This window comes from Neorhizobium phenanthreniclasticum, from assembly GCF_040066075.1.
Lineage (GTDB): Bacteria > Pseudomonadota > Alphaproteobacteria > Rhizobiales > Rhizobiaceae > Neorhizobium > Neorhizobium petrolearium.
In genome coordinates, this window is the sequence record NZ_JBEAAL010000012.1 from 55,642 (window position 1) to 111,816 (window position 56,175).

The window sequence follows — 56,175 nt, forward strand, 5'->3', positions numbered from 1 at the left end:
TGATCAAGAACGCCATCGACTATACGGAAGACATGCGCGAGGACGAGCGCTCCTATTTCGACGGTCGCGCTGTCGGCTGCATCGTCTGTGCCAGCGGCGACCAGGCGCTTGGTACGGCGCTGGCCGGGCTGCGTTCCATCGTCCATGCATTGCGCGGCTGGCCGACGCCCTACGCCGCGACGATCAAGTCCAACGACAAGCCCTTCGTCGATAGCCAGCCGGCGAAGCGCGAAGTCGCCCAGGCACTTGAAATCGTCGCCTCGCAGGTCGTCAGCTTCGCCGAAATGGCAATGGCGGCCCGCGTCGAAGAGGTCGCACCGCGCCTCGTCGCGGCCCACTGATTCCTCTTCTCTTTCATCATCACCGGAACCGCCTGGCATCTTAGGGGATGGCGGTCTTTGCGGAGTTTTCCATGAAGTTCAACTTCTTCCACCTGATGCCCTATCCGGATTATGACAAGCTGCCGCACGAGTGGCCTGTCAGCACCCACGATATCGACAGCCGGCGCATCCAGGCGCTCTACAAGGAATATGTCGACGAGATGGTCGATGCCGAGAATTACGGCTTCGATTGGGTCGGCTGCAACGAGCACCATTACAGCCCCTATGGCCTTATGGCGAACCCCAACCTGATCGCTGGCGCGCTCGCTCGCCAGACGGAGAAGGCGAAGATTGCGATCGTCGGCAACCTGCTGCCGCTGCTCAATCCAATCCGCGTTGCGGAAGAATATGCTATGATCGACGTCATGTCCGGTGGCCGCCTGATCGCCGGCTTCCTGCGCGGCATCCCGCATGAATATATCGCCTACAACATCCCGCCGAGCGAATCCCGCAGCCGGCTCCGCGAAGCGACCGAACTCATCATCAAGTGCTGGACCGAGGACGAACCCTTCGGCTGGGAGGGCGAGCACTATCAGTTCCCGGCCGTCTCCATCTGGCCGAAACCGATCCAGAAGCCCTATCCGCGCATCCTGATGTCGGCGAGCAATGAGGAATCGGCGGAATTTGTCGCCAAGACGCGGGCGATCATGGGCATTACCCTCATCCAGGATCTGGGGGCAGCCAGGAAGGCGATCGAGCACTTCAGGAATGTCTCACGCGGCTATGGCTGGGAACCGACGCCGGACGATATCCTTGTCGGCCAGCAGATCTGCATCGCCGATACGGATGAGGAGGCCAAGGAGCAAATGGCCTCCGCCCAGACCTATTTCCACCAGACGCTGATGCGCCCGCAACGCTCCGCCCAGCAACTCGTGCTGCAGCAGAGCCGCTACTATACAGGCACCGACGTCGGCGAGAATTTCCAGAAGCGGCTTGCGACGCTACGCAACCGCACCGTCGACGAGCAGATCGAGGCCGGCTCGATCATCTGCGGCAGCCCGGAATCGGTCGCCAAGCAGATCACCCGCCTCAACCAGGAGCTCGGCTGCGGCCTGCTCAACCTGACCATCAAAGTCGGCAACATGCCGGGCAGCGTCGTCCGCCGCGGCATGGAACTGTTCCGCGATCGTGTCGCGCCGCACGTTGCTGGTCTTTGAGAGGGAGGATTGATCCATGACTTTTGAAATCAAGACGATCGAGCTTTCCTGCGGCAAGCTCAATTATCATGTCGGCGGCTCCGGCACGCCGGTCCTTTATCTGCACGCTGCCGGCGGCGTCATGCTCACCGAACCGCTGAAGGCGCTGACGAAGAGCCACATGGTCTACGCGCCAATCTGCCCCGGCTTCGATGGCACCGAGGGCAACGAGCGCCTGAAAACCGTGCAGGACTGGGCGGCTATGGTCGCCGAGTTCGCCGAGAGGGTCGTCGCACCTCGCTTCGACGTGATCGGCTCCTCCTTCGGAAGCTGGACGGCGCTGTGGCTCGCCGCCAATAACCCGAAAATCGTCGATCACCTGATCCTGCAGGTGCCGGCCGGTTTCCGCTTCGGCGGCAAGGGCGGCCTTCCGGCTGATCCCGAAGCGCGCTTCAAGGCGCTCTATGCGCATCCGCAGAAGATCACGTCTGCACCGAAGCCGCCGGAAGTCATGGCGAATAACGGCAATACCTACGAGCGCTTCGCCAACAATGTTCAGGTTGATGAAGCGCTCAGCGCGCGCCTGCCTTCGATCGTGGCGGTGACGCTGATCCTGCTCGGCACGGAGGACAAGGTTGTGCCGGCAGAGGCAGGCGCGCACCTGAAACGCATGATCCCGACCTCGCAGCGCGCCTTCATCTTCGATGCGGCCCACTCGATCGAAGTCGACCAGCCGGAACGGACGCTCCGCCTCTGGACCGCATTCCTGAAGCGCGGCCCGGGTTATGTGCTGAACCAGGGGCCGGAAGCGGCTTGAGAGATATCCTTGGGATTTATTCCCCCTCCCAGGGAAGCTTGGCCCGGACTTCGGTCGGGGCCTTTTTTCTTTTGGGGGAACGGATGGCGGCAACTTCTCCTCCGTCGTCCCTGTGACAACCATAGGAATGACGCAGCTGCGAGGTCACGATCACAATCGCTCAAAAGCGAGTCGCGATGGTCAATTCCAGTCGATCCCGCAGTTTCAACATTGACGGATTGAGTATGTCTATTATGAATTAAGTTGCGTTTTGCATCAGGATGGCCCAAAGCCACGGGCAGACCGCCATCGTCCCGAATACGTGGCACGGTGTGCAAGGGAGGAATAGCATGATCGGTGAAGAAGTCAGGCGCAAGGAAGATCTCCGGTTGATCACCGGCAAGGGTCAATATGCCGATGACTTGAAATACGAGAACGCGGCCTATGCCGCCTTCGTCCGTTCGCCGCATGCCCATGCGATCATCAAAAGCATCGACACTTCTGCCGCCTGCGAAATGCCGGGCGTTCTGGCCGTCCTGACCGGGGAGGATATCGTCGCGGCTGGCATCAAGCCGATTCCCCATGCGATCGGCAGCTCGCAATTCGGCTCCGACATCCGCATCAGGAACCGTGACGGTTCGGAGCGCGCCCGCACCCATCATCAGGCGCTGCCGGCCGACAGGGCCCGTTTCGTCGGCGAGGCGATTGTCATGGTCGTCGCCGAATCCACCAACCTTGCCAAGGATGCGGCGGAAGCCGTGGTGGTCGACTGGGAGGAGTTGCCTTCCGTCGTGCGCGGCATCGATGCGATCGAGGAGGGCGCACCGCAGCTCTGGGACCACGTGCCGGGCAACAAGGCGATGGATGGTGAAGTCGGCGACAAGGCGGGCGCGGATGCCGCCTTCGCCAAAGCCGCGCATGTGCTGGAATTCGAAAGCTGGGCGCAGCGCGTCACCGGCGTGCATATGGAACCGCGCTCGTCGTCCGCCGAATACGATCCCGAGACCGGCAAGTTCACCATCCACGCTTCCGGCGGCCATGGCGTCGTGATGATGCGCGAGCAGATCGCCGCTTCGCTCGGTGTCGATATGGCCTTCGTGCGGGTCGTGGCGCCGCGCGATGTCGGCGGCAATTTCGGCACCCGCAACGCCACCTATCCGGAATTCGTGCTGCTGCCCTACGCCGCAAAGCTGATTGGCCGGCCGGTCAAACATCAGGCGGAGCGCATCGAGGCTTTCCTTTCGGATTTCCAGGGCCGCGACCTGCATGTTCGGGCCAGGCTGGCGCTGGACAAGGACGGCAGGTTCCTCGCCTTTCACTCGACCAACGTCAGCAATATCGGCGCGCACACGGTCTCCTACACCGCCCTCAACAAGGGCCTGCAGCTGATGACCAGCCTTTATCGCGTGCCGGTCGCGCATGTGGAATTCTTCGCGGCGATGACCAATACCGTGCCGACCATTCCCTACCGCAGCGCCGGCCGGCCGGAAGCCATGTATATCATAGAGCGGATGATCGACCTCGCCGCCCGCAAGTTCGGTTTCGATCGGGTCGAACTGCGCCGCATCAACATGATCCCGGAAGAGGAATGTCCCTATGCCAATCCGTTCGGCGTGAGCTACGACAACGGCGACTATATCGGCTGCATGGACAAGGTGCTCGCCATGGCCGACTGGAACGGTTTCGAGGCGCGCCGGGCGGAAGCGCGAAAGCGTGGAAAATATCGCGGCATCGGCCTTTCCAACTATATCGAGGGCACCAGCGGCGTGCCGCGCGAGCGCGCCGAGATCACCGTCGACCCGACATCTGGCATCGTCGATGTGGTGATCGGCACCCAGAACACGGGTCAGGGACACGAGACGGCCTTCGCCCAGCTCGTCGGCTCCTTCCTCGGCATTTCCCACGAGGTGGTGCAGATCCGCGCCAGCGACACGGATTTCGTCTCGGCCGGCGGCGGCTCGCATTCCGGCCGCTCGCTGCGCTTCTCCTCGATCGTCATGCACAAGGCGACCGCTGAGATCATCGAGCGCGGCAGGAAGGTCGCCGCTTTCATGCTGAACGTCGCGCCGGACGCGATCGACTACGCCGAAGGCCATTTTCGCGCCCGCGGTTCCAACGGCGTAGTCAGCCTGTTCGAAGCGGCGGAAGCCGCCGAAAAGGATCTCGGCCTGCCGGGCGAGCTGAAGGGCTCGCTCGCGGCGATCGCCGACGAGACCACCCACGGGCTTGCCTACCCCTATGGCGCGGCCGTTTGTGAGGTGGAGGTCGACCCGGAAACCGGCTATTACGAGATTCCGCGCTATTCGACGGTGGACGATGTCGGCAAGGCGCTGAACCCGATGATCGTCGACGGCCAGACCCATGGCGGTATCGTGCAGGGCGCCGGGCAGGCCATGTATGAATGGTCGCATTACGATCGCGAAACCGGCCAGAACCTTTCCGCCACCTTCATGGATTATCAGATCGGGCGCGCTTCGGATTTTCCGAGCTTCGATACGGTGATCAGCGAAGTGCCGGCGAAGAGCCATCCGCTCGGCTTCCGGCCGGGCGGGGAGGGTGGTACGACCCCCTCGCTGGGCGTGGTCGTCAATGCGATCACCGATGCACTCGCCGACCTCGGCGTCGCTCATATCGAAATGCCGGTGACGCCATCCCGCATCTGGCAGGCGATCCAGCAGGCCAAAGCCAATCAATAGAGGAGGAAAAATTGTCCGAAGTCCTGATTTCCACGAAGGGGAACGTCCTCGAAATCATTCTCGACCGTCCCGACAAGGGCAATGCGCTGACGCCGGAGATGGCGGAAGCCATCACCGCCGCGCTGAAGTCGCTGTCTCCGGAAACCCGGGTCGTGCTGATGAAGGCGAACGGGCCGGACTTCTGCATCGGCCGGAGTGCGGCCATGCCGGCGCCGGGCACGCGCGCCACGGCGCTCGATCTCCGCAACGCGATCTCCGACCCGGTGCTCGATTTCTATGAAGTGTTGCGCGAGATTCCCGTGCCCTTCATTACCGCTGTTCAAGGGAAGGCTGCCGGCGTCGGCTGCGCCATCGCGGCGCTTGCTGACGTGGCAATTGCTGCCGACGGCGCCACCTTCCAAGTGCCGGAGATGAACCACGACATCGCGCCGACGCTCGTGCTTAACGCGCTCGCCGACCGCATCTCGCGCGCAGCGCTTGCCCGCCTGGTCTTTACCCGTGACGTCATTCCGGCGGCGGAAGCCAAGGTTCTTGGCCTGATCGGCATCACGGCTCCAGCCGACGGACTGGAAGCGGAAGTCGCACGCGTGGTGGGTCAGCTCGAAAAGAATTCGGTGCCGACCGTGCGCGGCATCAAGGCCTTCATCTCGATGAGTCCGGAAACCTCGTTTGCTTCGCGTAAGGAACTCGCCGCGCTGATCAACTGCGTCGCGACGGCGGAGAAGTTCAGATAAGTGCTTATTTGCCCCCATCCTAACCTTCTCTCGGCGAGCGGGGAGGGGAAGATGGCGGCAGCCGGAAGCTGAAGTTACAGCGCCAGCCCTTGTGTGACGAACGGCGTCAACGCTTCGGTCGCTGCTGGCGAAATCTGCACGATCGCCCGTGCATCCAGATCGAAGACGATGGCGATGGACTGCATCGAGCCGAATACTCGGCCGGTGAAGGGATCGACCATCCAGAAGATCAGCGACATGGTGCGCTTGTCGGTCTTCTGCAGTCCCGCCCAGATCTCGAAACAATTGCCGAGGCGGGGCGTCTCACCGTAGATGATGCGGAATTCCAGCACGGCTCCGCCGATCTTGCCGGGCCGTGCCTCCGCGTGCTCGGCAACCAGCGCCCGGATCGGTCCGGTGAGTTGTTTTACGCCGCCGCCAACCGCGCCGATGAACTTTTGCGATCCCATCCGTCCGAAGGCATCGCAAGCGTCCATCTCGATCAGGCTCATTGCCGTGCGCTTCAGGCCCAGTTCCAAGGCCCGCTCGCGCGAGGCGGTCAGCGCCACCGGTTCGTCGTCCGTGCCACGCGGCGCGGCCTCCTTCGGCGTCTCGACCAGCGAGGTCGAGGCCCTTTTCCGGAAAGCCGCCGGCCAGGGCTGCGGAGTGGTGCCGTCCGCCGCATCGACATGCGTGAGCCGCACCCGGAAGGTTGCGGCCACCTGCCCGCTTTCGCTATGATGAAGCACGAGCACGGCGAAAGCTGTCGTCTCACCAATCTCCAGGAAACCGCCGGTCATGTGCAGCGGCGCGCCGGCATGCGCTTCGCGATGGAAGCGGATATGGTGCTCGTTGAAGGCGACCGTCGTGGGCGACGAAGGGGAGAAGAGACCCGGCAGGCCGTTGAACCCGAAGAGCATGGCGAGCCCTTCATTGGCACGCGCCACGTAGTATTGCGTGTTCCAGTGGCCCATCTCGTCCACTTCCCATTGGCGCACGCTGCCGCGCCATACTTCGGTCATCTCGTCGCTCAAGCCGTTTCCCCCTGAAGCACGATGCGACCCTTGACGGCGCCTTTGAGAAGGCGGTTCATAGCGCCGTTGATGTCGGACTTCGGCACGGCTTCATAGGGAATGGCGTCGAGCTTGCCGCTTTTTGCCAGGTCCACCAGCTCACGCAATTCCTGCAGCGTGCCGGTGATGCTGCCGATGAGGCTCAAGCCCCCCTGCGCCATGCGCATGGTCGGAACGGTAAGCTGGCCGCCATACATGCCGACCATGATGATACGGCCGCCGCGCGCCAGCGCCGGGAAGGAGAAGGCGGTCGTTTCACTGTTGTTGACGAAATCGATGATGGTGCGCACCGGCCCGCCGACCGTTTCGACGATCTTCTGTGTCACGTCGCCACTGCTCGAAAGCACCGTTTTATGCGCGCCGGCTTCCAGCGCAGTCTTCAGCTTTTCTTCCGACATATCGACCACAACAATGTTCTCGTGGCCGAGCGCCTTCAGAATGACGATGCCGCTCAGGCCTAATCCGCCGGCGCCGACCACGACCACTGCCTCGTCGGGACGCATCGGCATGGCCTTGCGGATGGCGGAATAGGCGGTGAGCCCCGAGCAGGCATAGGTCGCGGCAAGCGCCGGATCGAGGTCGTCCGTGTCGATCAGGTAGCGGCTGTGCGGCACGACCACATGGCTGCCGAAACCGCCGGGCCGTTTCATGCCGAGCTGGCGGGCCTGCATGCAGAGGTTTTCCCGGCCGGTACGGCAGGTATCGCAGGTGCCGCATCCGAGCCAGGGATAAACAAGGCGACGATCGCCGATTTTCACGCCGGTCGCCTCCGATCCCACGGCGGTGACGGTGCCGAGGATCTCATGGCCGAGAGTGAGGGGCCGCGTAAGCCCGATGCTGTCGATCGACACCTTGCGGTCGCCCATGTCAAAGATGCCCTTCCAGAGGGTCAGGTCGGAATGGCAGAGCCCGCAATGGGATACCAAGATGACCACCTCGCTGCCGGTGGGTTCGGGCGTCGCTTCCTCGACCTCTTTCAGCACTTCCGATGCCTCGAAGACTTTCCATGACCGCATGATGCAACTCCTCCCAGATGCGTGACACACGAGTATCAGGTCGCCTGCTATACAGCAATCGGGAAATGGCAGGAGGATTGAATCTGGGGGATACCAGCACCGCTGGGATATTCAACGTCGTTGTAAATCCAACTGAGTAGTGACGATCGTCTCTCCCGATTCCGGATCTTGGTCCAGTGTACGAATACGAAGTCCGCCGCCTCCGATTTTTTCGATCGTCATCCTGGCTTGCCGATCGCCATAGATTTCGTTGGCCCAGGTTACGTCGAGGTTAAGGGTGTTTCCCTCCCGGCTTCCGTTGAGCTTCGACGGTTTGCCTGAGACACCGACGTAATTGCCTGAATAGGATGCGCCGGATGCCTTGACAGTCGCGGTGAAGGTCCGTTTGACGACGACAAGGGCACTGCATGTGCCATTCATGGAAAAGCTGGAGCGGTCGGCATCCGATTTCATGCTGCATGAGACATCGACTTTGCCGCCGCCAAGTTTTGTAAGAACCTTTCCGCCGCCCGTCCACTGTCCTTCTATCGACTGCAGGAAGTCTTCTTCGGAGGCAAATGCGCCTGACGAAAGGCATAAGGCAACGATTAGAGCAATGGCTGAAAGAGCACGCATCGGGGGAGCGCCTTGTTGACCCATGCTAGTGAACCTCGAAATATTGAGCTTTGTTCCGCGACCGCTTCAGCTTTTCCGCCAAAAACCTGTTATGCTGGCTTTCGTCAGCATTCTGCTTCTTTCTCCCGCTCCTCCAACGCCACCTCCGCTCCGGCAATCGCCTTATCCAGCAAGGAAAGGAAAGTCTGGCGTTCTTCCGGTGAGAGGCTTCGCAAAAGGTCCGCCTCGTGTTCCGGCATCGAAGCTTCCACCAGTGCGGCCGCCTCGAGCCCGGCCCTGGTCAGCCGCAGTTCGTAGACCCGGCCGTCGTCCAGCGAACGGGTGCGTTCGACGAGCTTCTGTTTGATGAGGGGGCCAAGCGACTGGATGAGCGTCGGCGGCTCGATCCTCAGCCGCCTTGCGAGCGCGATCTGACTGATGCCGGGATGGCGGCGGATCGAGAGCAGCACGCCGCCTTGCACCGGCGTGACGGCAAGCCCGCGAGCGCGGAACCAGCCCTGCCAATGGCTGCCGAACAGCGACTGCAGCCGCCTGATGCGGATGCCGGCGACACCGGGCAGCAGGACAGCTTTGCCGGCCTCCTGGTCAGGGGCCTTCGGATCGAAACTCATTTCCTGTCCCAGTTGTCGTAGACCTTCACATCCATCGTGCCGATGCCCTCGAAAGTGCCATGCAGGATATCGCCGGCGGCGATCGGCGCAACGCCTTCCGGCGTGCCGGTCATGATGATGTCGCCGGGATAGAGCGTATAGGCCTTGGTGGTGAATTCGATCAGCTTCTGGACGTTGAAAATCAGCATCTTCGTGTTGGACTTCTGGCGTGTTTCGCCGCCGATGGTCAACTCGAAATCAAGATTGTTCGGGTTCGGGATTTCGTCTGAGGTGACGACATAGGGGCCGAGCACACTGAACGTGTCGAGCGACTTCCGGTAGCTGCGTTCCTCCGGGCCACGGATGGTGATGTCGTAGCCGATCGCGTAGCCGGCGACGTAATCCAGCGCATCCGCCTCCGACACGCGAAAGGCCTTCTTGCCGATGATGACAGCGAGCTCGATCTCGTGATCGGTGCGGCGGTCGTTCCAATCGACGACGATGCCTTCCGAAGGACCGATCAGCGAGCTTACCGCTTTAAGGAAGACGCCGGCCTCGGCGATCGGCTTGATCTTCATGCCGTGATGCAGCTGGTCGCTGTCCAGCACCTCGTCCAAATGGAGCCGGTAGTTGACTGGCGCACCGACGATCTTGCCGGGATTGGCAATCGGGCTCAAGAGCGCCACATCGGCGAGCTTCTTTGACGGCGCGGTCTTCGCCATGTCCTCCATGACGGGACGCAACTCGGCGAAATGCGCCATGAACTGGTCGCCATGCGGGAAGGGGTAGCGGTAGGCCGGCAGGCGGTCGAGCACGGCGGTGACGTCCTTCACCTCATCGCCGACGACCACGCCCAGACGATTATCGTCGAAGCGACAGAAACGCATTTTTCTCTCCTCAGGTTCTTTAGAAAGCGGTGCTCAGACCTTGGCGCGGTCTTCGCGGAAATAGCCGAGCTTCTCCTGCGCGACGCGATCGGAGAAGCAGAAGACGACGACGTCTTCGTTCGCCCTGAACGAGCGCCACGACCATCCGGGCACGACGATGACGTCCTTCGGGCCGAAATCGAAGGTCTTTGCCCCGATCGTGATCGAGCCGGTGCCTTCGGCGATGCACATGACGATATGGTCGGTGGAGCGTATCTTTGCCGTCTCCATGCCCTTCGGGAAGTGGCTCAGCCAGGCCGACATGGTCGGCATGGTCCAGCCGCCGTCGAGCGGATTGGCGTAGCGCAGCGTCGTGCCGATATGGGCGTCGATCTTCTCGCCGCGCGAAGACCTGTAAAGAGCCTCGCGGCTGCGTTCGTAGGGATAGTTGAAGATCGGCGTCGTCTGGCCGTAGGGGCTGGCACCTCCGATCGGCAGCATGCCGGAACCGAAACGGAAGAGCGAATCGCCTTCCGGTCGGAGGATCTCCTGTTCGGCGTCGTTGTAGTCCTCGCGGAAGACCGCTTCGAAGAAGGCGATCATCGGGACGTCGAGACCGTCCAGCCAGGCGGCCGGGTCGGAGCCGTCATTGCCGTGGTCGTGCCAGGCCCAGACCGGCGTAATGACGAAATCGCCGAAGGCCATGCGGGTGCGCTCGCCGCCGACCGACGTATAGGCGCCGGAGCCTTCCAGCATGAAGCGCAGCGCCGACGGCGTGTGACGGTGGGCAGGGGCCACTTCGCCCGGCATGATGATCTGGATGCCGGCATAAAGCGTCGAGGTGGCGCGCGACTGGCCGGGGAAGGCGGGGTTTTCGAGGATCAGCACGCGGCGTTCGGCCTCTTCCGCCGTCAGCAGGCTGCCGGATTCCAGGATCAGCGGACGGATATCGTCATAGCGCCAGCGATGCGCTTCGGCCCTCGATTTCGGCTCCAGCGGCAGCATGCCCTTCATCACTTCCCAGAGCGGCGCCATGTTATGTGGCTTCAGACGCCCGTAGAATTCCTCGCGTTTTGCGACGGTGGCTGCATCGATCTCGTGCATAGAATCCTCCCTATGGTTTCCTCAGACCATAGATCGTAAGGTATACTAATTATTTTGAGGGCGTCAATTGATGACGATGACTGGAGGAAGAAGCGGTACGGCAGACCCAATGCGGTTTCTCCCCTGAGGGAGATGTCACTGAAAATGACAGAAGGCGGGGCTTCCTCTCAACAGTTCCGGAAACAAGGGTATGGCTATTAGGACAACGAACTATCGCCCCGCCGTGCTCCTCGCCTTTATCGGCTTCGCCGCCACCGGCGTTTCGCTTTCCTTGCCCTTCACGCTGCGGCTGGAGGCGCCGAGCCGTTCGGAAAGCCGGTGTGTTGCCGTCAGCAGCGCCTCAAGCGTCTGCTTTTTCCGAGGGCCAGAGAGCTGCTTGTCGGACCCAAGAACGGTCATGGTCGCGACGATGCGGCTGCTATAGTCGAAGACCGGCGCAGCGATGGCGGCGAAACTCGAATTGATGCTGTTGACCGTCATCGCATAGCCTTGGCGGCGTACGGTCTCGACGATCTTCTGGATATCCTTCACCGTCGTGACGCGGGGGGCGAGCGAAGCAGTCTCTTCAGAATGATCCCGCTTGGCGGCGGCGATCTCGTCCTGCCGTACCGCGGCAGTCTCGCTCTCATCGAGATAAGTGAGGAAGACCTGGCCGGTCGCGGAGGTCAGGAGCGGCAGGACATAGCCAAGACGCACGGCGAGCGACCCCTGCCGTTGGCCGTCGACCTTGGAGACGATGCCCGGACCGCGATCGCCCCAGAGCGAGAGGTACGTCGCAAAGCCGGTCGCCCGCTGCAGCGTGGCCAGTTCTTCGCGGGCGAGTTCCACGACATCGAGCTGCCGGATGGCCGACAGGCCGAGCTGGATCGCAAAACGCCCGAGCCCGTAATGGCCGGTGACGGGATCCTGGAAGGCAACGCCTTCCTTGACGAAGCTGACGAGGTAGAGATGCGCCTTGGAGGGCGGCATGCCGGCAGCAGCAGCGATGTCCCGCAACGGCAGCGGACCGTTGGCCGCCTCCATGGCGCGGATCACCTGGAAGCCGACCTCGATCGACTGAATGCGGCGCTGGGTCCACTCCTCGGCTGGCTTTCCTTTATCTGATGCCATTCTAAATCCCTCATGTTCCCAGATGATTATCCTTATATTCGAATGAGGTCGAGCCTGCTTCAACTGTGGTTTTCCACAGCCCGGAACGCGGCTGCGAGATCATCCGCATCGAGTCCATGTTCCTGGTTGATCAGGAACGGGCTTTTCGCGCAGGCGCGAGCGAGGCTTTCGATCGCAGCGTCATCCACTGCCGGCAACCCGAGATCGGCGAGCCTGCGCGGCATGCCGATCTCGTCGTAGAAGGAAAACAGCGTTTCGAGCTCACATTCCGAACGATCCTCGGCGATCGCCTGGACCAGCGTGCCATAGGCCGCATGTTCGCCATGCAGCGACTGCTTGCGCACCGGCTCGATGGCGCCGAGTTCGGTCGCGACCGCATGGGCGACAGAGAGCCCCGTATTCTCGAAGGCGACGGCACTCAGCCAGAGGATGGCTTCGATCACCGCTTCCAGGTCCGGCGTCACTTCGCCGGTGCCGGCGACGTGCATGGCCCCCGGCCCATGTTCGAGCAGCATGCGATAACAGAGATCGCCGAGCATCACGCCGGTTTTGAGGGGTCTTGTGCCGTGCTTGGAAAGCCCGGTCCCCTTCCAGGCGCCTTCCGCCTCGAATTTGGCGGTGAGCGCATCGCCGATGCCGCCGCGCAGGAGCCGGGCAGGGGCCTTGGCAATGATTGCCGTATCGACGATCACGAAAGCCGGATTGTCGTCCATCTGCTCGACGGCGATCATCGCATGGTTGTCGTCATAGATGACGATGCCGCGCGTTGCGGGCGCATCGGTAGAGGCGACCGTCGGCACACTGACGAAAGGCAGACCAGTGCGGCGGGCGACGCCCTTGGAGACGTCGAGTGTGCGGCCTCCGCCAATGCCGACCACCACTTCGCCGCCTTTGCGGCGTACCTCTTCGGCCAACCGGTCCATCTCTCCATGGGTGACGTCCGCATCGAAGAGGATGATCGTCGGCGCGATATCCTGCCGGGTGAGCGTCTTGGCGAGTTCGGCTTCAATGTGGGGAAACACGGCGGCATCGCAGATGGCGACGACCGAACGGCCGAGCGTCGCCGCCTTTTCGCCGAGCAAACCGAGACTGCCGGGGCCCTGGATGTAGAAAGCCGGCGCTCGGAAAATACGTGTCATGGACTCCCCCAAATGCTGTCACGTAGAACGCTATACAACATTATCAAAGAAATGGGAGTTTGGCGAAGGCCGAATTGACTTGCGACGTGTCTGTACCGATCGGTCGAGGATCAAGTGAGATCGGCGAGGTAGGTGTTTTCCGCCCTTGACTGGGTGTAAGCCGCTGGATTGATGTCTGCGATGATCAGTGCCTCGCCTTCGGCGGGTGCTTCGGCCAGCAGCTTGCCGTCCGGCGCGACAATGCGCGAGAGGCCCGCATAGGCGAACAATTCGTCAGAGCCTGAGTGGTTGATATAGGCGACAAAAACCTGGTTCTCGAAAGCACGGACCGGGATCATGTGGTTGGCAATGAAATCACCGGACCAGCCCTTCGGCAGCGCCGTCGGTACCACGACGAGATCGGCCCCGCCCTTTGCCAACTGGCGGACATTCTCCGGGAACTCGACGTCATAGCAGATCAGGAAGCCGAGTCTGACGCCGCCGAGGGTGACGAATACCTGACGCCGATCCTCTTGAGCGAACCATTGCCGCTCATAGGGACCATAGAGATTGCACTTGCGGTAGACCGCGGTCTGGCCAATGCCGTCCGTGAAGAAGGCGCTGTTGAAGGTGGCTTCATGGGTCTCTTCGGCAAAGCCGGCAACGATGGCGATGCGGTGCCTTGCAGCGATTTCCGATAGCTGGTCCGTGACGAGGCCATGGGCGGGCGTGGCGAGATCGGGAAACCGGTCTGCGGCGCCATAACCGGTCAGCGCCAGTTCTGGTGCGATCAGCAATGCGGCGCCCTGAGCCGCAGCCCTTTCCGCCGCGGCCCTGATCTTCGCCAGATTGGCGTCGACATCGCCGACGACCGGCTGCATCTGATAACCGGCAATTTTCATCGGCTCGTCCCTATTTGTCTTCCGACATCGCGCCAAGCAGCTTCGGCAGGTCGCCGAACCGCGCCACCAGGCCGAAGACGACCGCAGCGACAACCAGGAACAGCACCGTCACCGAGGCCATGGTCGGGGTATAGCCGTAGCGCAGCGCGTTGAAGATCTTGATCGGCAAGGTTTCCATCGTGAAGCCTACCGTCATGTAGGCAACGATGTATTCGTTGAGCGACAGGACGAAGGCGAAGGCATAACCCGAGACGAGATAAGGCAGGATCAGCGGCAGCACGACAGTGCGGAACACCATTTTGTCATCGGCACCCATCGTGGCGGCCGCTTCCACCAGCGAGCGGTCGATCGCCGAAAAGCCGAGCGACAATGTCACCAGCGGCAGCGTGACGAAGAAGATGCCGTGGCTGATGACCGCCGTCCAGGGCTGGCCGTAAAAGCCGGTCGTCGCCCAGAAGGTAAGCATCCCGAGCGCGGTGATCACCGGCGGCAGGGTAAAGGGCGCGATGCCGAGAAGCTGGAAAATATTCGCCCAGGGGGCAATGCGCCGCCACAGGAACCAGGCGAGCGGCAGCGCGATCAAAAGCGCCAGCAGGGCCGAAAGGGCGGCCAGCGTCAGCGAGGCGATCAGCGCGTTCCGCCATTCCGGATTGGTGAAGATCTGACCGTACCAGGCGAGCGAAAAGCCCTGCGGCGGAAAGGTCAGCGACTGGCGCTGGTTGACCGAGACGCCGGCGACGACGATCAGCGGCAGGGCGAGGAACAGGCCGACGATGAAGAAGAACAGGCGGCGAAGCGCGGTCATTTGGCCTCCTTCTGCCGGCCCGCATAAAAAGCGAGGCCTACCAGCGCCAGCGACACCAGCACGAGAAATACGGCCATGGCGGCGGCGAAGGGCATGTTCGACTGGTAGATCGCCTGGTCGGTGATCAGCACCGAGAGTGTCCAGTGCTGGGGCCTTCCGAGAAGCTGCGGCAGCAGATAGGAGCCGAGCGCGAAGATGAAGACCATGATCAGCGTCGCGAGGATGGTATTCCGCAGCGCCGGCACGACGACTGTGAAAAATGCCTTGACGGGCGAGGCGCCGAGCGTGCGCGCTGCTTCCGTCAGCGTCGGGTCGAGCCGCACCAGTGCCGGATAAAGCACAAGGATCGTATAGGGAAAGGCCTGGTATGCCATGGCGGTCATGACGGCGGTAAAGCTTGGCGTCAGCGCCTGCGCCTGTTCCATCAGTCCCAGCCAGACAAGCAAATTGGTGATGCCGGCGGTGCGGGAAAACAGCGTCGACCAGGCGAAGCCGATCATCACTTCCGAGAGCGACAGGATGGAGAGGAGCACTACCAGCCAGACGATCTGGACGTTCCGCTTGGAGCGGGAAAGGAGATAGGTGAAGGGAATGCCGACCACCACGCAGGCAACCGCCACTGCGATCGCTAAAAACAGCGAGAAGCCGAGCACCTTGCCGAAGAACAGGCTCAGGAACCGGGCGTAATTGTCGAAGACGAAGGCCGGCGTATAAAAGCCGCCCTGTTGCCGCTGGAAGAAGGAGACGGCAATCATCGTGGCGAAGGGTACCACGAAGAACACGGTCAGCATGCCCGCCGGGAAGAGAAGCGGTCCGTAATCGGCAGGGCGCTGCGGTGGTTCGCGTCTCATTTCGCAAGCACCACGCTGGTCGTCGGATCGAGCCGGATGCCGACCTGCTGTCCGACCGAAACCTCCGGCCGGCTGCGCGGCGAGGAAACGGCGATGATCTGCTGGCCGCCTGCTTCCACGAAGGTCTCGATGGCACCGCCGAGATCGCGGACAAAGGTCACGGCGCCGGAAATCGTGCCATTCCCAGGGGTGGTGAGCTGCACGTCTTCCGGCCGCACCGAGAGCACGCCCTTTGCAGTTCCGGCGGGTAGCGTCAATCCTTCGACGGCCTGCCCCAGCACCCTAGCGCGACCGGCACTGTCGGCCTCGACGGGGATAAGGTTGGTCTGGCCGATGAAGTCGGCGACAAAACTGTCGGCCGGACGGCGGTAGATATCGACGGGAGCGGCGGCCTGGCGAATCTCGCCCTTGTTCATCACCACGACCGTATCGGCCATGGTCATCGCCTCGCGCTGATCATGGGTGACGACGATGGTGGTGATGCCGAGCCGCTGCTGCAATTGGCGCAACTCCACCTGCATCGCCTCGCGGAGCTTCGCGTCGAGCGCCGAAAGCGGCTCATCAAGCAGGAAAAGTTTCGGCGAGATGGCCAAGGCGCGTGCGATCGCAACGCGCTGTCGTTGGCCGCCGGAGAGCTTATTGACGGAACGGTCGGCGAAACCCGGCAGATGGATCATCGCCAGGAGTTCCTCGACCCGCTTCTTTTGCGTGTCCTTCGCGATGCCGCGGATACGGAGCGAATAGGCGATATTCTCGCCGACGGTGAGGTGGGGAAAAAGCGCCAGCGACTGAAAGACCATGCCGAGTTCGCGCTTGTGGGTCGGCGTGGTGGTGATATCGGCACCGCCGAGCTGGATCGTGCCTTCGGTCGGCAGATCGAGACCGGCAATCATGCGCATCAGCGTGGTCTTGCCGCAGCCAGAGGGGCCGAGCAGGCAAACGAAGGTGCCGTCCGGCACGGAGAGGCTGACGTCGCTGACGGCGGTAAACGTGCCGAACCGCTTCGTCACATGCTGAAGGTTCAATCCGGACATTTGGTCTCCGCTGCTTCTACCGCGAGCACTCAGGGCTAATTATGCCCCTCATCCCGGCTGCCGCCACCTTCTCCCGCAAGCGGGAAGAGGGTTAGGATGAGGGGCAAACAGCCTTACCCTGCAATCATCTCTGTCCACTTCTGGTTCAGGAAATCGGACTTGGTCTGGTAGAGATCATAGCGCGGGACGATCGGTTCGATATCGGAAGACACGGCGGCGAATTCCTGGTCGGTGAGATCGGTGAGGCCGCGCTGGACAGTCGGTGAGGTGCCGACTTTGCGGGAAAGCGTCGCCTGGATTGCCGGCTGGCACATGTAATCGATGAAGACATGCGCCTCTTCCGTCTTCTGCGAAGCGCGCGACAGCGCCCAGCACCCACTATCCTGGATGCCGCCTTCCTTCGGGAAGGTGGAGCGGACATGGAAACCGTCGGCGACCGCAAGGCCGGTGACGTCGTGATAATACTGGCCCATCGGGATTTCGCCGGATTTCAGCGCCTGTTCGAACTGCGCCTCGTCGCGATACCACAGCCGGACGTTCGGCTTTAGCTCGGCAAGCTTTTCGAGCGCCTTGATGATGCCTTCGTCCGTGTCGAGCGCGCTCGTGCCGCCCATGAAGGTTTTCGCCGTCACTTCAAGCAGGAAGGAGTTGGAGACGAGCGCGAGCAGGCCAAGCTTGTCTTCCTTGTCCTTCTCCCAAAGCGCGCTCCAGGAGGTAGGTGCGTCCTTGAACACGTCCGTGTTGGAGACGAGCGTGATGTACCAGGAGACTGCGCCGATGCCGGCAACGCGGCCGTCCGGATATTTGTTGACGAAGCGTTCGATCAGGTTTGCAGCGTTCGGAAGCTTGGAAAGATCGAGCGGCGCCCAGAGTTCCGTCGACTGACCCTTCAGCATCGCGACCTGCGACATCATCGAAACGTCGGCTGGCGCTGCACCCGCCTTGGCGGCCTGCTCGAGCTGTACGAGCCACGCCTCACCTGTCGGTTCGGCGATCGATTCGACCGCAATGCCGGTCGCCTTTGTGAAATCCGGGAAAATATTCTTGTCGAATGAATCCTTGAAGTAGCCGCCGTAGACGCCGACCTTCAGGCTCTTGTCCTGGGCGCGCAGTACGGCCGGCATGGCAAGCATCGAAGCGCCGGCGACACCGGCGCCGAGCACGGTGCGACGGCCGATCCTGGCATTGAAGATATCAGACATGATGTCTCTCCTTTGTGTGCCCACCGGTCCGGTGCCGCATGGGCGGGTTCCCACTCTTGTTATCTAATTTACGTCAAGCCCGGCCCTTCACGGAAGGGCTGAAGACCATCAGGCTCAGGATTTCGAATAGCATCTGGGCACCTGCATGCGCGGTGTTATTGGTCGCGTCATATTGCGGCGCCACCTCGACCACGTCGCCGCCGACGATATTAACGCCCTTCAATCCACGGATCAGTTCCAGCACTTCACGGGTCGTAAGCCCGCCGATCTCCGGCGTGCCGGTGCCGGGCGCAAAGCTCGGGTCGAGGCTGTCAATGTCGAAAGAGAGATAGGTCGGGCCGTCGCCGACGATCTTTCTCGCCTTCTCGATGATCGCCGGAATGCCGAGGTTGGTCACTTCCTCGGCATGGATCACGGTCATGCCGGACTCGTAGGAGAACTCCCAGAGATATTCGGCGGCACCGCGGATACCGATCTGGATCGTGCGGGTCGGGTCGAGCACGCCGTCCAGCACCGCGTTGCGGAACGGGCCGCCATGGTGGAACTTCGTCTCGTCGAAGAAGCCGCTCGTGTCGCAATGGGCATCGATATGGATCAGGCCGACGGGGGCCTTTTTGCCAACCGCTTTCAGGATCGGATGGGTGATCGAATGGTCTCCGCCGACGGACAGGGGGAGCAGTCCGGCATCGACGATCTGATTGATCCGCTTCTCGATGTCGTCATGGCTCATCTCCAGCCGATAGCGGCTGCGGAAAGGTACGTCGCCGATATCCGCAACCCGAAGCTCATGGGTCGGTGCGCATTCCAGGACGTGGTTGTAGGGGCCGACGCGCTCGATGGCACGCAGCGCCCGCGGCCCGAAGCGCGAACCCGGCCGGTTGGTAACGCCCAAGTCCATCGGCATGCCGATCATTGCCACCTGAAGATCGCCGAAATCCGGGTTTTCCGCATCAACGGGTAGGTAAGGCGCGTCAAGAAGGGTCGGAATGCCGGCATAGGGGGCTACGCGGGTGCCCGCCTTGTTGAAGATCTTTTCGCCCACCTTGCGAAATTTCGGATCGAATATCTCGCCGCCCTGGCTGTCGAGATATTTCGCCCGCAACTCCTCGAGCTTCTTGCCGTCGAATGCCATGATTGCCTCGTCTATCCTGTACTGTTTGAGCGCAGCCTAAATTTTGTTCCTTTTGGGCGGCCGCCCTTGTTTTCATCATTATCCGCCGAGACGGGGTGGAAAAGCAATTGAGATTGTTCTAGCGGTTGATGTGAGAAAAACTAACAATAAGGTTCAGCATGACGAGCCGCCTGCCGCCCCTCAATCCGCTCCGCGCCTTCGAGGCGACGGCCCGTCGAGGCTCGGTTTCGGCTGCCGCGCGTGAGCTCAACGTCACCCATGGTGCGGTCAGCCACCAGATCAAGGCGCTGGAGGTATCGCTCAATGTGCCGCTCTTCGAACGCGGCGCAAAGCGCCTTAAACTCACCTCGGAGGGGGCGCTGCTGCTGCCGGCCGTTACCCAGGCCTTCGGTGAGATTGCTGCTGCGACCGCTCAGATGAAGCGGCCGGCCACCACCGGCGAACTCTCAATCACCTGCGTGCCGGCGCTTCTTTCCTTCTGGATCGTGCCGCGCCTCAATTCCTTCACCGAGCAGTTTCCGGGCGTCAGGCTGAAGCTCACCGCATCCAACGATCCCGTCAGACTGCATTCGCCCGATGTCGACGTCTGCATTCTCTACGGCGATGGCAACTGGCCTGATGTCTGGACACGGCTGTGGAGCAATCTGCGGCTTTTCCCCGTCGCAAGCCCGACTTTGTTGAATAATCGCCCGCTACGCTCAATGCGTGACCTGGAGGATCACATCCTGCTGCATGGCGACGCGGACGGGCGGGAATGGAATACCTGGTTGGCGGCAGCGGATGCCGTAGACCTGCCTCGCCGTCAGCAATATTACATGGGCGATGCGCGTTTTTCGACGGAAGCCGCCCTGCACGGGCAGGGGATTGCACTCGGGGATACGATCACAGCCAGCAACCTGATCGCGCGGGGAGAGCTTGTCGTTCCCTTCGACCTGAGCGTGGCGGCAAACGATTCCTTCTATGTCGCCTGCCGTCCTGCGATGCGCTCCACACCGATCGTGCGCGTTTTCATCGAGTGGATGTTCTCGTCGCTGGAGGCCGACCATCTGGCGGAACCGCAGACCTCGGCCCGCACGCTACTTCGCGGCCGGAGAGGATGACGTTCGCCTCGGTTGCCCTAAATCCTCGAGATGTCGCAGCGTGTAGGAGAAGTTCCATGTTGGCAAAGCTCGTGACCGGCCTTGCAATTTCTCTCATGGGCCACACGACCGCCTCGGCCGAGATGCTCGAACTCAAGGTCGCGAGGGCGGAAGTGAGCCGGGACGATGTGCCGCCAGGCGGTGCGGTCGATGTTCTCCTGACGGATGAAAGCGTCGAAGCTGCTGCGGCTTTCACGGAAAGCAGGGTGGGTAGGCAGATCCACATTCGTGCCGACGGAACGCTGCTGATGTCTCCTTTTATCGGAGGCCCGATGAACGGTCCGGCGATCCGGCTGAGTGGCGGGATGACGCCGGAAGCGGCGAAAAATCTCGCTTTTCTGCTCAACCATAGCGCCAGGCTGACGATCGATGATGAACCGGTCAAATAGATCGCATTCGTGCTAGCTTCCTGCGACTGATTCCCTTTGGCCGCGCAGCATGGAAACCTCGCTCTACTCGCCCGTCAAAACCTTTCTGGAAAGCTTCGGCTACGAAGTGAAGGGCGAGGTGGGCGGCTGCGATCTGGTGGGCTTGAGCGAAACCGATCCGCCGGTCGTGGTGGTTTGTGAGCTGAAGCTCCGCTTCAATCTGGAGCTCATTCTTCAGGCGGTCGACCGAGCGGCAACATCCGATGAGGTGTGGATTGCTGCGCGGGTTTCGGCAAGCGGGCGTGGTCGCGAGGCCGACAAGCGGTATCGCGATCTCTGCCGCCGCCTCGGCATTGGTATGCTCGGCGTATCGGATGCAGGCGAGGTGAGCGTCATCGTCAGTTCGGTCTCACCCATGCCACGCACCAATCCGAAGCGGCGGACGCGTCTCGTCAAGGAACATCGCAGGCGGCGGGGTGATCCGGCGATCGGCGGCAGCACGAAGGTACCGGTCATGACCGCCTATCGCCAGCAGGCGCTCGTCTGCGCGGCGGCACTTGTCCAGGGGCCACTTCGTCCCCGGGACATGAAGGTGGCGGCGCCGAACGCGGGTGCGATCCTGCTTGCCAATTACTACGGCTGGTTCCAACGGGTGGAGAAAGGCGTCTATGCGCTGACCGAATTCGGGCGACAGGCTCTGGAGCGTTGGCCCCAGGCAAGCCTCATGCCCACGACGTCCGATGACGCTATTCCGAACGTCTGACCTCAAGAGGCCGCCCGCCGTGAGAGGCGGACGGCCGTTGGTTGATGCATAAACGGCTTACGGCTGAGAGCCGGTGCCACCCGCACCACCACCTGCTGGCGGGGTCGCCGGAGTTGCATTGTCTGCCGGCGGAGCACCCGGCGTAACAGGTGCCGGTGCCGGCGAGGGCTCCGTTGCTGCCGGCGGTGTTGTCGAAGACGTAGTCTGCGTATCGGTGGGCGAGCCGCCCATCTGGGACCATACAAAGGCGCCGACAAGGATGACGGCGATCACGGCGACCCAAGCCATCCACGAGGAGCTCCGGCCTCGGGCCGGCTCGGAACGGTAATCGGGCTGTCTGTCATTAGGATCAAAAGTCATGATTGCTTCCTCCTACGCTCGAGACAATGCCGACGAGTAGGATTTGTTCCAAGAAATTCACTTTTCCGGGAGCGGCGAGTGAACGATCAGTCCTTCGACGCAGACCGTGCGTAGTCCGGAATACGGAATCGACGGCGATAGACACCGGGTGCCAGGCCCGTGATGCGCTTGAACAATCGGCGAAAGAAAGCGGGCTCCTCATAGCCGACTTGCCAGCTTATCTCATCGACCGATATGTCGGTGGTCTCCAGGCGGCGCTTGGCATCCTCGATCCTGAGGCGCTGCACATAGGCCATCGGGCTGACACCGGTAGCGCGGGTGAAGCGCCGTTTGAAGGTGCGCTCGGTGAGACCGGCCCGCCGGGTCATCTCTTCGAGCGGATTGGCTACGGAGAAGTGGGTCGCGACCCAATCCTGTGCCACCTGGATTGCGGTGTCCCCGTGGTCATTGCGCCCTTCGAAGACGATGTAGGGCGCGAGCCCGTCCTGATGCCATTGAAGCGCAAAAAAACGCGCTATGGTCTGCGCTGGCGCAGCTCCCATATGGCGGCTGATGAGGTAGAGCACGAGGTCGTGCCAGGTCATGGAGGCGCCCGAGCTGATCAGTTCCTCTCTCCGTCCGGAAACGACGAGCACACGCTCCGGATGGATCGACACATGCGGAAAGGCGGCTGAAAAGGCGCTGGCATAACCGAAATGAACGGTCGCCTCTGCGCCATCGAAGAGCCCGGTCTCGGCAAGCAGAAATATGCCGGAACAGGCCGAACAGAGAAGAGCGCCGCGGTCATGCATTCTGCGAACCCATTCGACCAGCTCCGGATATCGACCTTTCCGCCAACCATCGGGACCAAGCAGGATCGACGGAACGATGATGATATCGGTGGCATCGAGACTGTCGATGCTCCGTTGCACGGTGATTGGCACTTGACTTGCAAGTATCAATGCGCCTGCTTCCAACCCGACGATCTGAACTTCAAACGGTTGTGCCTCTGTAAGTCCTGGCGGCAGGACCGAGAATGCGTTCATGACATCGAAGACGCCGCTCAGTGTCGAGACTACGGCATCGGGAATGGCCACAAGGCTTACATGCCGCGGCTTCAAGCGTGTCCGATCTGCCTCATTCGGCATATCCCTCCCTCCGACATTTATTGCCTGTACCGAGCTGCGATGTGGCGCAAACGGCCCGATCTTGGACTTTCCCGCTCTGTCGACCACGGATTTCATCTGCGATCTTCCGATCATCATCACAACCGATGAACGAACAGGAGATAGCAACATGGATTATCTTACAACCAATTCGGTCGATCCGGCCAAGCTGGACGCGATCGTCTCGCGCGCCATCGGCGATCTGTCAGCTGGCTATGGCGGCGTCATGATCAGCATCGGCCACCGCCTGGGCCTCTACAAGGCCATGGCAGGCGCCGGACCGCTGAATTCGCGCGAACTGGCGGCCCGTACCGGTTGCGCCGAGCGTTACGTGCGCGAGTGGCTGAATTCCCAGGTCGCCGGCGGCTATATTGCCTATCACGCGATCAGCGACAGCTTCGAACTGACGCCGGAACAGGCGCTGGTGCTCGCAAACGACGAGAGCCCGGTCTTCATCGCCGGCGCCTGGGCGGTGCCGGCCTCGATGTGGGCGGACGAGGACAAGGCGCTCGAAGCATTCCGCACAGGCTCGGGCATCCCCTGGGGCGACCACGACGGTCGTCTCTATTGCGGCGTGGCGTCATTTTACCGCAACGCCTACAAGGCGAGCCTTGTCCCCGAATGGCTGCCGTCGCTCGATGGTGTAATCGACAAGTTGAAGAGCGGGGCCCTGGTGGCGGATATAGGCTGTGGCTACGGCCATTCCACGGTGCTGATGGCGGAAGCCTTCCCGGCATCGCACTTCCACGGCTTCGATACGCATCCGGAGTCAGTCGCCGAGGCCCGAAAGATCGCTTTGGAGGCCGGCGTCGCAGACCGGGTCACATTCGAAAAGGCGCGTGCGGAGAACTATTCCGGCAAGGGGTACGACCTGATCTGCTTTTTCGATTGCCTGCACGACATGGGCGATCCGCTCGCCGCGGCAAAGCACGCCGCGCGCACGCTTGCTCCGGGCGGTACCGTCATGTTGGTGGAACCTTTCGCCAATGACCGCGTGGAGGACAATATCTCGCCGGTCGCCCGCCTGTATTACGCGGCGTCGACGACGATCTGCTGCGCGCATGCTATCTCGGATGGCGGCCACATTGTGCTGGGCGCGCAGGCCGGTGAGGCGCGGCTGAGGGAGGTATTCTACAAGGCCGGCTTTACGCACTTCCGGCGGGCCATGGCGACACCGTTCAACCTCATCCTCGAAGCGCGGCTTTGATGTAGCCCGAGGGACCAGGCGGGGCCGGTTTCGGCAGGTCCCGCTTGCCTGGCTAGTTTCGCGCCAGGGTCGTCCGCGGCGAGATCCAGTTGTGCCATTGTTCCACGCTGCCGTGGAAGACGTTGAGGTCGATCTTGCCATCGACGCCATGCGACAGGCCGGAGCCGGAATATTGCCAGAAGAGCCATTTGCGGCCCGGATAGACCTTCGAGGGGTGCTGCGCGACAGCGCGTAGCCAGAAAGGATAATCGAGGAATTCGCCCCTCAGGTTGTCCTTGTAGAAGTCCGGCGCGGTGTAGATGATCGGGCGCTGGCCGTAATGCCGTTCGAGCTTGTCCATGAAGACCTGCATCTTTTCCAGCACCCGCTTGGGCGACAGGCGCTGCCTGCAGCTGGATTCGTGGTTCCATTCCACGTCGATGACCGGCGGCAGCGCATCGGGATCCCGAGGGACGTTGCGGATGAACCAGTCAGCCTGTTCGCCGGCGGTACGGCACCAGTAGAAGAAGTGGTAGGCGCCGCGCTTCAGACCTGCCTCTTTGGCTCGCCGCCAATTGGTCTTGAACATCGGATCGAGATGGTCGCCTCCGTCGGTCGCTTTGATATAGGCGAAGTTGGCGCCCTGAGTCCTGAGTTTTCCCCAGTCGATCTCACCCTGCCAGCGAGAGACATCGACGCCGTGGACTGCATAGTCCTTAGGCGAGACGCGGCCAAAATTGATCGGCTTGGCGTCGCGAAAGCGACGGCTATAGATCTGCATGCGCCGCTGTAGCGGAGCTTCGACCACCGACCTGTCGGGCACCAGCATGGCGACCGGCCTTTCGGACGGGACAGGCATGCCGACCGTCGTCTCCTGCACGAAGGCCTGCGGCGCCGGCATCGAGCCGGACCAGGCGAGCGTTTCCGTCTGCGGCTCGTGCTGAACCTGTGGGGCACTGATCCGCGAAGTCTTGCCGACGCTGACGGATGGAACGGGCGCTACCGGCTGGGTGATCGAGCCAGTCGTTTCCCTTGGTGCAACACCGGCCACGATGTCCTCCGGACCGGAATTGGAGGCGCAACCTGCCAGAGCGAAACAGGCAAAGAAGAGAACTGGTACAGCCGACAGACGACGCATTTGGAAACCCGTACGCAAAACAACCAAGACGGCGTCCCCAATGCCGTCGATAATCCCTGAGAGGAATTGCTAATGGAAAATTACCAAGAAATGCTGAATCCAATCTTTATGTGCACCAGAAAGGGAATCAGCCGCGCGGCTTGATGGCGCGAGCCGGATTGCCGGCAACGGTGATGCCAGCCGCAACGTCGCGCGTGACGACCGCGCCCGCGCCGACAATGGCGCCATCACCGATCGTCACGCCACCGAGAATTATCGCGCCGCCGCCGATCCACACATCGGAGCCCAAGGTGATCGGACGGGCGATCTCGAGCCCCTGGACGCGAAGGGTTGGATCACGATGGTGGTCAGCACAATAGAGCTGTACGGAAGGGCCGAGCATCGTGCGAGCGCCGATCCTGACCGGTGCGGTATCGAGGACCGTACAACCAGCATTCAGATAAACGCCCTTATCGAGAAAGACATTGAACCCGTAGGCGCAATGGAACGGCGCTTCCAGAAAGACGGTTTCGTGAACCGCGCCGAAAAGAGCCCGCAGGGCCGGCGCTATCGTGCCGCGCTGGTCAGGCGGCATTGTATTGTGGGCGTGGCAGGCGATCCGCGCGTTGTTGCGCAGGGCGTCGAGTACCGGATCCAGACAGGAATACCAGTCTCCCGCCGCCATTTTTTCCCGCTCGTTCGCCATACCTTGCCGTCCCCGCTTTTTGCTTCACCGTTCCGCACCGGCCTTGATCCGGGCCGCCTCGCGTCGAGCCAGGCTTTCCGGCGGCCACAGCGCCCTGGTGCTGTAATATTCCTTGAAGACCTTGGCATCGTCCGGCAATCCGACCCAGGGCACTTTCGAGCGGGTGAAGATATGGACATCGGGTGTGAATTCCGTCCGTCTGTCGAGGGTCGATACGCGGATGAAAAGCATCCACCTGCGCCGGCCATAGTCGCTCCAGAGCGCTATCTGGCAATCGGGACAGCGGTAAATGTCGTGCGGATGGCCGCTGTCGGTCTTCATGGCGACCGGCACAGGCTCGCCATCGACGATTTCGATGTGCTCTGCCTCGATCAGCGCGTTCATGGCGAAAGCTCCACCGGTCTGGCGCTGGCAATCCGTACAGTGGCAGCAATGGATGAACATCGGACGCCCGTGCATGCGGTAGCGGATCCTGCCGCAGAAACAGCCCCCTTCGAATATCTCGCTCATGTCGCTTCCTGGCTCCCTGCAGTGCGATAAGCCTATCATGAAATGTCGAGCCGCCGCTTCGCAATGCAAAATTGGGGAGACGGGAGCGGCCCGTTCTGTTTAACTTAAATGATGTGGAAGAGTGGGAATGTGCATATGACAACAGAGCGTATCGGCGTGGTTGGACTCGGCCGCATGGGTGGTGCCATGGCGGAACGCCTTGCAAAGCAGGGTTTTTCCGTGACGGGCTGGACCCGCAGCGGTCTTTCGCCGGAAAAGGCCTCGGCACTCGGGATCGCCGCGGCAAGCGACCTGCTGTCGCTCTCGGCTGCTTCCGACATCATTGTTCTTGCCCTGCTCGACGATCCCGCCGTGCATGCCGTGCTCGACGAACTCGCTGCCATCGAGCTTGCAGGAAAACTGATCGTCGACACGAGCACGGTCAGTCCCGAGACGCTGCGCGTCCATGAAGTCAGGATAAAGGAGAAAGGGGCATCGCTTCTCGATGCGCCGATTTCCGGCGGACCGGAAATGCTGCTCGCGGGCACGGTCGGTTTTTACGTCGGCGGTGCCGAGCAGGATTTCCAGCGCTTCCTGCCGGTCGCCGGAGTTCTCTCAAATCGTATCCATCACGTCGGAAAGCTGGGAGACGGCGCATCGGCGAAGCTCGTCAACAACATGATGCTGATGGGGCTCTGGCAGATCATGAAGGAAGCTGTCCAGCTTGGCGGCAAGGCGGGGCTTTCGCGCGACAAGATGATCGAAATCCTCTCCGGCAGCCCGGCTGCGAGCCCGGCGATGCGCTCGCGGCTTCCCGTCATCCTCGGCGAGACCGATAATGTGGGCTTTCCCGTCTCCGGCGTCCTCAAGGACATGGGCGTTGTCTTTGGGCTCGCGGGCCGGCTCGGTGTCGCCACGCCGGCTATCAAGGCCGCGCATGCGAGCTTCAAGGAGGCCGCCGCACTCGGCCATGGCGAAGCCGACCTCGGCACCGTCGTCCGGCTGGCGCTCGAAGGGAAGACCTGAGCAGCGGACTGCCCAGCTTTCCCGAAAGATCAGAATGTGCGGCTAAGACGGGCGTCGACCGAGTGGCTGTTGCCGCCGCGAAATGCGAAGAACAGGAAGATGGCCGCCCAGAGAATGGATTTTTCCGCCCCCATCAAACCCTGATTCTGCACGATGCCATGGAAATAAACGGTGACCAGCAGCACGATCATGGCCGCGAATGATGCAGGACGGGTGAAAAGGCCGATGGTGACGAGAATGCCGCCGAAGAATTCGGTGGCTGCCAGCAGCGGTGACCAGAAGATGCCCGGATAGAAGCCCAGGCCTTCGACCATGCCGATAGTACCGAAGGGATTGGTGATCTTGCCGAAACCATGCGTGACGAGCAGCAGGCCTGCAACCACGCGCAGGATCGTCTCGACGGTCTCGTGGGCGGAGGTATAGACAGGGGCAAGTGCCGGAATGATGAGGCGGGAGCGAGTGGTGGCTTGAAGAGCCATATGAAGACCTCCTTGTGGCAGAGAGAACAATGCGTCGTGGTCACAAATTGACGTGGAAGCTGCTCCTGTCGAGATGCGCACGTTCAAAAACATGACTATTTAAGGTGACATTATCGTGAGGCCGATTTGAAACGGCGGAAAGGCGAAACCGATGGAAAAAGCGCGCATTACCATTCTCTACTGCACGCAGTGCAATTGGCTGCTGCGGGCTGGCTGGATGGCCCAGGAACTCCTGCAGACCTTTGCCGACCAGCTTGGCGAAGTCGCGCTCATCCCCGGCACCGGCGGCAATTTCGAGATTCGCCTGAATGGTGAACTCATCTGGGAACGCAAGCGCGACGGCGGTTTTCCCGGACCGAAGGAATTGAAGCAGCGGGTGCGCGATGTGATCGACCCCGAGCGGGATCTCGGCCATGTGGACCGTGCGGCGAAAGAGAGCGGCGAGGTTTGAGACCGTCAGCGATCAACCGTCAAAGGTTTTTCCACGGCTGACATGGAAACTTCAAAAAGCCAGTTGACAGGCAGGTGCCACCCCCTTACATGGCTCTCCGTCGCCCAGATGGCGGAATTGGTAGACGCGCAGGTTTCAGGTACCTGTGCCGCGAGGCGTGGAGGTTCGAGTCCTCTTCTGGGCACCAAGATTCCGTATGTTGCTGTCCATAGGCAGCCCAAAAAGCTCGGATTTCCGGGCTTTTTCTTTGTTTGGTCGTCGAAGGGCGACCAAAGCCGTCTCTTGGCAATTTTTGAGCGGCTGCCGACGGTCGGCAGGATGGCGGGAACCGGGTTGCCGATTGACCAGGCGGAAAAGTTCATCGTGCTTTTCCCGCTACCCGGACAAGCGTCTTCTCCGAAAAAGAGCGCCGCCGGTCGTCACAATGTCGGCCGCATGATCGAGGCCCGGGAGAATTTCCACTTCGCCGTCATTGCGGCGGCCGGTTTCCAGACCAACGCGTGATGCGCGCTGGTCGTCGATCTCTATTCCCGAAATAGCGGTGATCTGGAACATGGGTACCATCGCTGACAGCACTGATCCATTCTATCCGAGCGGAAGAGCTTGCGACCCGACGCGGTCAGGATGCCCAGCCGGACACCGATTTGACGACCATGTATTCCTCGAGCCCCCAGACGCCGCCTTCGCGCGCGCCGCCCGAGTGGCGGACGCCACCGAAAGGTGAACCGGCGCCGCGCGGCTGGCCGTTCATCTCCACCATGCCGGATTGGAGGCGCCGCGCCAGCCGGTTGCGCCGGGCGCCGTCGCTGCTCTGCACGTAATTCGTGAGACCGTAGGGCGTGTCGTTGGCGATGGCCACGGCATCTTCCTCGTCCGAGAAGGGAAGGATCGAGAGCACTGGGCCGAAAATCTCTTCACGCGCGATCATCATATCGTTGGAAACGTCGGCGAACACGGTCGGCTGTACAAAGAAGCCCCGATTGAAGCCGGCGGGCCGTCCGATACCGCCGGCGACGAGGCGCGCGCCTTCGCGGATACCGGTCTCGATCAGCGACTGCACCCGGTCGAACTGGCATTCCGAGATTACGGGACCCATATGGGTCCCTTCCGCCGACGAGGGTCCGACCGCGATCGACTGTGCCGCTGTTCGGGCTTTTTCCACGGCTTCGTCGTAGATCGAACGCTCGACCAGCATGCGCGTCGGAGCATTACAGTTTTGCCCGCTGTTGATGAAGCATTGCCGAACACCGCGCTCGACCGCATCCTCCTCCGCATCGGCGAAAATGAGGTTTGCACCCTTGCCACCGAGCTCCAGCGCCACGCGCTTGAAAGTGTCGGCCGCGCCTTTCATGATGCTGGCACCGGCACGCGTCGAGCCGGTGAAGCTGATCATGGCGACATCGGGATGTTCGACCAACCGCGCTCCCGCCGTCAGGCCATCACCCTGGATCAGATTGAAGACGCCGGCCGGGGCGCCCGCCTCATGAATGATCTCGGCGAGCAGGACGGAGGAAAGCGGGGCAAGTTCCGATGGCTTCAGCACCATGGTGCAACCGGCGAGCAGTGCCGGCACGACCTTCAACGCCACCTGACTCATCGGCCAGTTCCAGGGTGTGATCATGCCGACGACGCCGATCGGTTCCATCAGGATACGGTCGTCGGGCGCATGGGGTCCGAGTTGCCGAACGAATTCGAAATGCTCCATGACTGCCAGGAAATTGGTCATATGGCGAAGTGCAGCCGGTGCCTGTCGCGTGCGTGCGAGCTCGATCGGCGCGGCCATCTCCTGCGAAATCGCGCGCGCCATATCCTCGACGCGCTCCGAATATATCTCCCGGATCCGTCGGATCAGCGCCATGCGCTCGCCCGGCTCGCTTGCCGCCCAGGCCGGAAAGGCGAGCTTCGCGGCCATGACCGCGGCGTCAACGTCGTTGCGCCCGCCAAGCGCCACAGTGTCAAAGGGCTGCTCGGTGGTGGCGTCGATCAGCGTATGTCCGGCCTTCGACAGAGCCGGCACCCAGCGGCCGCCGATGTAGAATTCCCGCAATTTCCGCATGTCCTTCTCCTTTCGGCCGTCAGGCGTCTTCGGCCGATGCCAGCTCTGGTATCGGAGCAGCGTCGAAGAAATGGATGTCGCCCGGTGTCACGGCGAGACGGATCTCATCGCCGGGCATGGCCGACGTTCGCCCGCGAACGAGTATGCGAATGAGCTGGCCGGCAAGGCGGGCGGTGATCTGAGTTTCCGACCCGGTCGGCTCGACGATGGAAACCGTGGCGGGCCAGCCGGTTTCGGCGATGACGAAATGCTCCGGCCTGACGCCGATGGTGACCTGCCTGCGTTGCTTCGGATCGGCCGCCGGAAGACCGAGCACGGTGTTGTCTTCAAGCCGCAATCCGTTTCCTTCGATGATCTGGCCTTGCAGGAAATTCATCGGCGGCGAGCCGATGAAGGCAGCAACGAACAGGCTCGCCGGCCTGTCGTAGAGTTCGAGCGGTGGACCTTCCTGTTCCACGACGCCGCCGTTCATCACGACGACCCGGTCGGCGAGCGTCATCGCTTCGATCTGGTCGTGGGTGACGTAGATCGTCGTCGTCTTCAGCCGCTGGTGCAGTTCCTTGATCTCCGAGCGCATCTGCACGCGCAGCTTGGCATCCAGGTTCGACAGCGGCTCGTCGAACAGGAAAACGTTGGGATCGCGCACGATCGCGCGGCCCATGGCGACGCGCTGGCGTTGCCCGCCCGAAAGCTGGCGCGGCTTGCGGTCCAGCAGATGCTCGAGTCCGAGGATCCGAGCTGCCTCGTTGACGCGCTTTGCGATCTCAGGCTTTGGTACGCGGCGCTGCTGTAGAGCGAAGCCCATGTTGTCCCGTACGTTCTTGTGCGGATAAAGGGCATAGTTCTGGAATACCATGGCGATATCCCGGTCTTTCGGCGCTACGTTGTTGACCACACGGTTACCGATAGCGATGTCGCCACCGCTGATGCTTTCGAGACCGGCGATCATCCGGAGCAGGGTAGATTTGCCGCAACCAGACGGGCCCACGAGCGCAACGAATTCGCCGTCCTCGATGTCGATCGAGATCCCGTGCAGAACCTGGACCGCGCCATAGGACTTGCGGACCTCGCGTATTTGCACCGTACCCATTCGGAACTCCTCCCATTTCCTGCCCTTTCCCCGGGCATAGTTTGCTTTGTTCACCGCAAAGGGGCGGTGCCTGCCCCCGTCAGGTCTGGCGGCTGCGGCCCCCGTTCGGCATTTCCTCGATCATCCGGATCAGGAAGTCACCGGTGTTCTTCTCGTGTTGATTGACCATTGCCGCCGCGGCTGCATAGTCGCCGCCGCGCAAGTGATCGCGGATTTTCGTATGCTCCTTCAGTGCTTCCCTCAGGCGTGCCGGCTGCGGGGGAATGCCATGGCGCTGGGCCGACATCAGCCCATGCATGTTTTCGAGCAGCCGCTTGCACCATGGCGATTCCGGGTTGTCGCAGAGCAATTGGTGGAATTCGTAGTTCTTCTCGGCGAACAGTGCGAAATCGTCCGCATCGAGCGCCCCGGCCGACGCCTCGAGATTCTCATCGATCCTGCGCAACCGTTCCTCGTCGAAACTCGCCGCGCCGAGTTCCACGGCCAGACCGCAAACCAGGCCGCGCAGCGCGCTGATCTCGCGGATCTGCTCGACCTTGAGCCCCTGGACCACGGCGCCGATATGATTCTGCACCGCAAGCCAGCCTTCGGAGGCAAGGCTGCGGATGGCCTCCCGGATGGGGGTCTCGCTGATGCCGAGCGCGTCGGAGACTTCGCGCGTGGTGATGCGGTCGCCTGGGCCTACCTTGCCGGAGAGGACCATGGACTGGATATGCTGCCGGGCCAGCTCGGTCTTGGTGGTGAAGGTCTTCGGTTGTTGCATGAAATCCATCCAGTTGCGGTTGCACAGGCTTACCGCGATCTATCCCTTCGTCGCGCCATCCGCCAAGCCTTTGATAAGCCATTTCTGAACAAGCAGCGCAAAGATCACGACCGGAACGACAGTGATCGTGCCGACGGCAGTGAGCGCCCCCCAGTTCGCGCCGTTCACGGTGTCGCCCGCGATGCCGGCGATGGCGACTGGAATGGTCGAGGCATAGCGGTTGGTCAGCACCAGCGCGAACAGCAGTTCTTCCCAGGCGAGGATCATGCTGAAGATGAGGGTCGACAGCAGGCCTGGCAGCGAGATCGGCAGGATGATCTTGAAGAAGGCGCCATAGCGCGAGCATCCGTCGATCATGGCCGATTCCTCGAGTTCTTTTGGCAGGGCGAGGAAGAAGCCGCGCATCAGCCACATGACATAGGGGATGAGGAAGGTGCTGTAGGCGAGGATCAACGTGATGTGCTTGTCGGTAAGCCCAAGTTTACGCGCGACCAGAAACATCGGTACCGCGAGCGCAATGGGCGGCACGCCGCGCGACAGGAGGATGATGAGGCCTATCGTCCCGGCACCCCTGAGCCGGATACGCGCCAGCGCATAGCCGGCCATGGTGCCGACCACGATGGACAACAGGCCCGAGCCGGCGGCGACGATGATCGTGTTGACGATGCGCCTGACGATGTCGGCGCGCCGCATGTATTCTATGTAAGTGGCGAGCGTCGGCTCGAAGAAGAAGGTCGGCGGATTGGTGAAGATGTCGACCTGCTGCTTGAACGAGGTCAGCACCATCCAGTATATCGGAAACAGGAAGACGATACTGACGAAGATACCGGCGAGGATGCGGAGCCTGTGGCCCAACGTGTTGCGGGCATCGTAGGAGACGGTCGGGGCCCTGGCGCTCAAAACAATTCCTCCAATTTGCGGCTGCCGCGCAGGAAGATGCCGGTCAGCACCATGGTCAGGACCAGCACGATCACGGCCATGGCGGCGGATTCGGCAAAGCGCAGAGACCGGAACGCTTCCTCGTAGATGAAGAGATTGATGATGTTGGTAGCCTTGCCGGGGCCGCCATAGGTGGCGGCGAGCACGATGTCGAACATCTTCACCGCGCCCAGCCAGCGGATGACGAAGGTCGCCGCGATGATCGGCACCAGCAGGGGCACCGCAACCGACCACAATGTCGACCACCAGTTGGCGCCGTCGATCTTCGCTGCCTCGAACACGTCCTTGGGCAGTGCCAGCAGGGCGGCAGTGGCGATCAGCACGATGAACGGGGTCCAGCGCCACGTGTCGATGATGATGATCGCAGCCATGGCGAGCTTCGGATCGCCGAACCAATCGAGCGAGCCGATACCGGCAAGTCCCATCCAATAGTTCATGATGCCCCAGAGCGGATCAAGGATCATGCGCCACATGCCACCGGCAACCACCGGCGCCACGACCATCGGAATGATGAACAGGGCGCGCAGCGCACTGCGGCCCCACCATTCCGCATTGATAAGGAAGGCGATTCCGAAGCCGAGCGTGACCTGCAGCGGCAATGCGATGACCAGATAGATCAGCGTGACCTGCAGTGAATCCCAGAAGCGGTAATCGCCGATCACCTCCTCGTAGTTTGCCCAGCCGATCCATTCGCCGGCACCGAACGTTGCTATGTCGAAGGAGGCGAAGCTGATCTCGATCGTATAGAAGATCGGATAGGCGAGCATCACGGTCAGCACCAGGATGCTCGGCATCAGAAAGGACCAGCGTTCGAACAGGTCGCCGAACTGGTCCCGCCAGCGGGATCGACTGACGTCAGTTTTCGCCGGAGGTACGGATTTCATCATGATCGCGGCCCTCCTTCGCCGACTGCGCGATAGATTGGTCCGCGCGCCCGTACAGGATCGAGCAGCGACCAGTCGCCTTCCTCCACTTCATAGCCGAGCGGAAAGGGCGGACGCCCCTCTACGCCGATCGCCGCCATTACCCGGTCGTCGCGATAGTAGCAGCGCGCCGTCACGGCCTCCAGAACGCCTGCAAGCTCAGGCTCGGCGGAACGAAATTCGGCGAGCAGGGCGGCCTGCTGGTCGCGCGGCAGTGTCGCGAGGCGACCGCCGGCCCAGGCGTCGACAGCATCGAGCGCCTTGGAGAGCAGGGGCTTGTCTCGGCCGACCGAACGGAGAATGTCCGCATAGATCGCCGGATCGTCGGCGCCGGGCAGACCGAATTCCGTACTCGCCGGAATCATATGCCCGACGATTGCAAGCAGTGTTTGCCTTGCATCTTCGAATGGCTCTTCCGCTGGCTGGTTTTTTTCGAGTGCTGTCATGGTCGGTTCAATCGAAAAGCTCGTAGAGACGGGACTTGATCTGGTCGGCGATGTAGAGTGCCACCGCTTGGATCGTCGATGTCGGGTTGACGCCGCCAGAGGTAACGAACACGCTGCCGTCAACGATGAAAAGGTTCTTCACGTCGTGGCTGCGGCCCCATTCGTTGACCACCGAGCGCTCGGGATCCGCGCCCATGCGGGCCGTGCCCATCAGGTGCCAGCCGGCATAGGGCAGGGGCGCCTTTGTAGTGATGTCATGCGCGCCGGCAGCCTTCAGGATCTCGATGCCGCGGGCGACCGAATGATCCAGCATCTTTCGCGAGTTGTCGCTCAGCCGATAGGTAATCTTCGGCGCAGGAATGCCATCGGCATCCTTGAGATCCGGATCGAGCGTCACGCGGTTCGTTTCCTCCGGCAGGTCCTCGCAGACCGAGACCATGCCGGCGCTGTGGCCGAACAGCCGGCGGAAGGCGGCGTGATGGCCCTCGCCCCAGGGAATGAGGCCATCTGCCATGCCGTTGATCGCCGCACGCACCGGGCCGGTGCCGCGCGAGAACTGGTAACAATAGCCGCGCACGAAGCCGCGCGAGCGGTCGGTCTCGTAGAATTCGTGGCTCCAGGTGCAGATCGGCGAACCGCGATGCCCGTCCATCGGCTGGTCGAAATGGCCGCGGATCTGTGCATAGGGATGCAGCATCAGGTTCTTGCCGACGAGCCCGCTGGAATTGGCGAGACCGTTTGGAAAGCGGTCCGATGCCGAGTTCAAGAGTATGCGCGGCGTGCCTATGCCGTTGCCGGCCATGATGACGATCTCGGCCGGTTGGAAAATCTCCTTGCCGTCCGCATCGAAATAATACGCGCCAGTTGCCATGCCCGCCTCGTTTGTCTCGATGCGGCTGACTCGACAGCGGCTTCTGAGTTCGATGCGTGCGCGGATCGCCTCCGGCCAATAGGTGACGTCGGTGCTGCCCTTGGCGCCCTGTGCGCAACCGGACCCGCATTGGCCGAGATTGATGCAGGGCGCGCGTCCCTCGTATTCCCGTGTGACGATCGCGGCATCGGACGGCCACCAGTGCCATCCGAGTCTGTTCATCGCCTTGCCGAGCGTCTGGCCGGTACGGCCCATCGGGATCGGCGGCATCACCGCCTCTTTGGGCGGGTAGGCCGGGTCGCCCAAAAGGCTGGATATGCCCATCATGCGGTCGTTCAAGGCATAGAAGGGTTCCAGCGTGTCATAGTCGATCGGCCAGTCCTCGGCGATGCCGTCGAGGCTGCGAACCTTGAAATCGGAGGGGTGGAGCCGCGGATAATGCCCGGCGTAGAGAATGGTGCCCCCGCCGACGCCGTTGAAATTGGCGATCTTGATCGGCGAATCGTCGTCGTTGATGGGATAATCTGCGGCAAGTCTCCGGCGGTTCGGGCTGATCGCGAAATCTTCCGAAAGCCGCGCCTCCCAATCCCGTCCGGCGCTTGGATAGCCGGACGGTTTCTGCCAGTCCCCCTGTTCCAGGCAGAGGATGCGCATCTTCGTCTCGGCGAGGCTCCAGGCCACCGCCGCTCCGGACGCGCCCGCGCCGATGATGAGGACATCCACAGTTTCATTCATGATTGAAGCATGCGCCTCCCGCCGCTCGCTCGCTAACCATCATATCGAAAGCTTCGACGGCTCGGTACGCTTCCACATGCCCGCGGCCGGGATAGGGGGATATTTCGCAAGCATCTCTTCGATGGGCTCCGTGCCCCAGCCTGGACGGTCGGGGAGGATGAGATGGCCGTCCTTGTATTCCGGAACATGGGTGAAGAGTTCCTGGTCCCAGGCGACGCGGTCGATATCGGTCTCCATGATCGTGAGATTGGGTACTGCCGCGCAGAAATGCGCATTCATCATCGTGCAGAGGTGGCCATAGAAATTGTGGCAAGCAACATTGGTCTCGTAGGCTTCCGCCGCGGCCGCGATCTTCATCGACTGCCAGACGCCGTTCCACGGGGTATCGATGATGGCGACGTCGATTGCGCCTTCGCGGAAGAATGGCAGGAACTGTTGGAGACCGATCAACGTCTCGCAGGAAGCGATAGGGTGCCGGCTCTGCGAACGGATATAGGCGAGCGCCTTCGGGTCCAGCGTGTCGATCTCCACCCAGAACAGGTCGAGATCGGCGATTTCACGCAGGATCTTCACGTATCCATCGGTCTTCGCGTTGAAATTGAGGTCGAGCAGCATGTCGATGTCGGGGCCTGCTTCCGCACGCATGACCTCGAGATGCCGACGCAAATCCTTGAGTGTCTTGCGTTCGACGTTGCGGCTTGTCTCATAGGGACGGCCGAAGCCCGGCGACCAGCCTTCGATGCGATCGCGCGCATCATAATGGAAGATGTTGGTCTTAAGGGCGGTGAAACCTTTTTCTCCGACCTCGCGGGCAATCTGCTCGACGCCCGAGATATCTGTGATGCCGGGCGAATAATGCTGCGTGCGGGTGCGGTAGGATACGCAATGGGACCAATAGACCCGGATCTTGTCACGCACCTTGCCGCCAAGCAGGACATGGCAAGGCACCTCCAGCGCCTTGGCCTTGATATCGAGAAGCGCGTTCTCGATCGCACCGAGCGCCTGACCGACTACGCCGCCGGAACCCGGCCGAGTGACATTGCGCAGATCCTCGCGGATATGCTCGTGATGCATCGCGCTCTTGCCGATCATGCGACCGGAGATTTCGTTGATCACCGCCGATACCGCGGGCGAGCCGAAATATTCATCGAATTCGCTCCAGCCGACGATCCCGTCTTCGGTCGTGATCTTCAGGAAATGGTAGTTGCGCCAGGAGTTGCTGCAGGACAGGGTCCTGACTTCGCTTACAATCGCTTTCGTTGGCATCATGTTCCTCGGTCAGTTCGGGTGCGGCAGGTGCCGCCCGGATATGCGATGCCGAAAGCATCGACACGGGATTGGCTGTCCGGTCCGCGAGGCGGGCCGGTCTTCCTGGAAATACGGCCGTCAGGCGTTTCACCGGCGGCGAACGCATGGGTGCTGGGGCAGCACCCATGCGGTAGGGCCCGGTTCTTATTTGAGGACCTTGGCAATCTTGCCGGCAGCCGTCTTCAAGGCTTCCTCGGGAGAGGCCTGTCCGGCAAGGCCGCGGGCGATCTCGTCCGCCAGGATCTGCTGCGCCGCATCCGATTTCGGGTTGCGGATGCGCCACATCTTGCCTGTGGCGGCGACGTCATAGGCGTTCTGGAGGGTCTTGTAGATCGGCTTCAGCCATGCCTCGGACGGCTCGCTCGCCAGTGTGGACTTGCGCGCGGGGAAGGAACCGACCATCGAGGCGTTGATGCTTTCGCCCTGCTTTGAGGTCAGCCACTGGACGAAGGCCCAGGATGCATCGAGCTTCTCCGTTTTGCTGCTGACGCCGGCGATCCAGATGCCACGGTGCGTGCCGGCACTGGTACTGCCGACCGGCAGGACCTGCACGCCGACATCCTCCACCGTAAGCGTGGTCGACTGCTTGTCGACGGCGGTCGCCTTGTAGACGCTACCCCAGGTGATCATGTTGGCGACGATACCCTGGCGGAAGGCCTGAAGTGACTCCGAGAAGCCGTGGCCCAGCGCGCCGGGTGGTGCGAACTCCAGCAGGCGCTTGTGCATTTCCAGCGACTTGGATCCAACCTGGTTGGCGAAAGCCGGGGCACCGGATGCATCCAGCAGCGCGCCGCCGTTCGAGTTGAGGATCGACTGCCAGATTGTAGGGGTCAGCGGTTCGCGTACGAAATAGGTGTCAATCGCCCAGGAGTCCGGCTTACCGTCGCCATTGGTATCCTGAACCAGCTTCGGCGCGTTGGCGAAGAACTGGTCCCAGGTGATCTGTGGCGTCGGTTCCGGCACGCCGGCCTTTTCGTAGAGCGCGCGGTTGTAGAACATCAGCAGCATGTTGGAACGGACCGGCACTGCATATTGCTTTCCGTTCCACTCGCCGGCCGCCAGCGGTGCGGCATTGAAGTCGTCCCAGTCGTAGCCCTTGTCGGTCATGGCCGAGATCTCGTCGCTCTTGAGATCTTTCAGCGCCCCGATCTGCGCGAGTTGCGGCACCCAAGGATCATCCGCCAGAAGAATGTCGTATTCCGGCTGAGGGCTGGTAGCGTCGAGCATCATCTTGGCCAGCAGCTCGGTATAGGGCACGCCGTCGATGCGTACCTTCACGTTCGGAAACGCCTTGTTGAATTCCGGAACGAGGATCGTCTGCCAGCTGTTGGCGAAGGCCTCGTTGGCCATGATCTTCACTTCGACCGGATTACCTGTTGCGCCCAGCCCGCCTTCCGCATTTGCGGCAGCAAGGGGCATAACCGCCAGGATCAGCGATCCGGCCACACCCTTGAGGACAAATCTCCTCCCCGCGCTTGTCTTCTTCTCCATGCCTTCCACGATTTCCTCCCTTGTCGTGCTCTGCATTCCATATTCTATAGAATATTGAAAAAGAGATCGTCAAGTGGGAGGATTGCCTTGGCAATGACAATATCGATCAGTCTCGTGCTGATTTCCGCGTCGGCAGAATCGGATCGGTTGGTCCTGTTGATCGCGGGGCTGGTCGGAAGGCCGATGAGGCGTGGAGTTTCGAACACAATGCTCGGCCCGGAGGCAGGAGAGGATGTGCATCCGATGAGGTGGTGGCATGATCGCTGCGACCAGAGAGGCAGATAACCGTGCCTCAGGCCCCAGTTACTTTCATGTGGGAGGGTTAAACATAGGGTCAACCGGGTTGTTGAAGGGCCGCTCCATCAGTTCGCGCACCCGTTTCACTATATCATCCAGCACGGGAATGCGCTGACCACCTGAAGGACGAATCGCGAAATAAGAGACGTCGATTCTCGGCTCGAACGGGATGGCGACGACTTTGGCCCCCGCGGAGTGAAGGCTCGTACGGTCGACGATGCCTATCCCTATTCCGGATGCTGCGAAATGGCAGCAGTTCAGCATGGAGGTTTCCATCGTGCTTGCCGGCTGGTGGTCTTCCCTGGAAAACGCGCGGTCCAGCGCGAGCCTCAATGGAGAATTGCGGCCCGGGATCAGGACGCGTTCGTCCATAAGGTCGGCGGGCGTGATGATTTTCCGCGAGGCCAACCGGTGGTCTGGCGCCATTGCGGCGACAGCAGAGGAGCCATGCAGCAGGACCGCATTCTTGTCCGCCATGCGAGGGGAGCTGAAGACGAAGCCGAGATCGTAGCGGTTCTTGTCGACCATGTCCCAAATATGCCGGCTGTTCTCGACATCGATCACTAGCGGGATGTCTAGGCGGTTTCCCACGACGTCGATGATTGCCTGATGCAGGAAGGGCCGGACCAGCGAGGTGACGCTTGCGATCCTGAGCACGATGTTCTTGTGTCGGCGGATATCGTCAGCCGCCTGGGCGATCTGGTCTAGGCCGAGATAAAGCCGCTCGACTTCGCGGAAGAGCTGGGTTGCCTCGGCAGTTGGTACGAGCCGTGCCCCGACCCGTTCGAATAACGTGATCTGGACGATTTCCTCCAGATCGCGGATGAGGCGGCTGACGGCAGGCTGCGTCACGTTCATGGCGTCGGCGGCCGCGGTGATGCCGCCGGTCATCATTACGCTCCTGAAAGCTTCGACCTGTCGTGGTTTCAATCGCATGTGCATACCCTTTCCATAACATTAGGGCATGAACTGAACACGAAATGCAATTTTTCTTTTGCTTGCGGACGCTTTAACTGCGTTTCCAATCCGCAGGGAGAGTGCGGATTTCGGAAACACCCGGAGGAGCTCCAACATGAAATTCCTTACGATCGCAGCCGCATTGGCAGCGTCCGTTTTTTCCGTACCGTTTGCAGGCCATGCCGCAGACCTGACGGTCGGATTGGCCGCATCGACCACGTCCATGGATCCGCAGTTCTACGTCGTCGGCCCGAACAGCGCGATGGCGCGCAATATCTTCGACGGCCTCGTCAATCAGGATGCGAAACAGCAGATTCAGCCGGCGCTTGCCACGTCCTGGAAAACGATCGACGACACGACCTGGGAGTTCAAGCTGCGCCCGGGTGTCAAGTTCCACGACGGCAGCGACTTCACTGCCGAGGACGTCGTTGCCAGCATCAAGCGCGTCCCTCTGGCTTCCAAGAACAGCCCGAGTTCGTTTGCTGCCTATGTGAAGGCGATCACCGAGATCACCGCCGTCGATCCGCTGACGGTCCGCATCAAGACCGATGGCCCGACGCCGCTTCTGCTCAACAACCTGAGCCGCATCGCCATCCTTCCGGCCGAAATGGAAAAGACGACAACGGAGGAGATGAATTCCGGCAAGGGCGTCATCGGCACCGGCCCGTTCAAATTCGTCTCCTGGACGCCGGACGACAATATCGTCGTCGCGCGCAACGACGATTACTGGGGCGAGAAGGCGGCCTGGGACAAGGTGACGTTCCGGGTGTTCAAGAATGCCAGCGCCCGTGTTGCCGCCATGCTTTCCGGCGATGTCGATATGATCGAAAGCATTCCGACCGCCGACACGCGCAAGCTCCAGGCATCCGACAAGCTGAAAGTCGTCAATGTCGCCGGCAACCGGATCATGTACCTGCACATGGACCAGGGCCGCGAGGAATCGCCTTTCGCAAAAGGGCCTGACGGCAAGAACCCGCTTTTGAAGCCGGAAGTGCGCCGCGCGCTCTCGTTGTCGATCAACCGCGAAGCGCTGGTCGACCGCATCATGGACGGGCAGGGGGTGCCGGCCGGTCAGGTCGTTCCGGAAGGCTATTTCGGCTATGACCCCGCCATCAAGGTCGACCCCTACGACCCAAACAAGGCCAAGCAGCTTTTGGCCGATGCCGGTTATCCGGACGGCTTTTCGCTGACCTTCCACGCCTCCAACGACCGCTATCCGAACGATTCCAAGGTCGCGCAAGCGATTGGCCAGTTCTTCAGCCGCATCGGCATCAAGACGGAAGTCGTGACGCTGCCGGGCAGCGTCTACTTCACCCGCGCTTCCAATCTGGAGTTCAGCTTCATCATGGGCGGCGCCGCGGTCGAAACCGGCGAAGCCTCCGGCGTGCTCGGCCCCATTCTCGAAACCTACGGCGAGAAGGCCGGCCAGGGAAATCGTGGCCGTTACTCCAATCCTGAGTTCGACAAGGCGCTGAACGAGGCTCGCGGCACGCTGGACGATGCCAAGCGGGAAGAGCTTCTGAAGAAGGCGACCGAGATCGCCATGACCGACCTTGGCGTCATCCCGGTCTTTTATCTCGCCAATACGTGGGCGGTTAATAAGGACCTTTCCTATGAGGGCCGTTCGGATGGCTACACGCTTCCTTATTACGTGAAGCAGAACTGACCGCGGCAGAGGCGATCCATCATGTCTTTCGGCGGCGTTTTTCCCTACCTTGTTTCGCCCATCGACCAGTCGGGTGCGGTCATGGAGGGCGTGCTGACCGACCTGGTGGATCACCTGATCGGACAGGGCGTCCATGGCCTGACGCCACTCGGCAGCACCGGTGAATTTGCCTATCTCTCCCAAGAGCAGCGGCGCCACGTCGTCGGCACGGTGATCTCGGCCAATCGCGGTCGGGTTCCCGTCGTCGCCGGCGTGGCGTCTACGTCGACCAGCGATGCCGTCGCGCAGACGGAATACATGGTCGAGGCGGGCGCTGACGGCATACTGGCTATCCTCGAAGCCTATTTCCCGATCAGCGATGACGGCGTCGAAGCCTATTTCACGGCGATCGCCAAGGCCGCCCGAGGTCGGCCGGTGGTGCTCTACACCAATCCGCAGTTCCAGCGTTCGGACCTGACCCTACCGGTCATCGAGCGGCTGAGCCATGTCGAAAACATCCGCTATATCAAGGATGCCTCGACGAATACGGGGCGTCTTCTCTCCATCATCGAGCGGACCCGCGGCCGGATGGAGGTGTTTGCCGCCTCCGCACATATTCCGGCCTGCGTGATGATGATCGGCGGAGTCGGCTGGATGGCCGGTCCCGCCTGTGTCGTGCCGCGGCAGAGCATTGCACTTTATGAAGCTGCGAAGGCGGGGGACTGGGCCAAAGCCATGGAACTGCAGCGCCCGCTTTGGCGCGTCAACGAGCTATTCGCGAAATATTCGATCGCCGCCTGCATCAAGACGGCGCTCGGACTCCAGGGTTTTCCGGTTGGTGCGCCGATGGCGCCACAGATGCCGCTCAGCGAGGCTGCCCGTGCCGAGATCGGTGCGGTTCTGCGTGATGTCGGCGCGCTCTGAGCACCGGCATGCGACTGACAATTCAAAGGCAATTTCGAAATGACTCCCATTCCGATCATCGTTGACTGCGATCCGGGGATCGATGATACGATCGCGCTCCTGACCGCTTTCGTTTCACCGGAACTCGATATCCTGGGCGTCACGCCCGTTTGCGGCAACCAGCCGCTGGAGCGCACCGTGCGGAATGCCCTTCAGGTCTGCGAACTCGGACGAAGAACGGAGATTCCGGTCTATGCCGGCTGTTTCCGCCCCATGTTTCGCGAGCCGATCTACGGCCAGTTCCATGGCCAGACCGGGCTTGGGAATACGGTGCTGCCGGATCCGGTGAAGGCGGTTGAAAAGAAGTCCGCCGTCGATTTTCTGATCGACACGCTGATTGCCGCAGCAGCCCTGCGGAAGCGCATCACCATCTGTTGCCTCGGACCGATGACCAATGTCGCGGTGGCGTTGCGGATGAGCCCGCAGATCGCCGAGGGCATCGAGCGCATCGTCATGATGGGTGGCGCCTATCGCGAGCCCGGCAACCGGACGATGACGGCGGAATTCAACGTGCTGGCCGATCCGCATGCCGCGCATGTCGTCTTTTCGAACGGCATCCCGATCGTCGCGCTGGCGCTCGATGCGACGCATCAGGTGATGCTCAAGCCGGAGCACGTCGCGCAGTTCTCGAGTGTCAGCGGCCGGATCTCCGAAACGCTTGCGGAACTGATGGCGTTCTGGGATCGCAACGACGTGCGCCGTTACGGCTCGCGCGGCGGTCCGCTCCATGATCCGCTGGTGATCGCCTATCTGCTGGCGCCGCACCTCTTTAAGACCGAGCGCGCCCGTGTGTTCGTCGAGTACGAAAGCGAGCTGTGCATGGGCCAGACCGTTGCCGACTGGTACGGCAAGAGTGGCCAGGAGCCCAATGCGGACATCGTCACCAGGGTCGATGCGGAAGGCGTGATCGCCTTCTTCCTGGAGCGTCTATCACGTTATGCCGAAAAGGCCGTCGCATGAGCCGCACCCGGATCATCATCGATGCGGACCCCGGCGTTGACGATGCGGCGGCCATCCTCATGGCACTGGCATCGCCGGAGATCGACGTGCTCGGCCTGTCGATCGTTGCCGGAAACGTCCCGTTGAAGGATACGGTGACCAATGCCTGCAAGATTGTCGGCGTATCGGGACGCATCGATGTGCCGGTTCATGCGGGCGCTGCAGGTCCGCTGGTTCGCGATCAGGTCTTCGGCAAATATGCCAGGATCGGTGCGTTTAGCGATGAACTCGTCGCCCGCAGCAGTATCGTCCCTTCGGACGCACATGCGGTGCAGTTCATCGTGAGGTCGGCACGCGAGGCGGCTGAGGCCGGTGATCCGATCACAATCTGCGCGATGGGACCGATGACCAATATCGCGCTCGCCCTGATCCAGCATCCGGACGTGGCGCGCGGAATCCGCCAGATCGTCTCCATGGGAGGCGCATTCACGGCGCTCGGTCACCGCACGCCATGGGCCGAATTCAACATCTACGCAGATCCCCACGCGGCCGAAATCGTCTATCGTTCCGGCGTCCCGATCGTGGTGATGCCGCTCGACATGACCTTCCTGGCCCTGTTCACGGCACAGCATTTCGAGAGCTTTCGAGACAGGGGCGGCCGCGCGGGCGGCGCGCTCTACAATCTCTTCTCGGCCTTCGATCGCAGCGATATCAAACGCTTCGGACGCCCGGGCGGGCCTATTCATGACGCGACGACGATCGCGTGGCTGATCAAGCCTGAACTTTTCACGAGCCTCAGGGCTACCGTCGGCACCCAGGTAACCGGCCTCACGTTGGGTTATACCTATGCCGATTTTAACCAAAAGATGGGCTATGTCCCGAACGCCACCGTGGTGACTGACGTCGACGAGGCCGGGTTCATCAATCTGCTGATCGAGCGCATCTCGCTTTACGGAAGTGTCGCGCCCGGTCCCAAATTACCGGGAGGTTGAATCTATGAGCGGTTATCTTTTAAGCCGATCGATCCAAACGGTTCTGACGCTATTCGTCATGTCGGTTCTGGTCTTCGTGGGCCTCTATCTCGTCGGCAATCCGGTCGACGTCCTGCTCAGTCCGACTGCCACGCCGACCGAGCGCCTGCAGGTCATCCAGTCGTTCGGCCTCGACAAGCCGGTCTGGGAACAATACTGGCTATTCCTGACCCGCGCGCTCTCCGGCGATCTCGGCAATTCATTCGTCTTCAACCAGCCGGCGCTGACGCTGATCCTTAACCGTATGCCGGCGACGTTGGAACTTGCCTTTGTCGCTCTGGTGATCGGGCTTGTTTTCGGCATTCCACTCGGCGTCTATGCCGGCCTGAAGCCAAAAAGTCTCGTTTCCAAATCGGTCATGACCTTCTCGATCCTCGGTTTCAGCCTGCCGACCTTCTGGATCGGCCTCGTGATGGTCATGCTGTTCAGCGTCAAGCTCGGCTGGCTGCCGTCATCCGGGCGAGGTGATACGGTGTCGGTTTTCGGCGTCCCCATCAGCCTCTTCACGCTGGATGGCCTGTCCCATCTTCTTCTGCCGGCGCTGAACCTTGCACTGTTCAAGATATCGCTGATCATCCGCCTGACCCGCGCCGGTGTGCTGGAGACGATGCAGCTCGACTTCGTGCGTTTCGCCCGCGCCAAGGGCCTGCCGGAACGTCACATCGTTCTCGTCCACGTGCTGAAGAACACGCTCATTCCGCTGATCACCGTGATCGGCCTGGAACTCGGTTCGCTGATCGCCTTCGCCGTCGTTACCGAAACCATCTTCGCCTGGCCGGGCATGGGCAAGCTGATCATCGACGCCATCGCCGTCCTCGATCGGCCCGTCATCCTCGCCTACCTGATGATCACGGTCGTGATGTTCAGCGTCATCAACCTTTTCGTCGACATCCTCTATTCGGTCGTCGACCCGCGCGTTCGTCTTGAAGGGAATTCGTGATGAGCCAGGACACAAACGCCGCAAGCTCGGTACATGTCGGCAGCGGTCAGGCGCACCGCTCGCGGTCGCCGTTCCGCCAGACGATTTCCGCCCTTCTGAACGACAGGCTGGCGCTCGCCGGCATCCTTCTGGTGCTGGTCTTCATTCTCGCCGCAGTCTTCGCGCCGGTAATCGCACCGCAGAATCCCTACGATCTGTCACAGCTCGATATTCTCGACGGCCGGCTGCCGCCGGGCTCTGCGAGCATGAGCGGCATGGTCTATCTGATCGGCACCGACGACCAGGGCCGTGACCTCCTGAGCGCCATCCTCTATGGCTTGCGCACCAGTATCCTTGTGGGCATCTCCAGCGCAGCGATCGCACTGGTGATTGGCGCCTCGATCGGCCTTGTCAGCGCCTACGCCGGCGGCAGGCTCGATTCCTTCCTGATGCGCGTCGTCGATATCCAGCTCAGCTTCCCCGCGATCCTGATCGCCTTGATCTTCCTTGCCATCCTGGGGCAGGGCGTCGATAAGATCATCCTGGCGCTGATCGTCACCCAGTGGGCCTATTATGCCCGCACGATCCGCGGCTCGGCACTGGTGGAACGCAAACGCGCCTATGTCGATGCCGCCCGCTCGATGGCGCTTCCCGACCGGCGCATTCTCTTCCGGCATATCCTGCCGAACTGCCTGCCGCCGCTGATCGTCGTCGCGACCATGCGTGTCGCCTATGCGATCATGCTCGAGGCTACGCTTTCCTTCCTCGGCATCGGCCTGCCGGTTACCGAGCCGTCTCTCGGCCTTCTGATCTCGAACGGGTTCGAATATCTGCTGTCCGGCGACTACTGGATCAGCTTCTTTCCCGGCCTCGTCCTTCTGTTGCTCATCGTCGCGATCAACCTGATCGGCGACAGCCTGCGCGACATCCTCAATCCTCGGCGGGAGGGCTGAGCCATGTCCAATCCCATACTTTCGATTTCCAACCTCAATACCTCGTTCCGCGTCGGCGGCGAATGGCGAAACGTCGTGCGTGACGTCAGCTTCGATATCGGTCCGAGGGAGACCGTTGCCGTTGTCGGCGAGTCGGGCTCGGGTAAGAGCGTTACGGCCATGTCGATCATGCGACTTCTGCCGCCTGGCAATTCGCGCGTGACCGGCAGGATCGACTTCGAGGGGAGAAACTTGCTCGACCTGCCGCTCGATGAGATGCAGTCGATTCGCGGCAACCGCATCGGCATGATTTTCCAAGAACCGATGACGAGCCTCAATCCGGTGTTGAAGATCGGTCAGCAGATCACCGAGGTTCTCGTTCAGCATCGCGGCATGTCCCGCGGCCAAGCTGAAGCCGAAGCGGTTCGGCTTCTCGAGAAGGTCCGTATTCCATCGGCGAAATCTCGCCTCAACGAATATCCGATGAACTTTTCCGGCGGCATGCGGCAGCGCGTGGTCATCGCGATCGCGCTCGCCTGCGATCCGAAGCTGCTGATCGCCGACGAGCCGACGACGGCGCTCGACGTCACCATCCAGGCGCAGATTCTCGAGCTCATCAAGACGTTGCAGGAAGAGGAGGGCATGTCGGTCCTCTTCATCACCCACGACATGGGCGTGGTTGCGGAAATCTCCGACCGCACCGTGGTCATGTATCGCGGCGATGCGGTGGAGACGGGGACGACGCAGGAGATTTTTGCGGGCGCCAAGCATCCTTATACGCGGGCGCTCCTTTCTGCCGTGCCGCAGCTTGGTTCGATGACAGGTCTCGATCGGCCACTGCGCTTCCCGCAGGTCGACATGGCGAGCGGCGAGATCCAGCCTGTCAAGCCGACGGCAGATACGGTGAAGCGCAATGCGGCTCCGATCCTGAAAGTCGACAACCTGGTGACGCGCTTCGACATCAAGAAGGGTTTCCTGCGCAAGACAGTCGGCCGAATTCATGCCGTCGAGGGCGTTTCCCTGCAAGTGCGGCAGGGTGAGACGTTGTCGCTGGTGGGTGAGTCCGGCTGCGGCAAGTCCACGACGGGCCGCTCGATCATCCGGCTGACGGATGCAAAGTCCGGCACGATCGAGATCGACGGCAAGAACGTGCTGGGCGCAGGCAAGTCGCAACTGGCGGACATCCGCCGGGAGGCACAGATGATCTTTCAGGATCCGTTCGAAAGCCTCAATCCGCGTATCCGTGTTGGTGATGCGATTGCAGAGCCTATCGTCACGCATGGGCTTGCCAATGCCACCGAGGCGAAGGAGCGGGTGGGCGAGTTGCTCGAACGCGTCGGGCTTTCAGCCTCGATGGCGGACCGTTTCCCGCATGAATTCTCCGGTGGCCAGCGCCAGCGCGTCTGCATCGCCCGCGCACTTGCCCTCGAACCCAAGCTGATCATCGCCGACGAATCCGTTTCGGCTCTCGATGTGTCGGTCAAGGCGCAGGTCATCAACCTGATGCTCGACCTGCAGGAGAAATACGGCCTCGGCTATCTCTTCATCAGCCACGACATGGCAGTGGTGGAACGGATCAGCCATCGCGTCGCGGTTATGTATCTCGGCGAGATCGTCGAAATCGGCCCACGGCAAGCCGTCTTCGAAAATCCGCAGCACGATTACACGAAGCGCCTGATGGCAGCCGTACCGATCGCCGACCCCGCTCGCCGGCAGACGCGACGGATCTCGAACGACGAAATCAGGAGCCCGTTCCGCGCGGCCGACTACGTGCCGCCGCAGCGCCGCTACCTGGAAGCGGGCGACGGCCATCTCTTCCTGGTTGCATAATAGAAGCGCATTCGGTGACGCGCCTGAAAGATCAGGCGGGAATCTCGACCTCGACATCGGTTGGAGCGGCGGCTTCACCTTTGCCGCCTTTTCCCGGAAATTTCTACCGGCCGTTCTGTGCTGGTGGGTTTTCGCGCAGGGTTTTCGCGTGTTGCCTCAGCCTCGCCAGGCTGGTTGTCGAGGGTGGCAAGACGGAGTCGGGCCTTCATCACCAGGGATGCTTACCCGCCCATAATGCTCTTATTGGTTGTTCACTGCGTCGCGTTGCGCCTCAGCACAGTTTGCCTGCGGGTGAAGCTGACGAAAATCAAGAAAAACTTTCCAGATATTTGAATGGCTTAAGGGCTGGAGAGGCCAAAATGCCCCCTCGTCGCTGTCAGGTGCAGTTGACAGCGATCAAATCCGACGTTCAATATATTTGTTATGGATACAGTATATTCAAATAGAATACAAGAGGAAGAGGGCGGCGTCAGACCTCTGTCCACGGTTCTCAAGACGATGGCCGTGCTGGACGCGCTTGCCGCAAGCCCGCGAGGAATGAAGCTGCCGGAGGTTGCTGCGGCCATGGAACTGTCGCGGCCGACGGCCTACCAGCGCCTCCTGACGCTCATCGAGGCCGGCTGGGTCGAGCAGGATCGGGAGATGCGCTACCGGCTCTCCATGCATGCCTGCCGGATTGCTGCTTCGGCCCTGGAGCAGGCCAATCTCGGCACCCGCGTCCAGCCGGTGCTGGAGATGCTGGTTCACCGCGTGAAGGAAACTGCCTCGCTGGCGGTACTCGACCGGGGCCTGCCCTGCATCGTCTCGCGTGTCGAATCCGAAAGCGTGCTGCGGGCGGAGCAGAAGATCGGCACCACGATGTCGCTCGAAGGCTCGGCATCCGGACGCATCCTCACAGCCTTTGCGGATGAGCCGACTCTCGGCCGGTTGCGCGAAAGCGGCGAGCCGCTTGCATCGGGGGAGATTCTCAGCGAGGCGCGCGAGAACGGTTATGCCCTGTCGAGCGGCTACACCCAGAGCGGCGTGACGGCGATCGCGGCGCCGATCTTCGATTTCCAGGGCAGGTGTACGTCGACCATCTCGCTGGTCATGCCCGAAACCCGTTTCGATCTCGAAACCTTCCGGGAGCCGCTCCTCGAAGCGGCGCGCACCATCACAAAAATGCAGCAGGGAGAGCGTTGACGGCGATGACCGTAACTTCTGGACAGGTGGCAGTGCGGCTGCCAAGAGCCAGTCACGAGGTGATGAAAACCTCGCGGCTGGCAGCAATGCAGCCAAGCAGGTTGAGCGGCACGCGGGCCTTCATGAACAAGATGATCCGCGAACGCTGGGATATTTCCAAAATCCGTTTCGATATCGACGGCAATGCCGAAGGCACCGTCGTCTATTCCATCAAGGCGCCGTCACAGGAATTTTCCTTTATCGGCTTTTCCCGTCCGCCGAGCCGCGTTGCCCGCACCGGCCGGATCATCGGCCAGGCCTGGGATATGATGGGAACCCTGATCGAAGGGCCAGCCAGCGAAGCAGAAATTGAGACAGCACGGCGCGAGATACCGAAGCTCTATACTGGCCGCGCCACCGCGAAAACCCTGATCTGGTGCCGGTCGAACCGTTCGATGCGCGTCTTCGATCAGACGCTCGAAGCACTTGCCGAAGGTCGCCAGCCTTCTGTCGCCGACCTTTCCAGGGTCTGCTATCTGATGCGCAATACGGGCCTCGACGGCAACGGCACGTTCGGTACGCGCTCCTTCCCGTCTCTCGGATCCCGGCATGCGCTCGGGGGCGTTCTGGAGGCCCAGCTTCTCACGGCCTACCTGATGCGGGAATTCTCCTGCGATCTCGTCGAGCATCTGGCGGCGAAGAAATCGGAAAAGGCGGTGCGGCTTGATCCGCGGCTCCGCCGCTATATCGGTGTGGGCAATGGCTCGGCGCTGGGATTGATCTTTTTTGTGCACAAGCATCCGCGGTTGATCGATGCCTTCATCCGCGCACGCGAGGAGGCGATCGCCATGGCGCGCGGACTGAAGCTCGAGCCGTCCGATCCGCGCGTGGCAAAGCTCATCGAACTGGTCGGCCAGGCGATTGTCTTCCGTAAGCAGGACCAGATGGTCTACGAGACCTTCGCCTCGAGCGACGAGATCGCCGCCGATCTAGGCAACATGGTGGAAGCACTCGAAGAGTTCCGCCGCAGCGGTACGGTACTTGGCCGAAATGCCGATGTTCCGCTCGATATTCTGGCTTGCGAATTTGAAGCCGAGTCTGTTCCGGAAGCTTATGAGACCTTCCTGTCCTTGCTGATCGAGCTTGTGCCGGAGGAGGCGGATCGTCTGTTGAAAGCGATTCATGCGCCCGATGAACTGAATGTCTCTCCGGCAGAAACCGCAGAAAGCCTCGCTGGTCTCATCCGTGAGGAATATCAGTGGGCTCTCGACATCGATATGTCCCGTCCGGAAGCCTACGGATATGTCTGGTACAAGTCGGAGACCGCCGAGGAGCCGCGCCGCGGGGCACGTGAGGAAGTCCCCGATGCGCTCGATCTTGGCCTCGATGTCTGCGGGGAAATCCAGTCGCTTTGTGCTGATCTCGGCAAGGTCGACGGCCAGCTCAGCATCGCCCGTTTCCTGATGCGGCATCCGCAACACCGTCACATGGTCGCCCGCATACAGAGCCTCAGCGGCCTCGGCTATCACACACCGCATGCAAACATCAATGCTGAGGAATTCGTGCCGATCGATCTCGTTCGGCTGATGAATGTCGGCTTCCACGGCATCGACAAGACCCGAGACTTCCTGAGTCGCAATCTGCGCGGCGTGCTCTATCACGGGGCGCCCACTCCCGACGATCTGCGCTCCGGCTACACCGGCACCTGGTATTATCCGGCGGAACCTGTTCTATGACCTCCTCGCATTCCAATATTTCGATGCGCGCGATGCCCCGTGAAATGCGGCTGATGTCCGAGCGCATATTCTCGCTCAGCAGCCTGCCCAAGGGCTTCTTCCTCACGGTCGGCGACTTCCCGATGTATTCCCAAAAGCTGGGGCTCGGTGGCTTCGCACTGCTTGAAGAACGTTTCGAGAGCTTCAAGTCCGCCGATCCTGCCCGCATCTCGATCACCTCCGAGGACGGCAATCGCCTCAAGCTCGATGCGGCTGGTGAACACGCGTGGTTCGTCCTTCCGGCGGCAATCGACCTTCTCGGCGAGTTGACGGCTCGCTTCGGTTCGGCGGAGTTGACGGCTGTCAACGTGGCAGACGCCGAGGAACTGGCAACCGCAGCAAGTTTCGGGGGGCGTACCGGTCTTACGATCACCGTTTCCGGCAACGTGCTCAACGCGGCTCCCGCGACTGTCACCGGTGATGTCCGGAAGGATGATCCCCTGCTCTGGGCCCTGCTTGAGGATGGGGTGCTGGTCGAGGCGGATCTCTGGTGGCGCATCTACCACCTGGCCAAACAGGCGCTGGCAACCGACAGCGTCGTTTCCCGACGTCACGCCGGACCGATGATCATCAATGAGGACGGGACGATCATCGGACGCAAGGACAATGACGACGAAACGGATGTCAGCTTCCTGGCATCCAGACTCTCCGAACGTGAAAAGGAAGGCGCTGGATCATGATCATCGACGGTTTGCAATGCGGGCATTTCGATCGCGCCGCCTTTGAAACCCTGCTCGCGGGAACTGTCGGGGGCGTCGTCAACACCTGCGGCTTCTGGGAAGGCGCGATCGAATCCATGGATTCGATCGGCCGCTGGCGCGATCTGGTCCGCGAAAACTCGGATATTGCCGAAATCGCGCTGACGGCGGACGACATCAGCCGGATTTCCGGGGAAGGCAAGCTCGCCATCATCATGGGCTTCCAGAACGCCAACCTCTTCCAGGGCCGCATCCGTTTCGTGGAGATGTTTGCAGAACTCGGCGTGCGCGTCGTTCAGCTCACCTACAACAACCAGAACGAGCTCGGTGGCTCCTGCTACGAGGTGGAAGATTCCGGCCTCGCCCGCTTCGGCAGGGAGGTCATCCGCGAAATGAATGCGGCCGGCATTCTCGTCGACTGCAGCCATGTCGGCGACCGCACGACGCTGGATGCGATCAAGGTTTCCGAAAAGCCGATCGCCGTCACCCATGCCAATGCGCAGTCGTTGTTCTTTCACAAGCGCAACAAATCTGATGACGTCATCAGGGCGCTCAGGGACACCGGCGGAGTGATCGGCTGTGCCGCCTATCGCAACATCACCGGGGATGAATACTGCGCCTCGATCGAGGCCTGGTGCACGATGGTGGCCCGCACGGTCGACATTGCCGGCATCGATTCCGTCGCGATCGGTACCGACAAGAGCCACAATTTTACCGCCCCCGATTATGCCTGGATGCGCAAGGGCCGCTGGACCCGCGGCGAGGACTATGGCGCCAGCGCGGCGGGCAAGCCGCTCAAGGCTGCGCCGCCGGAATGGTTCCAGAAGGTCGAGGACATCAAGGTGATCCCGGATGGTCTGCGTGCCGTCGGCTTCTCGGAAGAGGAGGTCGCCAAGATCACTCACAAGAATTGGCTTCGGCTCTACGAAGCCACCTTCAGAAAACCATAAAAAGAGGAGAACTGATCATGCCCGGAATGAAGACTTTTCTCATGCCAGATCGTCGCAGTTTCCTGAAAACTGCCGCCGCCGCCGTCACCGCCTCGCTTGCCGCGCCCTATATCGTTCGCGCCCAGGAGAAGATCCTCTACGTGAATACCTGGGGTGGCCCCTGGGAAGCGGCGGCCAAGGCAAATCTCATCGATCCGTTCACCGCCGAGACCGGTATTCAGGTAAAGACCGTTTCTCCGGTTTCCTTCGCCAAGCTCGCCCAGCAGGTGAAGACGGGCACCTATGAATTCGACGTCACCACGCTCGGTGGCGGCGAACTCGTTCGCGCCAATCAGGCCGGCATTATCGAGGAGCTTGAGGCGCCTTATGAAGGCGGCCTCTTCGAAAACGGCGTCGCTTCGCACGCTTTCGCGACCGTCATTGCCTGGCGTACCGACAAGTATAAGGAAGCGCCGAAGACCTGGGCCGATTTCTGGAATGTCGAGAAATTCCCTGGCGGCCGTTCGCTGCAACGCTATGCAGCTCGCGTCATTCCGATCGCGCTGCTGGCCGATGGTGTCGCAGTGGAGGATCTTTATCCGCTCGATATCGATCGGGCCTTTAAGTCGCTCGACAAGATCAAGGATCATGTCCGCGTCTGGTGGACGGCCGGCGCCCAGTCGACTCAGATTCTCCGTGACGGCGAGATCGACATGATAGGCATCTGGCATGGCCGTTATTTCGAAGCGGAAAAGGCCGGCGCTCCGGTCGCCATGACGTGGAACCAGGGCGAGATCGAACGCGCCTATTGGGTTGTCGCCAAGGATACGCCAAACCTCGATAACGCCAAGAAGTTCGTGGAATTCGCAACGAGCGCCAAGCCGCTCGCCGGTTTTGCGAAGGCCGCCGATTACGGCGCGCTGAACCCGGCGTCCAACGAGTTCGTCAGCGCCGAAGACGCAAAGCGTATGCCGACCTCGCCAGAGAACTACAAGCTCACCTTCGAGCAGGATATGGCGAATTTCGGTGCCGACCCGGCAGAACTCGCCGAACGTTTTGAAGAGTGGGTTGCGAGCTGATCCGCTCTCTCGGATCAATCTGACCTGCTTGAGCGGCATCGCACGATGACTGTGCGCTGCCGTATCGACCCCGCTTGCCATGAGAAGGAACGGCAATGGGCATGAGCCTTTCAAGACTGACGGAAAAGACGAATATCTGGCCCTGGTTGCTGCTTGCACCGCTCGGTATCTACATGCTCGTCTTCTTCGTCGTGCCGCTCGCCGACGTGGCGATCATGAGCTTTACCGAACCGCGTGTTTCGTTCGCCAATTACCAGAAGGTTCTGACGGGCACGCTTTATCAGCGCGTCTTCGTCAACACCTTCGCGACTGCTGCTTTCGTGACGCTTTGCTGCCTCGCGGTCGGTTATCCGTTGGCCTATCTGATGGCGCATTCCAAGCCGCGCACGGCGATGCTCATCCTGCTTCTTGTGACCATGAGCTTCTGGACGAGCTTCCTGGTGCGCACCTATTCGTGGATGGTGCTGCTTGGCAACAACGGCCCGCTGATCGCCTTCCTGCAGATGATCGGCATCGAGCAACCCCCACAGCTTCTCTTCACCCGTTTTTCCTCGACGCTCGCCATGGTCCACATCCTGGCGCCCTACATGATCATGAACATCTATTCGGTCATGAAGAAGATCGATCCGGCGCTGATCCGCTCGGCAGAAAGCCTCGGTGCCAAAGGCTGGTCGCTCTTCCGGCATGTCTACCTGCCGCTGACGGCACCTGGGATTGCCAATGGATCGGTGCTGGTCTTCGTTATCTGCCTCGGCTTCTACGTCACGCCGGTGCTGCTCGGCAGCCCGCGCGAACAGATGATCGCCGGCCTGATCGGCCATCAGATCGAGGAATTCCTGGCTTTTGGCCTCGGTTCCGCCATGGCGATGGTGCTGCTCGTCGTGACGCTGATCATCCTGACTATCTATCACCGTCGTTTCGGCCTCGACAAACTCTGGGGGTGATCGGTCATGAATACGTTCATGCGTTGGGCAGGCTTCATCGTCGTACTCTTCATTGCAGCACCGTTGGTCATTGTGGTGCCGATGTCCTTATCCAATGCGAGTTCGCTGCAGTTCCCGCCGCCCGGCTACTGGCTCGGCTACTACCGCGCCTATTTCACCGACCCCAATTGGCTCGTGCCCACCTGGAACAGCATTCTCATCGCTACCGCGACGACGATCCTGACCATGGCGCTGGTCGTGCCGGCAACCTTCGCGCTCGTGCGTCATCGCTTTCGCGGCAAAGGTTTCGCCGACCTGATGATGCTGATGCCGATGGCGGTTCCCCATATCGTCATGGCGATCGGGTACTATTCCTATTTCGGGCAGTTGAAGCTGGTCCATACCCATCTCGGCGTCATCCTCGCGCATACCTGCTTGTCTGTGCCGATCGCCTTCCTGGTGCTCTCCGCCAATCTCAAGGGTTTCGACCGCAATCTGGAGCGGGCGGCCCAGAGCCTGGGCGCAAGCCCCACAAGAACCTTTCTCCACATCACGCTGCCGATCCTGCGGCCGGGCCTGATCATCAGCTCGCTCTTCGCCTTCATCCAGTCGTTCGACGAGACCGTGGTGGCGATCTTCATTTCCGGCCGCGACGCGGAGACGCTGCCGCGCAAGATGTTCGACAGCATCCGCCAGGAGGCGGACCCGGTGATTGCAGTCATCTCGACGTTGCTCTTCTTCGTCGTGCTGATCGGTATCGCCGCTCCCTATTTCGTCGGCGCGCTCCGCAGCCGCGTGCCCAAGCCGAGCCGATCCGCCGGCGCACACTGATCCCAAGGATTTCTCATGACGAGCTACCTGCAACTCTCCAACATCACCAAGAGCTACGGGCATTTCACGGCGCTCGACAATGTAAGCCTCTCGGTCGACAAGGGAGAATTCGTGACCTTCCTAGGCCCGAGCGGCTCCGGCAAGACGACGACCTTGATGATCATCGCCGGCTTCGAGAAGGCGAGCGGCGGCGCGGTCGAGATCGGCGGGCAGTCGATCTCGCAACTCGCGCCGCATCAACGCAATATCGGCATAGTCTTCCAGAACTACGCGCTT

57 protein-coding genes and 1 tRNA gene (2 of these 58 cut by a window edge) are annotated in these 56,175 nt (G+C 61.4%); 27 read left to right on the plus strand and 31 right to left on the minus strand.

The window, feature by feature from the left end; all coding sequences use genetic code 11:
• From ABK249_RS16905 to ABK249_RS16925, 5 genes are all read left to right on the plus strand, one after another.
• Nucleotides 1-341: the 3' portion of an NADPH-dependent FMN reductase gene (locus ABK249_RS16905; RefSeq protein ID WP_348863420.1), read on the plus strand. The gene continues 277 nt to the left of window position 1, outside the view; 341 of the gene's 618 nt are visible here — the last part of the coding sequence; its start codon lies off the left edge, out of view; its stop codon occupies nt 339-341.
• Nucleotides 342-412: 71 nt separating this feature from the next.
• Nucleotides 413-1,537 carry an LLM class flavin-dependent oxidoreductase gene (locus tag ABK249_RS16910; protein ID WP_348863421.1) on the plus strand — a complete coding sequence of 375 codons (1,125 nt, stop codon included), beginning with the start codon at nt 413-415 and terminating at the stop codon, nt 1,535-1,537.
• Between the two features lie 16 nt (nt 1,538-1,553).
• Nucleotides 1,554-2,333, plus strand: a complete 780-nt coding sequence (locus ABK249_RS16915) for an alpha/beta fold hydrolase (protein WP_348863422.1) — start codon at nt 1,554-1,556, stop codon at nt 2,331-2,333.
• Nucleotides 2,334-2,662: 329 nt separating this feature from the next.
• Nucleotides 2,663-5,008: a xanthine dehydrogenase family protein molybdopterin-binding subunit gene (locus ABK249_RS16920; protein WP_037145675.1), complete on the plus strand. Its 2,346-nt coding sequence runs from the start codon at nt 2,663-2,665 to the stop codon at nt 5,006-5,008.
• Nucleotides 5,009-5,019: 11 nt separating this feature from the next.
• Complete coding sequence (locus tag ABK249_RS16925; protein ID WP_037145677.1) at nt 5,020-5,742, plus strand: enoyl-CoA hydratase/isomerase family protein; 723 nt, start codon at nt 5,020-5,022, stop codon at nt 5,740-5,742.
• 74 nt (nt 5,743-5,816) lie between these two features.
• Here ABK249_RS16925 and ABK249_RS16930 read toward each other — a convergent pair whose 3' ends face one another.
• The 14 genes from ABK249_RS16930 to speB form a co-directional block, all read right to left on the minus strand.
• Entirely contained in the window at nt 5,817-6,755 is a 939-nt protein-coding gene (locus ABK249_RS16930) for an acyl-CoA thioesterase (protein ID WP_052182597.1), read from the minus strand.
• The gene (locus tag ABK249_RS16935; RefSeq protein ID WP_348863423.1) at nt 6,752-7,810 is read right to left on the minus strand and encodes an alcohol dehydrogenase; all 1,059 of its coding nucleotides are present in this window, start codon (nt 7,808-7,810) and stop codon (nt 6,752-6,754) included. Before ABK249_RS16935 ends, ABK249_RS16930 begins: the two co-directional genes overlap by 4 nt.
• Nucleotides 7,811-7,921: 111 nt before the next feature.
• Nucleotides 7,922-8,425 (minus strand): hypothetical protein, encoded by a 504-nt coding sequence (locus ABK249_RS16940; protein WP_037145680.1) that lies wholly within the window; start codon nt 8,423-8,425, stop codon nt 7,922-7,924.
• Between the two features lie 104 nt (nt 8,426-8,529).
• Nucleotides 8,530-9,036: a MarR family winged helix-turn-helix transcriptional regulator gene (locus ABK249_RS16945; RefSeq protein WP_348863424.1), complete on the minus strand. Its 507-nt coding sequence runs from the start codon at nt 9,034-9,036 to the stop codon at nt 8,530-8,532.
• Entirely contained in the window at nt 9,033-9,902 is an 870-nt protein-coding gene (locus tag ABK249_RS16950) for a fumarylacetoacetate hydrolase family protein (protein WP_348863425.1), read from the minus strand. The genes ABK249_RS16945 and ABK249_RS16950 overlap by 4 nt, the downstream gene beginning before the upstream one ends.
• Before the next feature lie 33 nt (nt 9,903-9,935).
• Nucleotides 9,936-10,985: a gentisate 1,2-dioxygenase gene (gene gtdA / locus ABK249_RS16955; protein ID WP_348863426.1), complete on the minus strand. Its 1,050-nt coding sequence runs from the start codon at nt 10,983-10,985 to the stop codon at nt 9,936-9,938.
• Between the two features lie 210 nt (nt 10,986-11,195).
• On the minus strand, nt 11,196-12,095 hold the full coding sequence (locus ABK249_RS16960; protein WP_348863427.1) for an IclR family transcriptional regulator: 900 nt from the start codon (nt 12,093-12,095) through the stop codon (nt 11,196-11,198).
• A 59-nt stretch (nt 12,096-12,154) separates the two neighbouring features.
• Complete coding sequence (locus tag ABK249_RS16965) at nt 12,155-13,234, minus strand: iron-containing alcohol dehydrogenase (protein WP_348863428.1); 1,080 nt, start codon at nt 13,232-13,234, stop codon at nt 12,155-12,157.
• Between the two features lie 110 nt (nt 13,235-13,344).
• Entirely contained in the window at nt 13,345-14,115 is a 771-nt protein-coding gene (locus ABK249_RS16970) for a carbon-nitrogen hydrolase family protein (RefSeq protein WP_348863429.1), read from the minus strand.
• A 10-nt stretch (nt 14,116-14,125) separates the two neighbouring features.
• A complete protein-coding gene (locus ABK249_RS16975) occupies nt 14,126-14,920 on the minus strand; it encodes an ABC transporter permease (RefSeq protein WP_037145690.1) in 795 nt (264 codons plus the stop codon).
• A complete protein-coding gene (locus ABK249_RS16980) occupies nt 14,917-15,771 on the minus strand; it encodes an ABC transporter permease (protein WP_037145692.1) in 855 nt (284 codons plus the stop codon). The genes ABK249_RS16975 and ABK249_RS16980 overlap by 4 nt, the downstream gene beginning before the upstream one ends.
• Nucleotides 15,768-16,805, minus strand: coding sequence for an ABC transporter ATP-binding protein (locus tag ABK249_RS16985; protein WP_348863430.1), 1,038 nt, complete (start codon nt 16,803-16,805; stop codon nt 15,768-15,770). Before ABK249_RS16985 ends, ABK249_RS16980 begins: the two co-directional genes overlap by 4 nt.
• A 113-nt stretch (nt 16,806-16,918) precedes the next feature.
• Entirely contained in the window at nt 16,919-18,007 is a 1,089-nt protein-coding gene (locus ABK249_RS16990) for an ABC transporter substrate-binding protein (protein ID WP_037145695.1), read from the minus strand.
• Between the two features lie 73 nt (nt 18,008-18,080).
• On the minus strand, nt 18,081-19,139 hold the full coding sequence (gene speB, locus ABK249_RS16995) for an agmatinase (RefSeq protein ID WP_037145697.1): 1,059 nt from the start codon (nt 19,137-19,139) through the stop codon (nt 18,081-18,083).
• 158 nt (nt 19,140-19,297) lie between these two features.
• Between speB and gcvA the strand changes: the two genes are divergently transcribed.
• The 3 genes from gcvA to ABK249_RS17010 are packed head-to-tail and all read left to right on the plus strand — an operon-like array spanning nt 19,298 to nt 21,409.
• On the plus strand, nt 19,298-20,239 hold the full coding sequence (gene gcvA, locus ABK249_RS17000; protein ID WP_081952661.1) for a transcriptional regulator GcvA: 942 nt from the start codon (nt 19,298-19,300) through the stop codon (nt 20,237-20,239).
• Nucleotides 20,240-20,295: 56 nt separating this feature from the next.
• Nucleotides 20,296-20,667 carry a SecDF P1 head subdomain-containing protein gene (locus ABK249_RS17005; RefSeq protein ID WP_037145699.1) on the plus strand — a complete coding sequence of 124 codons (372 nt, stop codon included), beginning with the start codon at nt 20,296-20,298 and terminating at the stop codon, nt 20,665-20,667.
• 49 nt (nt 20,668-20,716) lie between these two features.
• Nucleotides 20,717-21,409 carry a DUF2161 domain-containing phosphodiesterase gene (locus ABK249_RS17010; RefSeq protein ID WP_348863431.1) on the plus strand — a complete coding sequence of 231 codons (693 nt, stop codon included), beginning with the start codon at nt 20,717-20,719 and terminating at the stop codon, nt 21,407-21,409.
• 57 nt (nt 21,410-21,466) lie between these two features.
• Here the strand turns inward: ABK249_RS17010 and ABK249_RS17015 are convergent, their stop codons facing one another.
• The gene (locus tag ABK249_RS17015; protein ID WP_227705357.1) at nt 21,467-21,697 is read right to left on the minus strand and encodes a hypothetical protein; all 231 of its coding nucleotides are present in this window, start codon (nt 21,695-21,697) and stop codon (nt 21,467-21,469) included.
• 158 nt (nt 21,698-21,855) lie between these two features.
• Complete coding sequence (locus ABK249_RS17020; RefSeq protein ID WP_348863432.1) at nt 21,856-22,896, minus strand: GlxA family transcriptional regulator; 1,041 nt, start codon at nt 22,894-22,896, stop codon at nt 21,856-21,858.
• 148 nt (nt 22,897-23,044) lie between these two features.
• Between ABK249_RS17020 and ABK249_RS17025 the strand changes: the two genes are divergently transcribed.
• Nucleotides 23,045-24,121: a class I SAM-dependent methyltransferase gene (locus tag ABK249_RS17025; RefSeq protein WP_348863433.1), complete on the plus strand. Its 1,077-nt coding sequence runs from the start codon at nt 23,045-23,047 to the stop codon at nt 24,119-24,121.
• A 52-nt stretch (nt 24,122-24,173) separates the two neighbouring features.
• Here the strand turns inward: ABK249_RS17025 and ABK249_RS17030 are convergent, their stop codons facing one another.
• From ABK249_RS17030 to ABK249_RS17040, 3 genes are all read right to left on the minus strand, one after another.
• Nucleotides 24,174-25,238: a glycoside hydrolase family 25 protein gene (locus tag ABK249_RS17030; protein WP_227705360.1), complete on the minus strand. Its 1,065-nt coding sequence runs from the start codon at nt 25,236-25,238 to the stop codon at nt 24,174-24,176.
• 127 nt (nt 25,239-25,365) lie between these two features.
• Nucleotides 25,366-25,923 (minus strand): sugar O-acetyltransferase, encoded by a 558-nt coding sequence (locus ABK249_RS17035; RefSeq protein ID WP_348863434.1) that lies wholly within the window; start codon nt 25,921-25,923, stop codon nt 25,366-25,368.
• Between the two features lie 24 nt (nt 25,924-25,947).
• Nucleotides 25,948-26,433 carry a GFA family protein gene (locus ABK249_RS17040; protein WP_348863435.1) on the minus strand — a complete coding sequence of 162 codons (486 nt, stop codon included), beginning with the start codon at nt 26,431-26,433 and terminating at the stop codon, nt 25,948-25,950.
• Nucleotides 26,434-26,568: 135 nt separating this feature from the next.
• On the opposite strand from ABK249_RS17040, the gene ABK249_RS17045 reads away from it, so the two are divergent.
• Nucleotides 26,569-27,438 carry an NAD(P)-dependent oxidoreductase gene (locus tag ABK249_RS17045; protein WP_348863436.1) on the plus strand — a complete coding sequence of 290 codons (870 nt, stop codon included), beginning with the start codon at nt 26,569-26,571 and terminating at the stop codon, nt 27,436-27,438.
• A gap of 29 nt (nt 27,439-27,467) precedes the next feature.
• Here the strand turns inward: ABK249_RS17045 and ABK249_RS17050 are convergent, their stop codons facing one another.
• Nucleotides 27,468-27,917 carry a DoxX family protein gene (locus tag ABK249_RS17050; protein WP_348863437.1) on the minus strand — a complete coding sequence of 150 codons (450 nt, stop codon included), beginning with the start codon at nt 27,915-27,917 and terminating at the stop codon, nt 27,468-27,470.
• 151 nt (nt 27,918-28,068) lie between these two features.
• Between ABK249_RS17050 and ABK249_RS17055 the strand changes: the two genes are divergently transcribed.
• A complete protein-coding gene (locus ABK249_RS17055) occupies nt 28,069-28,368 on the plus strand; it encodes an Rdx family protein (RefSeq protein ID WP_210051747.1) in 300 nt (99 codons plus the stop codon).
• 102 nt (nt 28,369-28,470) lie between these two features.
• A tRNA-Leu gene (locus tag ABK249_RS17060) sits at nt 28,471-28,555 on the plus strand.
• A gap of 188 nt (nt 28,556-28,743) precedes the next feature.
• Here the strand turns inward: ABK249_RS17060 and ABK249_RS17065 are convergent.
• The 11 genes from ABK249_RS17065 to ABK249_RS17115 form a co-directional block, all read right to left on the minus strand.
• Entirely contained in the window at nt 28,744-28,923 is a 180-nt protein-coding gene (locus tag ABK249_RS17065) for a hypothetical protein (protein WP_348863438.1), read from the minus strand.
• Between the two features lie 64 nt (nt 28,924-28,987).
• On the minus strand, nt 28,988-30,424 hold the full coding sequence (locus tag ABK249_RS17070; RefSeq protein ID WP_348863439.1) for an aldehyde dehydrogenase family protein: 1,437 nt from the start codon (nt 30,422-30,424) through the stop codon (nt 28,988-28,990).
• 19 nt (nt 30,425-30,443) lie between these two features.
• On the minus strand, nt 30,444-31,514 hold the full coding sequence (locus ABK249_RS17075; RefSeq protein ID WP_037145723.1) for an ABC transporter ATP-binding protein: 1,071 nt from the start codon (nt 31,512-31,514) through the stop codon (nt 30,444-30,446).
• Nucleotides 31,515-31,593: 79 nt separating this feature from the next.
• The gene (locus ABK249_RS17080; RefSeq protein WP_037146128.1) at nt 31,594-32,277 is read right to left on the minus strand and encodes a GntR family transcriptional regulator; all 684 of its coding nucleotides are present in this window, start codon (nt 32,275-32,277) and stop codon (nt 31,594-31,596) included.
• 39 nt (nt 32,278-32,316) lie between these two features.
• Nucleotides 32,317-33,177 carry a carbohydrate ABC transporter permease gene (locus tag ABK249_RS17085; protein ID WP_348863441.1) on the minus strand — a complete coding sequence of 287 codons (861 nt, stop codon included), beginning with the start codon at nt 33,175-33,177 and terminating at the stop codon, nt 32,317-32,319.
• Entirely contained in the window at nt 33,174-34,103 is a 930-nt protein-coding gene (locus tag ABK249_RS17090) for a carbohydrate ABC transporter permease (RefSeq protein WP_348863442.1), read from the minus strand. The genes ABK249_RS17085 and ABK249_RS17090 overlap by 4 nt, the downstream gene beginning before the upstream one ends.
• Nucleotides 34,100-34,585, minus strand: coding sequence for a hypothetical protein (locus ABK249_RS17095; protein WP_037145724.1), 486 nt, complete (start codon nt 34,583-34,585; stop codon nt 34,100-34,102). Before ABK249_RS17095 ends, ABK249_RS17090 begins: the two co-directional genes overlap by 4 nt.
• Nucleotides 34,586-34,592: 7 nt before the next feature.
• Nucleotides 34,593-36,191, minus strand: a complete 1,599-nt coding sequence (locus ABK249_RS17100; RefSeq protein ID WP_348863443.1) for a GMC family oxidoreductase — start codon at nt 36,189-36,191, stop codon at nt 34,593-34,595.
• A 39-nt stretch (nt 36,192-36,230) separates the two neighbouring features.
• Nucleotides 36,231-37,457: a mandelate racemase/muconate lactonizing enzyme family protein gene (locus tag ABK249_RS17105; protein ID WP_415926445.1), complete on the minus strand. Its 1,227-nt coding sequence runs from the start codon at nt 37,455-37,457 to the stop codon at nt 36,231-36,233.
• A 186-nt stretch (nt 37,458-37,643) separates the two neighbouring features.
• Nucleotides 37,644-39,026, minus strand: coding sequence for an ABC transporter substrate-binding protein (locus tag ABK249_RS17110; protein ID WP_233469693.1), 1,383 nt, complete (start codon nt 39,024-39,026; stop codon nt 37,644-37,646).
• A gap of 273 nt (nt 39,027-39,299) precedes the next feature.
• The gene (locus tag ABK249_RS17115) at nt 39,300-40,223 is read right to left on the minus strand and encodes a LysR family transcriptional regulator (RefSeq protein WP_348863445.1); all 924 of its coding nucleotides are present in this window, start codon (nt 40,221-40,223) and stop codon (nt 39,300-39,302) included.
• A gap of 136 nt (nt 40,224-40,359) precedes the next feature.
• On the opposite strand from ABK249_RS17115, the gene ABK249_RS17120 reads away from it, so the two are divergent.
• The 15 genes from ABK249_RS17120 to ABK249_RS17190 all read left to right on the plus strand — a co-directional run.
• Complete coding sequence (locus tag ABK249_RS17120) at nt 40,360-41,910, plus strand: ABC transporter substrate-binding protein (protein WP_348863446.1); 1,551 nt, start codon at nt 40,360-40,362, stop codon at nt 41,908-41,910.
• 21 nt (nt 41,911-41,931) lie between these two features.
• A complete protein-coding gene (locus tag ABK249_RS17125) occupies nt 41,932-42,813 on the plus strand; it encodes a dihydrodipicolinate synthase family protein (RefSeq protein ID WP_348863447.1) in 882 nt (293 codons plus the stop codon).
• Between the two features lie 39 nt (nt 42,814-42,852).
• Nucleotides 42,853-43,812 (plus strand): nucleoside hydrolase, encoded by a 960-nt coding sequence (locus tag ABK249_RS17130; protein ID WP_348863448.1) that lies wholly within the window; start codon nt 42,853-42,855, stop codon nt 43,810-43,812.
• Nucleotides 43,809-44,783, plus strand: a complete 975-nt coding sequence (locus ABK249_RS17135; protein ID WP_348863449.1) for a nucleoside hydrolase — start codon at nt 43,809-43,811, stop codon at nt 44,781-44,783. The genes ABK249_RS17130 and ABK249_RS17135 overlap by 4 nt, the downstream gene beginning before the upstream one ends.
• 4 nt (nt 44,784-44,787) lie before the next feature.
• Nucleotides 44,788-45,762, plus strand: coding sequence for an ABC transporter permease (locus ABK249_RS17140; protein WP_348863450.1), 975 nt, complete (start codon nt 44,788-44,790; stop codon nt 45,760-45,762).
• Nucleotides 45,762-46,694 (plus strand): ABC transporter permease, encoded by a 933-nt coding sequence (locus ABK249_RS17145; RefSeq protein ID WP_037145739.1) that lies wholly within the window; start codon nt 45,762-45,764, stop codon nt 46,692-46,694. Before ABK249_RS17140 ends, ABK249_RS17145 begins: the two co-directional genes overlap by 1 nt.
• Before the next feature lie 3 nt (nt 46,695-46,697).
• Nucleotides 46,698-48,503 (plus strand): ABC transporter ATP-binding protein, encoded by a 1,806-nt coding sequence (locus ABK249_RS17150; RefSeq protein WP_348863451.1) that lies wholly within the window; start codon nt 46,698-46,700, stop codon nt 48,501-48,503.
• 423 nt (nt 48,504-48,926) lie between these two features.
• Nucleotides 48,927-49,685: an IclR family transcriptional regulator gene (locus ABK249_RS17155; protein ID WP_341871465.1), complete on the plus strand. Its 759-nt coding sequence runs from the start codon at nt 48,927-48,929 to the stop codon at nt 49,683-49,685.
• Between the two features lie 5 nt (nt 49,686-49,690).
• Nucleotides 49,691-51,400 carry a hypothetical protein gene (locus ABK249_RS17160; protein WP_348863452.1) on the plus strand — a complete coding sequence of 570 codons (1,710 nt, stop codon included), beginning with the start codon at nt 49,691-49,693 and terminating at the stop codon, nt 51,398-51,400.
• Entirely contained in the window at nt 51,397-52,119 is a 723-nt protein-coding gene (locus tag ABK249_RS17165; RefSeq protein WP_348863453.1) for a hypothetical protein, read from the plus strand. The genes ABK249_RS17160 and ABK249_RS17165 overlap by 4 nt, the downstream gene beginning before the upstream one ends.
• A complete protein-coding gene (locus tag ABK249_RS17170; protein ID WP_348863454.1) occupies nt 52,116-53,087 on the plus strand; it encodes a membrane dipeptidase in 972 nt (323 codons plus the stop codon). The genes ABK249_RS17165 and ABK249_RS17170 overlap by 4 nt, the downstream gene beginning before the upstream one ends.
• A gap of 17 nt (nt 53,088-53,104) precedes the next feature.
• The gene (locus ABK249_RS17175) at nt 53,105-54,145 is read left to right on the plus strand and encodes an ABC transporter substrate-binding protein (protein ID WP_210051729.1); all 1,041 of its coding nucleotides are present in this window, start codon (nt 53,105-53,107) and stop codon (nt 54,143-54,145) included.
• Nucleotides 54,146-54,240: 95 nt separating this feature from the next.
• A complete protein-coding gene (locus ABK249_RS17180; protein WP_348863455.1) occupies nt 54,241-55,089 on the plus strand; it encodes an ABC transporter permease in 849 nt (282 codons plus the stop codon).
• Between the two features lie 6 nt (nt 55,090-55,095).
• On the plus strand, nt 55,096-55,899 hold the full coding sequence (locus tag ABK249_RS17185) for an ABC transporter permease (RefSeq protein WP_037145748.1): 804 nt from the start codon (nt 55,096-55,098) through the stop codon (nt 55,897-55,899).
• A 15-nt stretch (nt 55,900-55,914) separates the two neighbouring features.
• Nucleotides 55,915-56,175: the 5' end (the start) of an ABC transporter ATP-binding protein gene (locus tag ABK249_RS17190; protein ID WP_037145750.1), read on the plus strand. It continues 804 nt past the right edge of the window; the window shows 261 of its 1,065 coding nt (coding positions 1-261); the start codon lies at nt 55,915-55,917; the stop codon falls past the right edge of the window.

Bases quoted from the DNA above. Each gene is read 5' to 3' on its own strand.
- ABK249_RS16910 (WP_348863421.1), top strand. From the start codon at position 413: ATGAAGTTCAACTTCTTCCACCTGATGCCCTATCCGGATTATGACAAG.
- ABK249_RS16915 (WP_348863422.1), top strand. From the start codon at position 1,554: ATGACTTTTGAAATCAAGACGATCGAGCTTTCCTGCGGCAAGCTCAAT.
- ABK249_RS16920 (WP_037145675.1), top strand. From the start codon at position 2,663: ATGATCGGTGAAGAAGTCAGGCGCAAGGAAGATCTCCGGTTGATCACC.
- ABK249_RS16935 (WP_348863423.1), bottom strand. From the start codon at position 7,810: ATGCGGTCATGGAAAGTCTTCGAGGCATCGGAAGTGCTGAAAGAGGTC.
- ABK249_RS16940 (WP_037145680.1), bottom strand. From the start codon at position 8,425: ATGCGTGCTCTTTCAGCCATTGCTCTAATCGTTGCCTTATGCCTTTCG.
- ABK249_RS16945 (WP_348863424.1), bottom strand. From the start codon at position 9,036: ATGAGTTTCGATCCGAAGGCCCCTGACCAGGAGGCCGGCAAAGCTGTC.
- ABK249_RS16950 (WP_348863425.1), bottom strand. From the start codon at position 9,902: ATGCGTTTCTGTCGCTTCGACGATAATCGTCTGGGCGTGGTCGTCGGC.
- gtdA (WP_348863426.1), bottom strand. From the start codon at position 10,985: ATGCACGAGATCGATGCAGCCACCGTCGCAAAACGCGAGGAATTCTAC.
- ABK249_RS16960 (WP_348863427.1), bottom strand. From the start codon at position 12,095: ATGGCATCAGATAAAGGAAAGCCAGCCGAGGAGTGGACCCAGCGCCGC.
- ABK249_RS16965 (WP_348863428.1), bottom strand. From the start codon at position 13,234: ATGACACGTATTTTCCGAGCGCCGGCTTTCTACATCCAGGGCCCCGGC.
- ABK249_RS16970 (WP_348863429.1), bottom strand. From the start codon at position 14,115: ATGAAAATTGCCGGTTATCAGATGCAGCCGGTCGTCGGCGATGTCGAC.
- ABK249_RS16975 (WP_037145690.1), bottom strand. From the start codon at position 14,920: ATGACCGCGCTTCGCCGCCTGTTCTTCTTCATCGTCGGCCTGTTCCTC.
- ABK249_RS16980 (WP_037145692.1), bottom strand. From the start codon at position 15,771: ATGAGACGCGAACCACCGCAGCGCCCTGCCGATTACGGACCGCTTCTC.
- ABK249_RS16985 (WP_348863430.1), bottom strand. From the start codon at position 16,805: ATGTCCGGATTGAACCTTCAGCATGTGACGAAGCGGTTCGGCACGTTT.
- ABK249_RS16990 (WP_037145695.1), bottom strand. From the start codon at position 18,007: ATGTCTGATATCTTCAATGCCAGGATCGGCCGTCGCACCGTGCTCGGC.
- speB (WP_037145697.1), bottom strand. From the start codon at position 19,139: ATGGCATTCGACGGCAAGAAGCTCGAGGAGTTGCGGGCGAAATATCTC.
- gcvA (WP_081952661.1), top strand. From the start codon at position 19,298: ATGACGAGCCGCCTGCCGCCCCTCAATCCGCTCCGCGCCTTCGAGGCG.
- ABK249_RS17005 (WP_037145699.1), top strand. From the start codon at position 20,296: ATGTTGGCAAAGCTCGTGACCGGCCTTGCAATTTCTCTCATGGGCCAC.
- ABK249_RS17010 (WP_348863431.1), top strand. From the start codon at position 20,717: ATGGAAACCTCGCTCTACTCGCCCGTCAAAACCTTTCTGGAAAGCTTC.
- ABK249_RS17015 (WP_227705357.1), bottom strand. From the start codon at position 21,697: ATGGCTTGGGTCGCCGTGATCGCCGTCATCCTTGTCGGCGCCTTTGTA.
- ABK249_RS17020 (WP_348863432.1), bottom strand. From the start codon at position 22,896: ATGCCGAATGAGGCAGATCGGACACGCTTGAAGCCGCGGCATGTAAGC.
- ABK249_RS17025 (WP_348863433.1), top strand. From the start codon at position 23,045: ATGGATTATCTTACAACCAATTCGGTCGATCCGGCCAAGCTGGACGCG.
- ABK249_RS17030 (WP_227705360.1), bottom strand. From the start codon at position 25,238: ATGCGTCGTCTGTCGGCTGTACCAGTTCTCTTCTTTGCCTGTTTCGCT.
- ABK249_RS17035 (WP_348863434.1), bottom strand. From the start codon at position 25,923: ATGGCGAACGAGCGGGAAAAAATGGCGGCGGGAGACTGGTATTCCTGT.
- ABK249_RS17040 (WP_348863435.1), bottom strand. From the start codon at position 26,433: ATGAGCGAGATATTCGAAGGGGGCTGTTTCTGCGGCAGGATCCGCTAC.
- ABK249_RS17045 (WP_348863436.1), top strand. From the start codon at position 26,569: ATGACAACAGAGCGTATCGGCGTGGTTGGACTCGGCCGCATGGGTGGT.
- ABK249_RS17050 (WP_348863437.1), bottom strand. From the start codon at position 27,917: ATGGCTCTTCAAGCCACCACTCGCTCCCGCCTCATCATTCCGGCACTT.
- ABK249_RS17055 (WP_210051747.1), top strand. From the start codon at position 28,069: ATGGAAAAAGCGCGCATTACCATTCTCTACTGCACGCAGTGCAATTGG.
- ABK249_RS17065 (WP_348863438.1), bottom strand. From the start codon at position 28,923: ATGTTCCAGATCACCGCTATTTCGGGAATAGAGATCGACGACCAGCGC.
- ABK249_RS17070 (WP_348863439.1), bottom strand. From the start codon at position 30,424: ATGCGGAAATTGCGGGAATTCTACATCGGCGGCCGCTGGGTGCCGGCT.
- ABK249_RS17075 (WP_037145723.1), bottom strand. From the start codon at position 31,514: ATGGGTACGGTGCAAATACGCGAGGTCCGCAAGTCCTATGGCGCGGTC.
- ABK249_RS17080 (WP_037146128.1), bottom strand. From the start codon at position 32,277: ATGCAACAACCGAAGACCTTCACCACCAAGACCGAGCTGGCCCGGCAG.
- ABK249_RS17090 (WP_348863442.1), bottom strand. From the start codon at position 34,103: ATGATGAAATCCGTACCTCCGGCGAAAACTGACGTCAGTCGATCCCGC.
- ABK249_RS17095 (WP_037145724.1), bottom strand. From the start codon at position 34,585: ATGACAGCACTCGAAAAAAACCAGCCAGCGGAAGAGCCATTCGAAGAT.
- ABK249_RS17100 (WP_348863443.1), bottom strand. From the start codon at position 36,191: ATGAATGAAACTGTGGATGTCCTCATCATCGGCGCGGGCGCGTCCGGA.
- ABK249_RS17105 (WP_415926445.1), bottom strand. From the start codon at position 37,457: ATGCCAACGAAAGCGATTGTAAGCGAAGTCAGGACCCTGTCCTGCAGC.
- ABK249_RS17110 (WP_233469693.1), bottom strand. From the start codon at position 39,026: ATGCAGAGCACGACAAGGGAGGAAATCGTGGAAGGCATGGAGAAGAAG.
- ABK249_RS17115 (WP_348863445.1), bottom strand. From the start codon at position 40,223: ATGCGATTGAAACCACGACAGGTCGAAGCTTTCAGGAGCGTAATGATG.
- ABK249_RS17120 (WP_348863446.1), top strand. From the start codon at position 40,360: ATGAAATTCCTTACGATCGCAGCCGCATTGGCAGCGTCCGTTTTTTCC.
- ABK249_RS17125 (WP_348863447.1), top strand. From the start codon at position 41,932: ATGTCTTTCGGCGGCGTTTTTCCCTACCTTGTTTCGCCCATCGACCAG.
- ABK249_RS17130 (WP_348863448.1), top strand. From the start codon at position 42,853: ATGACTCCCATTCCGATCATCGTTGACTGCGATCCGGGGATCGATGAT.
- ABK249_RS17135 (WP_348863449.1), top strand. From the start codon at position 43,809: ATGAGCCGCACCCGGATCATCATCGATGCGGACCCCGGCGTTGACGAT.
- ABK249_RS17140 (WP_348863450.1), top strand. From the start codon at position 44,788: ATGAGCGGTTATCTTTTAAGCCGATCGATCCAAACGGTTCTGACGCTA.
- ABK249_RS17145 (WP_037145739.1), top strand. From the start codon at position 45,762: ATGAGCCAGGACACAAACGCCGCAAGCTCGGTACATGTCGGCAGCGGT.
- ABK249_RS17150 (WP_348863451.1), top strand. From the start codon at position 46,698: ATGTCCAATCCCATACTTTCGATTTCCAACCTCAATACCTCGTTCCGC.
- ABK249_RS17155 (WP_341871465.1), top strand. From the start codon at position 48,927: ATGGATACAGTATATTCAAATAGAATACAAGAGGAAGAGGGCGGCGTC.
- ABK249_RS17160 (WP_348863452.1), top strand. From the start codon at position 49,691: ATGACCGTAACTTCTGGACAGGTGGCAGTGCGGCTGCCAAGAGCCAGT.
- ABK249_RS17165 (WP_348863453.1), top strand. From the start codon at position 51,397: ATGACCTCCTCGCATTCCAATATTTCGATGCGCGCGATGCCCCGTGAA.
- ABK249_RS17170 (WP_348863454.1), top strand. From the start codon at position 52,116: ATGATCATCGACGGTTTGCAATGCGGGCATTTCGATCGCGCCGCCTTT.
- ABK249_RS17175 (WP_210051729.1), top strand. From the start codon at position 53,105: ATGCCCGGAATGAAGACTTTTCTCATGCCAGATCGTCGCAGTTTCCTG.
- ABK249_RS17180 (WP_348863455.1), top strand. From the start codon at position 54,241: ATGGGCATGAGCCTTTCAAGACTGACGGAAAAGACGAATATCTGGCCC.
- ABK249_RS17185 (WP_037145748.1), top strand. From the start codon at position 55,096: ATGAATACGTTCATGCGTTGGGCAGGCTTCATCGTCGTACTCTTCATT.